We start from the raw sequence: 57,671 nt of genomic DNA, 5'->3' as shown, positions 1-57,671 counted from the left end.
TTGTCTCCCATCCAGGCACGCCGCGAGTCGGCGTCGATGCGCACGCCCTGGACCACGGGGGTCTCGGACGTGCCGCGCCGCAGCAGCGCCCGCACGCGGGCGAGCAGCTCGGCGAGCCGGAAGGGCTTGGTGACATAGTCGTCGGCCCCGGCGTCGAGGCCGACCACTGTGTCGACCTCGTCCACGCGAGCCGTCAGGATGAGCACGGGCGTGCCGTGCCCTTCAGCGCGAATTCGACGGGCGACCTCCAGCCCGTCCATTTCCGGTAGGCCGAGGTCGAGCACTATGAGGTCGACGCCCCCGGACAGAGCCCTCTCCAGGGCCTGCGGGCCGTCAGGGCTCACCTCCACCTGGTAGCCCTCACGGCGCAGCGCGCGCGCCAGGGGCTCGGAGATCGAGGTGTCATCCTCGGCGAGAAGTACGCAGGTCATAAAGCGATCGTAGGACCTTAGGCGATCGTTTCCCGGGTACAGCGCGCGGTTTGACTCGTCGTTGACCCACCAATTGACCTGGGCAAACACGGCGAAACCTGGATGAGCTCACCCGCAGTGCCCTCACACATCCGCTGCACCATGCGTACCCTCCGCAACGGCTTCGACACGCCGGTGGGACGAATCACGAGACGGCTCCCCGGCCGCGGGCGAACCCGCGCGGGTCAGTCGGAGCTCTCGCCTCCGGGGACCCCGAGGAAGCGCTGGAGGTACAGGCCCTCACCGAGCGTGCTCAGCAACTGCAGCTCGGTCTCCAGGTAGTCGATGTGGTGCTCCTCGTCCTGGAGGATGTCCTCGAAGATGCGGGCCGAGGTGATGTCCCCCCGCTCGCGCATCAGGGCGATCCCCGGGCGCAGGCGGGCCACCACACCGAGTTCGAGCTGAAGATCTGACTCCAGCTGCTCCTTGACGGTCTGGCCGATGTGCAGCGTGCCGAGCTTCTGGTAGTTGGGAAGCCCTTCGAGGAAGAGGATGCGGTCGGTGAGCGTCTCGGCGTGCCGCATCTCGTCGATCGACTCGGCGCGCGTGTACGCGGCGAGCTTGGTGTAGCCCCAGTGCTCCTGCATCTTGGCGTGCAGGAAGTACTGGTTTATAGCGGTCAGCTCGGATGTGAGCTGCTCGTTCAGCAGAGCGATGATGTCCTTGTCCCCCTGCATGGGCAGACCCTCATTTCACGCGGTTGCGACAAGCTCCGTAGATCGGTTCAGAATCGCACAGATCTTGCGGACACATGTCGCGCAGTCCTTGCCCGCGCCCGTGATGTCGCGTACTTGGCGTGCCGTCCTCGCACCTGCGGCGATACAGGCGTGAACCTCGTTCTCCGTCACAGCCTCGCAGATGCACACGTACATGCTGAAAACGCCCTTCGGGGAATGGGGGAAAAGGTAAGCCTCACCTTAGCGGACCAAGGTAAGGCTTGCCTATGTGAGTTCCTCCACACTTACCCCCCTATTGGGGGGCGCGGGCGTGCCCGTGAGCCGGGGTCAGTGACCCCGGGCGATCCATTTCTCCAGGTCAGGGGCCTCAGCCCCGATGCTGGTCTCGTCGCCGTGGCCGGTGCGCACCACCGTCTCCGGCGGCAGGACGAGCAACCGATCCCTGATCGAGCCGATGATGGTGTCGAACGAGGAGTACGACCGGCCGGTCGCGCCCGGCCCGCCCGAGAACAGCGTGTCTCCGCTGAAGACGGTGCCGAGGTCCGGCGCGTACAGGCAGACCGCCCCGGGCGCGTGACCCGGCGTGTGCAGCACGCGCAGGCCGGTCCCCGCGACCTCGACGACCTGCCCGTCCCGCAGCGGGTCGAACCCGCGGTCGGCGTACACCATGCGCCACAACACCTCGTCGTCCGGGTGGAGCAGGATCGGCGCGCCCGTGGCGTCGGCCAGCTCCTCGGCCGCGTTGACGTGGTCGTTGTGGGCGTGCGTGCAGACGATCGCCTTCAGCCGCCGGTCGCCCACCGCCGCCGTGATCGCCGCGGCGTCGTGGGCCGCGTCGATCACCACCACCTCGCGCTCGTCGCCGACCAGCCAGACGTTGTTGTCGACGTCCCACGTGCCGCCGTCCAGCGTGAACGTCCCGGACGTGATCAGGCGGCCGATGCCCGCCGTGCCGCTCACAGGACCACCACCGAACGCAGAACCTCACCGCGGTGCATCTTGCCGAACGCCTCCTCGACCTGGCCCAGCTCGATGGTCTCGGAGACGAACCCGTCGAGGTTCAGCCGGCCCTGCAGGTAGAGGTCGATCAGCATGGGGAAGTCGCGGCTCGGCAGGCAGTCGCCGTACCAGGAGGACTTCAGCGAGCCGCCGCGGCCGAAGACGTCCAGCAGCGGCAGCTCCAGCGTCATGTCCGGCGTCGGCACACCGACCAGCACGACCGTGCCGGCCAGGTCGCGGGCGTAGAACGCCTGCCTGTAGGTCTCCGGGCGCCCGACCGCGTCGATCACGACGTCGGCGCCGTGGCCGCCGGTCAGCTCGCGGATCGCCTCGACCGGGTCGGCGGTCCTGGAGTTGATCGTGTGCGTCGCGCCGAACTGTCCAGCCCAGTCCAGCTTGCGGTCGTCGACGTCCACCGCGATGATCTTCGCGGCGCCGGCCAGCGACGCGCCGAGGATCGCGGCATCGCCCACCCCGCCGCAGCCGATGACCGCGACCGAGTCGCCGCGGCCGACGTTGCCGGTGTTCAGCGCCGCGCCGAGCCCGGCCATCACGCCGCAGCCGAGCAGTCCCGCCACCGCCGGCCGCGCGGCCGGGTCGACCTTGGTGCACTGCCCGGCGGCGACCAGCGTCTTCTCGGCGAACGCGCCGATGCCGAGCGCCGGGCTGAGCGGGGTGCCGTCCTCCAGGGTCATCTTCTGGGTGGCATTGTGCGTGTTGAAGCAGTACCACGGACGGCCGCGCAGGCACGCCCGGCAGTCGCCGCACACGGCCCGCCAGTTGAGGATCACATAGTCGCCGGGGGCCACGCCGGTCACGCCCGGCCCGACCGCCTCGACCACGCCCGCGGCCTCGTGCCCGAGCAGGAAGGGAAACTCGTCGTTGATCCCGCCCTCGCGGTAGTGCAGGTCGGTGTGACACACCCCGCACGCCTGGACGTTCACCACGGCCTCGCCCGGCCCCGGGTCCGGGACGACGACCGTCCGCACCGAAACCGGCTCACCCTTACCTGCGGCGATCACGCCCTGCACTTCGTACGGCATGCTGACTCCATTCCATATTCATCGCTGTTCCGCGCGTGTCGACCAATGTGCGCCCTGGTGAAGGCGTCGACGGCGCTCACGACCCTGACGACCGTTGTCGATGACCGGCCCGCCCGTCAAGTCCGGCGCCGCCGGTGATCCCCTACCGGCCGTCGATCTCGCCGTCCGAGGCGTCCTCGACGAGCCGGAACAGCTCCGCCCGCACCATCTGGATCCTCGGGATGTCCCTGAGCGTGATCTCGCCCTTGTCGGACGCCGACTCCACCACCAGGGTGCCGCACCCGAGCATGCGCTCGACGAACGTCTGGTCGGAGCTGACGCTGTTGACCTTCGCCAGCGGGATGTCGTCGTCGGACTTGTTCAGGATGCCCGTGCTGATGTTGAAGCGGTGGGTGGTGAGCGTGTACGACGTGGTCTTCCAGCGCAGATACGGGATGAACGACCAAAGGATCAGCGCGACCACGGAGACCACGGCGACCGCGATCCACGCGTAACGGACGTACTCGTAGTCCGTGGGAATGTAGATGAACGCCACGCTGGAGACGGCGATGACGAAGACCAGCGCGATGAACGGCACGACCAGCCGCTTCCAGTGCGGGTGGAACGAGTGGACGACCCGCTCCCCGGTCGTCAGATGATGTTCAGGGAGACCCATGGGGCAAATCGTGGCACGGCGATCAGCCCTGCGTCTGCCCCATGCGCGGCGCCATGCCGATACCCGGACGGCACGGGCGTTCCCTTGGCCCGATCTTGACCCGCGCGCCCGCGAGGGTCACGTCGCGCGGACGTGGACGACGTCGCCCACGCTGACCGCCCGCTCCACCCCGCCGGACGTGACGAGCAGATGGCCCGACCCGTCCACGCCGGTGGCCCGGCCCTCCAGGATGCGCTCGCCCGGCAGCTCCACCCGGACGTCCCGGCCGATCGTGGCGCTCATCGCGACGTAGGCGGCCCGCAGCCCGCTGGCGTCCGGGTCGCCCCCGGCGGCCACCCACTCGCGGTAGTGCGTCTCGATCTCGCGCAGCACCGCGCGGATCAGCGGGTCACGGTCGGCGCACTCGGCGTCCTCCAGGGCCAGGGAGGTCGCGGTGGACACCGGCAGTTCCTCGGCGCGCACCGACACGTTCAGCCCCATGCCGACGATCACCGCGCTGTCGACCCGCTCGGCGAGCACCCCCGCCAGCTTGCGCTCTCCGGCCAGCAGGTCGTTCGGCCACTTCAGCCGGACGTCCACGCCCGCGACGCGGCGGACCGCCGAGGCGGCGGCCAGCGCCACCAGCAGCGTCACCCAGCCCTGCCGGACCACGGGGACCGGCGGCCGCAGCAGGACGGAGAACGTCAGCCCCGACCGCGCGGGCGCCGTCCACACCCGGCCGAGGCGGCCGCGCCCGGCCAGCTGGAGCTCGGCGATCAGCACGGCACCCTCGCGCGCGCCCTCACGGGCGGCCTGCGCCAGGTCGGCGTTGGTGGAGCCGGTGCGTTCGACGACGCTGAGGCGGGACCACAGGCCGTCCGGCCGGACGAGCGCCCGGGTCAGCGCCTCCTGCGAGAGCGGCGGCCGGTCGAGATCGGTGTACGGCGAGTCAAGCACGCCTCCATCCTCCTCCCTCCGCCGCGGTGATGTGCCACTCCGGGGGTGCGGACCGGCGAAGACTCCCTTATGCCCGCCATGCCCGCGAGATTTTGTCCTCCCCTTACCTGACCTCCGGCCGGGCGCGCGGGGCCGCCGGTGGTCAAACAGGGAGGAGGGGTGATGCTATGGGTACGTCGCCCGCACGACCGCGGCGGGCGCCCGGAACGGCCGGAGACGGCGGCAACGGCTCGGAACGGCCAGGAACCGGCTAGGAACAAGCGAGAAACGGTGGACCCCCGGTGAGCAAGCGTCTTGACCCTCGGAACTGGGCGAGCTGGAAGCCCTTCGGCATCGGCGAGCGCAAACCCAACAACTACCTCGAACTGTGGAAGGCGTTCCGATCGGTCAAGGGCAACCGGCGCTACGCGTGGCGCGTACTGACCCAGGGCACCTGCGACGGCTGCGCGCTCGGCACGCGCGGCATGCGCGACTGGACGATGGACGAGATCCATCTGTGCAACATCCGGCTGCGCCTGCTCAAGCTGAACACCATGCCCGCGCTGGACACCTCGCTGCTGGCGGACGTCGCCCCCCTCGCCGGGATGCGCAGCGCGGCGCTGCGCGACCTCGGCCGCCTGCCGTACCCGATGCTGCGGCGCAGGGGCGAGCCCGGGTTCACCCGCGTGAGCTGGGACGACGCGCTGGAGCTCGCCGCGTCCCAGGTGCGCGGCCACCGGCTCGGCGTGTACCTCACCAGCCGGGGGATGCCGAACGAGAACTACTTCGCCGCGCAGAAGGCCGTGCGGGCGCTCGGCACCAACTCGATCGACAACGCGGCGCGCATCTGCCACTCGCCCTCCACGGTCGCGCTCAAGCAGACCATCGGCGCCGCGGCGACCACCTGCTCCTACACCGACTGGATCGGCTCCGACCTGATCGTCTTCATCGGGTCCAACCCGTCCAACAACCAGCCGGTCGCGATGAAGTACCTGTACCACGCCAAGAAGGCGGGCACCCGCGTCGCGATGGTCAACGCCTACCGCGAGCCGGGCATGGAGCGCTACTGGGTGCCGTCCAACGCCGAGTCCGCGATGTTCGGCACGAAGATCACCGACCACTTCTTCGGGGTGAACGTCGGCGGCGACATCGGCTTCCTCAACGGCGTGCTCAAGCACCTGATCGAGAACGACTGGCTGGACAAGGCGTTCATCGACGACCACACCGCCGGTTTCGAGGAGGCGCGGGCGGCGGTGGCCGCGCAGTCGTGGGAGGAGCTGGAGGCGCTGAGCGGCGCCACCCGCGAGCAGATGCACGAGCTGGCCGCCCTGCTGGGCCGGGCGAAGTCGGCCGTGCTGGTCTGGTCGATGGGCATCACCCAGCACACCTACGGCGAGGACAACGTCCGCTCGATCGTCAACCTCGCGCTGGCCCGCGGCTTCGTCGGGCGCGACAACTGCGGGCTCATGCCGATCCGCGGGCACAGCGGCGTCCAGGGCGGCGCCGAGATGGGCGCGTACGCGACCGGCCTGCCCGGCGGGCTGCCCGTCACCCCGGAGAACGCCGAGATGTTCGGTGAGAAGTGGGGCTTCGAGGTGCCCGTCGCGCCGGGCCTGACCGCCACCGACATGATCGACGCCGCGCACGCGCGGGAGCTGGACGTGCTGATCTCCTCCGGCGGCAACTTCCTGGAGGTGCTGCCCGACCCCGCGTACTGCCGCGAGGCGCTGTCCCGCCTGCCGCTGCGCGTCCACGTCGACATCGTCCTGTCCAGCCAGATGCTGGTCGAGTCCGAGGGCGACGTGCTGCTGCTGCCCGCGCAGACGCGGTACGAGATGGAGGGCGGCGTCACCGAGACCTCGACCGAGCGCCGCGTCATCTTCTCCCCCGAGGTCGCCGGGCCGCGCGTCGGCGAGGCGTGGCCGGAGTGGAAGATCTTCACTGAGCTGGCCGCGCGCGCCCGCCCGGAGCTGGCCGGCCGGGTGCGCTACCCGGGAGGCACCGCGGAGATCCGGCGGGACATCGAGGCGGCCGTGCCGTTCTACACGGGAATCGCCGGGCTCACGAAGTTCGGCGACAACGTGCAGTACGGCGGGCGGCACCTGTGCCCTGGCGGGCGTTTCCCCACCTCGGACGGCCTCGGCCACTTCTCCGCCGTCCCCGTGCCCACGCTCGAACGGCCCGGCGGCGCGTTCATGGTCGCCACCCGGCGCGGCAAGCAGTTCAACAGCATGGTCCACGAGCGGCGGGACGGCTTCAACGGCGCGACCCGCGAGGCCGTTCTGATGAGCCCGTACGACGCCGACCGCCTGGGGCTGGCCGACGGCGCCGAGGTCGAGCTGACCGGGGCCGCCGGGCGATTCACCGGGCGCGTGCTGCGGGCGCCGCTCACCCCGGGGAACCTGCAGATCCACTGGCCCGAGGGCAACGTCCTGCTCGACCCGCACCGCCGCTCCCCCGACGCCCGCATCCCCGACTACAACGCCACCGTCACCCTCCGCGCCCTGTGACCCCCGCCATGACGATCCCCGACACGGGCACGGACGCGGCCGGGCCCCGGCTCACCCACAACGGCCCCCGGCGCGCGTACGGAGTCCGCGGAACCACCGCCGAGCCCCGGCTCACCCATGAGCGGGTACGGACTCTGCGAGACCTTCACGCGACGACCACCGACCTTCGGCTCACCCATGACGGCCGGCGACGCGGGTAAGGAGCATGCCATGACCAGCATCGACGCCGACCTGGCCGCGAGGTCCGCGCGTCCCGGGCCGACGACGCGGGCCCGGGTCCGGGAGGTCTCGCGCACGTCCGTACGCGACCGCCGCGACGACCTGGCCACCGAGGAGCCCCTGGAGATCCGCATCACGGCCGGCGGCGAGACCCGTACCCTCGCCGTCACCATGCGCACCCCCGGCGCCGACTTCGAGCTCGCCGCCGGCTTCCTCTCCGGCGAGGGCATCGCGGGGCCGGGCGACATCGCCTCGATCGCGTACTGCACCGACGAGGATCTGCCGCCCGAGGCCCGCTACAACACGGTGACCGTACGTCTGCACGGCCCGGCCCTGCCCGACCTACCCACCATGCACCGACATTTCATGACATCGAGCGCCTGCGGCGTCTGCGGCACCGCCAGCCTCGAAGCCCTCAACACCCGCCACACCCCTGCAGCCGGCACCGGCCCCTCCAGCGCCACCGGCTCCTCCGCCCCCGACGCCTCCACCGCCCGCACGCCCGGGAGCCCCGCCAACCCCTCCGGAAGTGCCGGATTCGCCCCTGCCGCCCCGCCGTTCGGCCCGGTCCCCGCCGAGACCCTGTACGACCTCCCGCGGCACCTCAGACAGGCCCAGGGCATCTTCGGCAAGACCGGCGGCCTCCACGCGGCGGGTCTCTTCACCGCCGACGGCACCCTGCTCGCCCTGCGCGAGGACGTCGGCCGCCACAACGCCGTCGACAAACTCGTCGGCTGGGCCCTCCTGTCCGGCCGCCTCCCCCTGACGTCCCGCCTCCTCCTGGTGAGCGGCAGAACCAGCTACGAGATCATGCAAAAAGCCCTGGCAGCAGGCCTCCCCATGGTCTGCGGCGTCTCGGCCCCCTCCTCCCTCGCCGTGAACCTGGCCCGAGAGTTCAACATGACCTTGGTCGGCTTCCTCAGAGACGAACGCTTCAACATCTACTCGGGCCCCGACCGCGTCACTCTGCCTGAGGCAAGGGCGTAAGCCGATCAGCGGAGCGGGAAAGGAACAAGATGACGCGATCGGCCACGAAGCATCACAAAAATAATCCCCGCCAGTCCAGGCACAGCCGGGACGGCGGGGAGCAGTACCTTCTTTATAGGGACTACCGAGGCCGAGGTCAACTCGCAGGCGGTTTCCTAACTTAGCGCTGACCGATCGATTACCAAGGGCCACAATCGCCTGCGAGGCGCCGGGCGTCAGCCGGTGTTCTGGAGGCCGGCGGCCACGCCGTTGACGCTGAGGAGCAGGAGGGTTTCGAGGCGTTCGCGTTCGTCTCCGCTGAGGTCGGAGGCGGCACGGAGGGCCGACAGGGCTCGCAGTTGCAGGTGGGAGAGCGCGTCGACGTACGGGTCGCGGAGCTGGACGGCGCGGGACAGGACGCGCCGGCTTTCCAGCAGGCGGGAGTGGCCCGTCACCGCGAGGACCAGCTCGCGGGTCAGGTCGTACTCGGCGAGGACCTGGTCGGCGAAGTCCTGGCGTCCGCCGAGGGCCAGGTAGCGGGCGGCGATCTGGCGGTCGGTCTTGGCCAGGGACATCTCGGCGTTGTCCAGCAGCGAGGCGAACAGCGGCCACTCGCGGTAGGCCCGGCGCAGCTCCTCCAGCCCCGGCCCGATCTCGACCGGCGACCCCGCCCGCCCCGTCTCGGCCGGCGACTCCGCTCGCCCGTTTTCCGGTGAGGCGGCGGCCGTCGTGACGGGAGCGCTCGGCGCGGCGTCCTCGGCGGAGCGGGTGGCGGCGAGGAGGCCGCTGCCGAGGCCGTACCAGCCGGGGAGGTTGACGCGGGTCTGCGCCCACGCGAACACCCACGGGATCGCCCGCAGGTCGTCGAGGGACTTGGGCGCGCCGAGGCCGCGGCGGGCCGGGCGGGAGCCGAGGCGCAGGGAGCCGATCTCCTCCAGCGGACTGACCAGGCCGAACCACTCGGGGAAACCGGGCGCCTCGGTGAGCGAGCGGTAGGCATGCTCGGAGGCGGAGGCGACCCGCTCGGCCAGCAGGCGGTAGCGCGCGGCGGCGTCGGCCGTGCGGGACTCCACCGAGGGGGTGGAGGCGAGCAGCACCGCGTTGGTGACCTGCTCGATGTGGCGCAGGGCGATGGCCGGGTGGCCGTACCGGGCGAAGATGACCTCGCCCTGCTCGGTGACCTTGAACCGGCCGGACACCGACCCGGGGGCCTGGGCGAGCACGGCCCGGTTGGCGGGCCCGCCGCCCCGGCCGAGCGCGCCGCCGCGGCCATGGAAGAGCGTCAGCCGGATGTCGTTGGTGAGCGCCCAGGACGCCAGCTCGGCTTGCGCGTCGTACAGCTTGAGGGTGGCGGCGGCGGGGCCGAGCTCCTTGGCCGAGTCGGAGTACCCGAGCATGACCTCCAGGCGCCGGCCGGCCTGCTCCAGGCGCCGCTGGACGGCGGGGATGCGCAGCATGCCGCTGAGGACGTCCGCCGAGTTGGCGAGGTCCTCCCCGGACTCGAAGAGCGGCACGACGTCCAGGACGGGCGCGCGGGCGCCGAGGGCGTGCTCGGCCAGCTCGTACACGGCGGCGACGTCGTCGGCCGAGCGGGTGAAGGACACGACGTACCGGTGGCAGGCGCGGACGCCGAAGCGCTCCTGGATCCAGGCGATCATGCGGATGGTCGCCAGGACCTCCTCGGTGCGCTCCGAGGTCTTGCCCTCCCGCAGCTCCTCCAGGGCCGTGGCGTGGACCTGGGAGTGCTGGCGGACCTCCAGCTCGGCGAGGTGGAACCCGAAGGTCTCGACCTGCCAGATGAGCTGCTGGATCTCGCCGTACGCCTGCCGGACGGCCCCGCCGGCGACCAGGGACGCCTGGCAGGTGCGCAGGTCGCGCAGCAGCTCGTCCGGCGAGCGGTAGGCGAGGTCGAGGTCGCGGCGGCGGGTGGCGGCGATGCGGGCGGCCACGAACAGCATCCACTGCCGGTGCGACTCGCGGGGCGCGCGGGTGGCCAGCTCGGAGACCAGCTCGGGGTGGTCGTCGACGGCCAGGGCGATCGCGTCGGCGAGGTCCTTGCTCGGGCCGCCGAAGGTGACCGAGACGGTGAGTGCGCGCCCGATGCGGGTGGCGGCGTTCTCCAGGGCCGTCAGGACGTGGTCGGCCTGGATCAGCACGGCCTCGCGGGTGACGCGGGCGGTGACGTTGGGGTTGCCGTCGCGGTCGCCGCCGATCCAGCTTCCGTAGCGGATGTACGCCTTGGCCTTCGGCTCGCGGGTGCCGGTGCCCTCGGCGAGCGCGGCGTCCAGGGACCGGTAGACGCGCGGGACGGTGCGGAAGAGCGTCTCGTCGAAGGCCGCCATCGCGGTGCGGACCTCGTCGAGCGGGTCGAGCTTGGTGTGCCGGAGCTGGGCCGTGCGCCAGAGGAGGTCGATCTCCTCCAGGAGGCGGCGGTGGGCCTCCTGCCGCTCCTGGGCGCCGCGCTCGGGCGCGTTGTACTCGGCGAGTTGGGCGCTGATCCGCTGGATGGCCGTGGCGATCGCGCGGCGGCGGGCCTCGGTCGGGTGGGCGGTCAGCACCGGCCGGAACTCCAGGTCGGCGATGAGCCGCGTCAGCTCGTCCTCGCCGAGGTCGTGCTTGAGCTCGGCGACGGCCTGGGCCAGCGAGTCGGGCAGGGCCGCCTCGCCGGTGTCCCGGGACCTCAGAATGCGGATCCTGTAGTGCTCTTCGGCGAGGTTGACCAGGTGGAAGTAGCAGGTGAAGGCACGGGCGATCTGCACGCTGCGCTCGATCGGCCACTCGGCGACCATGGCGGCCACCTCGTCGACGGAGATCTCGCGCCTGCGGGCGGCGATCACGGCCTTGCGGAGGCGTTCGACGTCGGACAACAGGTCGGGCCCGCCGTCCTCGGCGATCACGCGACCCAACGACTCACCGAGCATGCGCACGTCGGCGCGCAGCTCGTCTGGCATCTCGGAAACGGCGCTGTGCCGTTCGGTGAAGGAACGGTCTGCCTGCTGCGAAGCGATGGCGGCCATAGCAGGAAGGGTATCCAAGCGCCGGCCGGAGCTGGATACCGGTCTCACCTAATGGACTAGACCAATGCGACGGCCTGTCGGGAACCTCGGACAGGGCATCTAACAGGGCCTCTAACAGGGCCTCGGACAAAGTGCCTCAGGCGGGCCGGGAGACGGCGGCGATGATCTCCCATGGCTGAAGCCAGGCGTCCGCGCCCTAGATTTCCGATCGGGTGGGCCGACCGGCGACTCGGTGTGACGGCGTCGTTCGCGGGAGGACTACCCTACGGGCATGAGCGCTGAGCCCGTGTCACACAGCGAGGGCGTCGACCCGCACACCACCGCGGGCAAGATCGCCGACCTTGAGCGGCGCCTCGACGAGGCCGCGCACGCCGGTTCCGCGCGTGCGGTCGAGAAGCAGCACGCCAAGGGGAAGATGACCGCCCGCGAGCGGCTGGTCGACTTCCTGGACGAGGGGTCGTTCGTCGAGTTCGACGAGCTGGCCCGCCACCGGTCGTCCAACTTCGGCCTGGAGCGCGAGCGCCCGTACGGCGACGGCGTGGTAACCGGCTACGGCACGGTGTCCGGCCGCCCGGTGGCGGTGTTCGCGCAGGACTTCACCATCTTCGGCGGCTCGCTCGGCGAGGTCTTCGGCGGGAAGATCGTCAAGGTCATGGACCACGCCCTGAAGACGGGCTGCCCGGTGGTCGGCATCAACGACTCCGGCGGCGCCCGCATCCAGGAGGGGGTCGTCTCACTCGGGCTCTACGCCGAGATCTTCAAGCGCAACGTGCACGCCTCGGGCGTGATCCCGCAGATCTCGCTGATCATGGGGCCTTGCGCGGGAGGCGCGGTGTACTCGCCCGCGCTCACGGACTTCGTGCTGATGGTGCGCGAGAAGTCCCACATGTTCATCACCGGGCCGGACGTGATCAAGACGGTGACCGGCGAGGAGGTCACCTTCGAGGAGCTCGGCGGCGCGCACACCCACAACTCCAAGTCGGGCGTCGCGCACTACGAGGCCGTGGACGAGGCCGACTGCCTGGAGTTCGCCCGGGCGCTGCTGTCGTACCTGCCGTCCAACAACATGGACGAGGCGCCGGCCTTCGACAGCCCGGCCGAGCTCACGGTCACCGACGCCGACCGCGAGCTGGACGTGCTGATCCCCGACTCGGCCAACCAGCCATACGACATGCACCAGGTGATCGAGCACGTCCTGGACGACGGCGAGTTCCTGGAGATCCACGCCGGGTTCGCGCCGAACATCGTGGTCGGGTTCGGGCGGGTCGAGGGGCGGCCGGTCGGGGTCGTCGCCAACCAGCCGATGAGCTTCGCCGGGACGCTCGACATCGCCGCCTCCGAGAAGGCCGCGCGGTTCGTCCGCACCTGCGATGCCTTCAACATCCCCGTCCTGACATTCGTGGACGTGCCCGGCTTCCTCCCGGGCACCGACCAGGAGTGGAACGGAATCATCCGGCGCGGGGCCAAGCTGCTGTACGCCTACGCCGAGGCGACCGTTCCGCTGGTCACCGTCATCACCCGCAAGGCGTACGGCGGGGCGTACGACGTCATGGGGTCCAAGCACCTCGGCGCCGACATCAACCTGGCGTGGCCGACGGCGCAGATCGCCGTGATGGGCGCGCAGGGCGCGGTGAACATCCTGTACCGCCGCGAGCTGGCGACGGCCGAGGAGCCGGAGAAGGAGCGCGCGCGCCTGATCGCCGACTACGAGGACACGCTCGCCAACCCCTACCTGGCGGCCGAGCGGGGGTACGTCGACGCGGTGATCCGCCCGTCGGACACCCGGATCAAGATCGTCCGGGCGCTGCGCGCGCTGCGCAACAAGCGGGCGACCCTGCCGCCGAAGAAGCACGGCAACATCCCGCTGTAGGAGGAAGGGTCCATGGCTCAGCCGTATCTGAGGGTCGTGCACGGGGCGGCCACGCCGGAGGAACTAGCCGCGCTGGTCATCGCGGTGGCGACAAGGGCGGCAACTCCCCCGCAACCCGCCCAAAAGCCAGCTTCGTGGCGTAACCCTGCACACCTGATGAGAACACCACTCTTCGCAGGGGCGGGGGCGTGGCGAGCGAGCTCACGACCTCATTAGATCTTCGGAAGTGGGTGTCAAGCGAGCCAAGAGTTGGGACTATCTAGAAATGGGGGAATATAGTCAGCCGATCATCGCCTGAGTCAGAGGCCCTGGAGGAGAGCATGGCAATCCCGGACCTCACACCGCATCCAGTGGCGGCCAAATACGCCGTACTCGTGGATGTCGGCTACCTCTACGCGGCCGCGGGCGAGGTCCTCTTGGGCGCCAAAGAGCGCAAAGAATACCGCGTCTCCGCCGACGAGCTCATCCAGGCACTCAAGAAGCATGCCATGGAGCGCATCCCCGGTGAGCTCCTCCGCGTCTACTGGTACGACGCCGCCCGCGACCGCGTGCCCACCGTCGACCAGCGGGTCATCGCCCAGCTTCCCTGGGTGAAGGTCCGCCTCGGCAACCTGAACGCCCGGGGGCAGCAGAAGGGCGTCGACGCGCAGATCCGCAGCGACCTCGAGGCGCTGGCCCGCCACCACGCGGTGAGCGACACCGTCCTCATCGCCGGGGACGAGGACATGGTGCCCGCCGTCGAGGCCGCGCAGACCTTCGGCGTGCGCATCCACCTGTGGGGTGTCGAGCCCCCGTATGGAACGAATCAGGCCGAACGGCTCGTATGGGAGTCCGACACCGTCGAGGAACTGGGCGCCGACTTCCTGCGCCCCTACTTCAGCCGCGCCGCCCAGGTCGTCCCCGCCGCGGCGCCCTCCCCGCCCTCGCCCGCCCAGGTCTTCGCCGGACGCACGCCGATCAGCGCCAAGCCCGCCGTCAAGCACCCCGGCCAGGTCACCAAGCTCGGCCCGAGCCGCCCGAGGGTCGAGGAGGTCGGCGAGCACGTCGCGCAGAAGTGGATACTCACCCGCGGCCGCGACAACATCCGCGACCTGCTTCCCGGCCCACTCCTGCCGACCGTCATCGACACCGAACTACTCATCGAGGCCGAAAAGGAACTGGGCCACTCCCTGCGCCCGTACCCCGAGGCCCGCGTCTGGCTCCGCGACGGCTTCTGGGCCCGCGTCTACCGAGAATTCGACCTGGGAGTCGGCATCTCCACCAAGTAACCACCCGCGCCCCAAAACCGCAGCCAGCCCATTTCTCCCCCCATCACCTCCCCCACCCCATGCCTCCCCCACCCCATGCCTCCCCCAGCACCGGCCTCACCACATCCCCAGCAGGGGCTCGCTCATTTCCCCGCCGTGGGGCTCGTTCTCACGGGCGCCGACGCGGTGGGACGTAGGCCGGCGAACACGGCGCCCATAACGGCGGCCCACCGGCAACCACGCCCAACGGATGTGTCCGATTTCCGCTAGATCATCCTGTACGCGTGGTGCATCCCTCGCGGTATCGTCTGGTCACCCCACCGATGGAAGATCGCTTCACGGGCGCACGGCGGGAGATGGTGAGGTCCGAATTCCGCCAGTGGCTCGCCTTCGGCGGGGCATAGCGTGAGGGTGTGACACCCCATCAGACGCTCGACTTCGACTCCTGTTACCGGGCGGTCAGCGCCCGGGACACCAGGTTCGACGGGCGGTTCTATACGGCCGTCACGTCGACGGGCATCTACTGCAGGCCCGTCTGCCCCGCGCGTACACCAGCCCGGCAGAACGTCCGCTTCTACCGGCACGCCGCCTCCGCCGAGGCCGCCGGGTTCCGCCCGTGCCGCCGCTGCCGCCCCGAGCTCAGCCCCGGCGACCCCGGCTGGGACGTCGCCGCCGACCTGGTCGGGCGGGCGCTTCGGCTGATCGACGACGGCGTGGCCGACGAGTACGGCGTCGCCGGGCTCGCGGGCCGGTTGCACGTGACCGAGCGCCACCTTCTGCGCCTGTTCACCGCGCGCCTCGGCGCGGGGCCGCTGGCGGTGGCGAGGACGCGACGGCTCCTGCTGGCCAAGCAGCTTCTGACCGAGACGTCCCTGTCGATCAGCGATGTCGCCTTCGCGGCGGGCTTCGGCAGCGTCCGCCAGTTCAACGCCACGATGAAGGATGCCTACGGCTTCGCCCCCAGCGACCTCCGCAAGTCGTCCGGACCTCGTACCCGGCCGACCGGAAAGCCCGCCGGCCCTCCTCCTCCGAACGGCGACCCCGCCCTGTCACCTCCAGCGGACCCTCGCGGCCGGCCGCTGACCTCCGCCCCCCGTACCCGGGTGGACGGAAGGGCGCTCGCGCAGGGCACCCCGGCAGCGCTGACCCTCAGGCTCAACCACCGCAAGCCGTACGACGCCGGCAACCTGCTCGGGTTCCTCGCGGCGCGGGCGATCCCGGGCGTCGAGCAGGCGACCTCCACGGTCTACCGCCGCGCCGTCCCCGGGGGCGTCATCACGCTGACGCCCGCCGACGGCCACATCGACCTGTCGGTGACGCTGGACGACACCCGTCACCTCGCCAGGATCGTCTCCCGCTGCCGCCGCCTGCTCGACCTGGACGCCGACCCCGACGCCATCGCCGACGCGCTCAGGACCACCATGCTGCGTCCGCTCGTCGAAGCCCGTCCCGGGCTGCGCGTCCCCGGCGCCTTCGACGGTTTCGAACTGGCCGTCCGCGCGGTGGTGGGCCAGCAGGTGTCCGTGGCGGGCGCCAGAACCCTTCTCGGCCGCATCGCATCCCGCGCGGGAGCCCCCGCCGAACCTGCCCCACCGGACGCCCCCGTCCCCGCCGGCCGTGACGGTCGTGGTGCCACGGGTGCGCCCGAGGTGGACGGCGGGCGGCCGTACCTGCTCTTCCCCACCGCCGGGCAGCTCGCCGGGGCGGATCTCACCGGTCTCGGCATGACCGGGCGGCGGGTAGAGACGCTCAAGATCCTCGCCGAGAGGACGGCCAAGGGCGAGATCCACCTGGACGGAGGCGCCGACCCGGCCGAGACGGCGGCGCGGTTGATGGAGATCCCGGGAATCGGCCCGTGGACCACTGGTTACATCGTGATGCGCGCCCTGCGCGACCCGGACGCCTGGCCCTCGGGCGATCTCGCCCTGCGCAAGGCGATGAAGGCGCTCGACATCACCGAACACGACGTCGAACGGTGGCGCCCCTGGCGGGCGTACGCCGCTCTCTACCTCTGGAGCACCCTATGACCGAGACGATCGACGCGCAGGTCCTGCCCACCCCGATCGGCCCATTGTCGCTGCTCACGCACGGCGGCGTGCTGGTCGCGGCCGGCTTCACCGGCGCGCCCCTCGAGATGTTCGCCCGGCTCTCCCCGGCGCTCAGGGCGCTCCCCCTGAACGTCGTGGACGACCTCGGCAAGCCGGCGCAGGCCGTGCGGGACTACCTCGACGGAGACCTGTTCGCACTGGACGGTGTGGAGGTCGAACAGCCGGGCACGCCCCGCCGCCAGCGCCTTCTGGCCGCCCTGCGCGCCGTCCCGCCGGGGACGACCGTGTCCTACGCCGAGCTGGCCGAGCGCGCCGGCATGCCGAAGACGGCGGCCCGCGCGGCGGGAGGCGCCTGCGCGCAGAACCTGATCGCCCCCTTCGTCCCCTGCCACCGCGTGCTGCCGCAGGCGGGCGGCTTCGGCGGCTACTACTACGGCCCGCACGTGAAGGAATGGCTCCTCGGCCACGAGAAGGCCCTGTGACGGCGTGGCCACCGCCCCGGCGAGACCGTCACCGAGCAGGCAGCGGCGCTGATACGCCTCGAGAACGTCGCCGACGTGGATGGACGGCCACCACGACGGAGTGAGCGCTCATTCACTGGTCACGGAGTGACCCGCAACCTTTATGCCTGACCGTCTCGGACGGTCACAGGCCGGATCAGCGGGCGGTGGCTCTCCTGGAGGCCTTCGGGGAGGGTGTCAGGGGTGAACCAGCGGGCTTCCAGGATCTCCAGGGAGTCGACGCGCAGCGTTCCCCCCGTCACGCCGACCACGAACTTGGCGTGGCGCAGCCAGAGCAGTCGCCAGTCAGCTTCTCGGTCGTGAACGACCGAGCTTGCAGCTCCTCGCCGTCGATGGCGTCGACAGTTCGGGCCGCGTACGGCAGCGTGACTCACTGCCCGGCATGGCAAGCCATGCCGCGTGTCGCAGTGCCGATAACGGACCAGAGAGCCGTTCCCCAGCGAACCGGGTGCGTTCAATCCCGTCACTGCATCACCGAGAGTAACAACGAAACCACAAATAGGGAAACCATTCCTCTCGGGTGTGAACACCCGAGGTTCCTGGCTAGGCAGCGCTGAAGCGGGCCCGCGAGGGCTCGCTTCAGCGCTGCGATGAGCTGCTTCACGCGGGTTCCTCCGCAAAGGTCCGGGCGACATGCCGCCGGCGCGGCATGACCCATGATCCTGGCACGGAGGCCCCGGAGCGGACCCGGTTTCCGGACATCGGCCCGCGAGCACCCGGGCCAAGCGCCGGACCCATCCCGGACCCGGGGCCGAACGTGTCGTGACGGGACCATGATCTCCGCGTGAAGGGTCGTCGCCGCTCTTTTCAGCATGGATTTCCCGATTTACGTTCACCGTGACCCGGACCAAACCCCCTAGTCACGGGAGATTCGGCATGCTCCGACGTAAGCTCGCCTCACTCGTCCTCGCGGTATCGGCCATCGCGGTGATCGGCATCACAGGGACGGCGGACGCCGCGGCCGGCGACGCGGACCTCGCGTACCGATGGGCCCCCATCCACTACCAGGACAGCGCCTCGTCCAAGTACACGGCCGACTATCTGGCCCCGGTGGACTACGACGGAGACTGGAACACGCGCAACAACTGGGAGAACCTCGACGCGAACGTCCCCCGGCTCGTCGGCACGGTCTACTACTCGGTGGTAGAAACCGACACCCACTGGTTCATCACGTACGCCTTCTTCCACCCGCGCGACTGGAAGACGCTCGGCCCGCACGAGAACGACATGGAAGGGCTGCTGCTCACGGTCAGGAAGGACGGCAGCCAGTACGGCGTGCTCCAGGCGATGGTCACGCTGTCCCATGACAACTTCTACTCCTACACGCCGCCGGGCAGCCCGTTCACCAACGGGCGCGAGAACATCGACGGCACCCTGATCATGCAGAACTGGGACGGCCAGGCGCACCCGACCGGCTTCCAGGAGGCCAAGGGCCACGGCTACAAGGCGTGGAACGGCGGCGGCTTCCCCGGCGGCGACGGCATCGTCTACTACCCGAGCCGCGGGGACGGCGAGGTGCCGTCCGGCGGCGACGACCGGTCGGTCGCCTACCGCCTGGTCGACATCTTCGGCGCGGGCGGCCTGTGGGACCGCCGCTTCGACGCCCAGCCGTACGCGTCCTGGGGCACGTTCGCGGGCGACAACGGCCGCGCGAACGCCGCCCACGCGCCGTGGGCCTGGGACGACATGGACGACGGCAGCGACCTGCAGCCCGGCGTCATCGCCACCGACCCCGCGTACCTGATCTCCAAGTACTTCGCCAACCTGGGCACCTACAGCCTGAACTACACGCGCAACACCTACCGCCATTAGGGGCGCGGTCCCACCGGGGCGCCGGGCAGAGCCGCCCGCGCGCCTCGGCGGGCCCGGCAAGGAGTCCGATCAGGAGTTGCGGGGAGTGTCGCGGACGATGCTCTGGACCTCGCCGACCGGGACGTCCCTGGCGGCTGCCACTTGGACGGGGGCGTAGGCGAAGCCGGCCACGGCGGCGGTCACCGTCCAGACGGTGGTGACCTGCAGGGTGTACGTCCTGCGGGGCTGGTCGGCGGAGGCGCGGAGGTAGCGGACGCCGCAGGAGAAGGCCCCGCCCTTGACGTACGGGTGGCCGGTGGGGCCGCAGTCCTCCTTGACCTCGGCGCGGTCGGAGGTCGTGCCGGGGTCGATGTTCACCCTGCTCAGGTTCGCGGTGACGGTGGCGGACATGATGCCGGGCAGTTCCGCGGTCACCGAGCGGGTGGGGGCGCCGATGCCGGTCAGCCACACCCAGGTGGGCAGGTTGACGTAGCTCTTGACGTTCGGGTTGAGCTGGATCTTGGGCTCGGGGACGGTCAGCGCGGCGCGCGCGATCTGGTACAGCTCCTCCAGGGTGATCCCGCCCGGCGGCGTGCCGCCCGCGGGCACCCACACGGCGCCCTGCAGCCCGGACCAGCACGCGAGCCCGTCGGGGTCGGCCGCGTTGAAGGCGGGCGTCCACCACCGGCCGTCCTGGCCCACCTTGTCCGCGAACTGCTCCATGTGCTTCTTGTGGTCCTGCTCGCTGGCGTTCGGGTTGACGTGGCGCCAGTAGACGTCGACGTCCTGCTGCTTCTTCAGCATCGCGTCGGCGTCGTCGCCGGGCTCGTACCAGCAGGGACGTTTCACCCGGTAGCCGTCGCCCTTGCCGCCGAGGCCGTCACCGCTCACGACGATCTTGGAGTGCTGGAGGACGACGCCGCTGGTCCGGCCGTCCTGGAATCCCGTGCCCTTCGGCCCTCCGTCGTCCCCGTACGCGGCGGCCTGGATGAAAGGGCTCAGCGCGGCGGCGAGCGCCATGGCGATCAGTGTTCTCATCGGCGGCACTCCTTAGCGCGCTGATGGGGGTAGGCGGCGTGCATGAAGGCCCTGGTGCGCCAGGCTCCGTCGTCGCCCCTGCGCAGGGCGGCGACCTGGAGGTAGATCGCGGCGGGCGGCCGGGTCCAGGACGGCTGGGTGGTGACGGGCCGCCCGTCGGTGCCGGTGACCTGGAGGCCGGACTCGTCGACGCACGCGTCGACCTCCGCGCCCCGGCCGACGACCGAGGCGACCCGCAGGGCGTACAACTTGGCGGTCCCGGTGGCGGACTCGCCGCGGTTCAGGAAGCCGCGCACCCAGGTGTAGGCGTCGCGGGCGGCCTCGTCCTCGACGCCGTCGAGGTAGGACTTGTCCTCGCCGCCGGTGGTGACGGCCCGCCACGCGCCGACGTAGCCGTCGGTGAAGGATCTGACCATGGCCTGCCGCGCGGAGTCCAGTCCGGCGGGCCACTCGATCGACACCGACAGGCCGGGGGCGACGTCGACCGTCTCGGCGCCCGCGGTGGACAGGGCCTTCGGGGCTCCGGGCGTGACGACACCCGCTCCCGATGAGACGTCCGAGGTGGCTCCCGGCGCGGGGGTGGCGCCGGACGAACCGCCGGGAGTGAACGGACGCTCCGCGCCGGCCGCGCAGCCCGTGGCGAGCAGCGCGACGGCGAGGGCGACCCGCATCCGCATACCCGCGACGCTAACCGTGCCCCGCCCGCCCCAACCACCGTTTTGCGGGTATCGGCATGACTCGCCGGAATCATCGCGTCCCACGAGCACCGCCACCTTCACCCTTTCCCGCACCGTTCGCTCCCACATGGCTCACGCGCTCGGCATCGAATGCAGCCGCCAGGACGGCAGGAGCTCGTCGATGAGCGCCTCCGTCTCCGGAGCCATCCCGCCGCCGTAGGGATGCGAGGCGGCCCTGCGGTGCAGCCCGTCCACGACCGCGCGCAGCTTGAGCGGGTCCCCGGTGGCGTGCGCGGACCTCAGCAGGTCGCGCCACAGCCCTTCGTCGTCGGCCGCGAGCAGCAGCCCTGCGCGGACGGCGGCCACGGCGGCGTCGGGGTCGCCGTGCGCCAGCCGCACCTCGCACAGCCGGTGCGCGGCGTCCGCCACGCTCGCGGCCACCTCGTACTCCAGCTCGTCGGCCGCCAGCCACGCGTACCGTCCCCGCGGCCTGCTGTTGAGCAACGGCCCGCGGACCAGGCCCAGCGCCCGTTCCAGCAGCACGGCCCGTGCGCCCGGGTCGTTGTGGGAGCGGCGGACCAGCTCGCGGAAGAGCTGCCAGTCGGACCGCACCTCGGGCCCGAGCCGGAGCCGTCCGGTGTCGTCGGTCCTGAGGTTGGGTCTGCCCTCGCTGTCGGTGCCCAGCCAGTCGGCGACGCGGGCGATCGTGGCGTCGCGGACGACGGACTGCACGCCGCGCGGCCACAGGATTCCGCCGAGGACGACCGGGTGGACGCCGGCCGGGTGCGTGGCCAGGTACACCACCAACTCGGACGCCAGCTCGGCCCTGCCCTCCTCCAGCGGCGGCAGCGGGCCGATCTCGACGGGCCCGAGGATGCGCACGTTGATCGAGGGGGAGGTCGTGAACTCCTGCGGCACCTCCTCCTCGCGCACCGGCTCGCCCTCGCGGCGCTCGGCCGTGCGGAACAGCTCGATCACCGCGTCGTAGTGCCGCCGGGGCAGCAACTGGGCGGCGACCGTGACGCCGAGCGCGTCGACCTTCGCCTTGCCGTCGTCGGTGATCTCCCACGTCCACGTGGGGTGCGGGACGTCGCCCGCGACGACGTACCCGGCGGCCATGCGCGTGCCCACGCGGCCGAGGCGGGCCAGGCGGCCGGCCTCGTCGGGGTCGGGCGCGATCACGGACAGCAGGAAATGGGGCGGCCACGAGGGGTCGGCGGCCCGCGCGTGGACCCGGCCGGTCAGCACGCCGTCGCCCGACGCGGCGACCTCCTCGGCCTGGGCCTCCAACTCGGGCAGCGCCTCGGCGAGGGTGCCCACGACGCGCACCCGCTCCGGGGCGATCATGGACAGGTCGCGGCCGAAGCCGACGAGCGTGACGCGCATCCGGTCCGACCAGCGGTTGGTGACCAGCTCGACGGCCAGCGCGGCCAGCGCGTCGCGGACGCGGTGCCCGGTGACGGCGATGACGCCGTGCGCGGCCTCCAGGTCGACCAGCACGCGGCCCGAGTCGGTCACCCCCAGCGACACCAGGCCCGGGTACGGGGCGGGGGCGTCGGCCAGGGCGTGCTCGTCGATGCCGCGCCCCTCGTGGGCGAGCAGCCGCCAGGTACGGCCGCCGTCGTGCGCCTCCCAGGGCTCGGGCGCGTCCGGCTCCGGCGGGTGGACCCACAGGTCGAGGCCCCGGGCGGACAGGTGGACGGCGTAGACGGTCGGCGGGACGCGGCCTTGCTCGGCCAGCAGCTTGCCGAGCAGGCGCAGGCCGTTGTCCAGCATGCGGCTGCCGGGCGCGTCCGAGCCCAGGCGCAGCGCGACCTCGGCCCCGGCGGCGTCCCCGCGCGGACGGGCGATGCGGCGGCCGAACGCGCGGTTCCAGAGCTGCTCGCGGCGGCGGCGCCCGAGCGCGGCGAGCAGGCCGGCCGCCGCCAGCGACCCCCCGGCCAGGTAGTCGATGAGGTCCAGACCGCCGCCGGTGTCCTGGGTCTCGGGCTTCTGAGGCCGCTCGATCTGCTCGGGCTTGGCGGTGGCGTTCTTGATGGACGGGACCGCCGTCGCGCCCGTCCCCTTCTGCGGGGGCAGGTGGTAGACGTGGCCCGGCAGCGGGGAGGGCGGGGTGGAGATCTTCTTCGTTTCCTGCCCGGCGTCCCGGCCGGCCTCGGCCGTCCCCTCCTCGGCGCCGGACTGCCGGTCCACCGTGCCCAGGCGGTCGCGTGAGACGTCCGTGCCGCCCGCCTGACGGCTCCCGGCGTCCTGGACGACGAACTGCGTGCGGCCGTCGGCCTCGACCGGCTCGCCGGCGTGGCGTTTGAGCGTGGCCTCGCGGGTCTCGTCCACCGGCACGACGTGGACGCCCCGCGCGTCGTCCGGCATGTCGAGCACCCAGCCGGGCCTGATCAGGTCGGCCATCTGCAGGCGGGTGCCGTCCGGCTGGGTCTTGTGCTGGTTGAGCCGGTAGATCTCCGGATAGCGGCGCCCGTCGCCGAGGCATTTGTCGGCGATCTCCCACAGGCTCTCGTGGTGACGCCCGTGCGGCGGCTGGACGACGTACACCTTCTTGACCTGGCGCACCGCTTCCAGGGAGTCGAGGGTGGTGGCCGTCGATGCGTCCGTGCTCGCCGGGCTGTGCAGGGCGGACGCGACCACCGTCGGCCTCGCCGGAGGGGGCGCGGACGAGAAGGCGGTGAGCGGGACGGCGGCGGCGGACACCGTGAAGAGCATGAGCGCGGCCGAGACCAGCCGGTTGGCCAGCGCCTGCGGCCCGCCGGAGAAGGGGACGCGGGCGGGCATGCCGATCCTGCGGATCCCGGCGTACACCTCGACGATCACGCAGATCACGAGCTGGAACCAGGTCAGCCAGACGAGCAGGATCAAGATGGCGATGGCCGTGCCGGTGCCGATCTGGCGGGTGAGCAGGTCGCCGCTCAGCAGCTCGGGGGGCAGCGGTGGGCCGGCGTAGCGCAGGAGGGCGTAGGGGACGCCGCCCATGAGCGCGGCCAGGACGATGAGCGCCCCGATGCCGACGATCACGTCGCCGGGCGTGCGGCGCGGCCGGATGCGCGCGACCGGCGCCGGAGTGATCCCCCTGGACGGCGTACGCGACGGGGGCGTGCGTGACGCGCTCATCCCTCTTCCTCCCTCGTCCCCCGGTCCTTCGAGCCTCTTACGCGGCGTCCGCCCGTGACGGACGGCGCGGTCACGGCGGCTGGTCGCCGGGGTCGGGGCCCGCGATGGCGACGCCGGACATCTCCGACCCGGGGAAGCCGAACGCCGACAGGAAGATCGCGTTCCAGCGGACGCTCACCGCGACGTCGACCTGCGCCTGCCCCGCGCCCGTCTGGCAGCGTGTGAGCCGGACGCCGGAATCGCCGTGGGCGGCCACGATCTGGCGGGCCTTGCCGCACACCGCGCCCTCGTCCCCGAGCAGGCGGACGGTGCCGGTCGCGCGCAGGTTCTCGACGTCGATCTGGTCGGCCGCCGCCCGTGCCGCCTGCTCGGCGATGTCGGACGCGCGCAGCCGCGCGTTGATCGCGGCCCCGCCGTCCACCAGCAGCCCGGCCAGCATGAAGACCACCACCGAGAACAGCACGGTGAACACCGACATCGAGCCGCCGTCGGCGGAGGCCGATATCGAGCGACAGTCGGCGGAGGCCGGCACCGAGCCACAGCCGGCGGACACCGGCACCGAGCCGTGGTCGCCCCGGAGGGGTCTCATCCGACCCTCCGGAACAGCTCCAGCGGCACGACGGACGTGCCCTTCACCTGCTTGATCGCGCCGAACCCGAGGAAGTCCAGGCGCAGCTCGCAGATCACCGTCGCGCGGACGGTGCCGCCCTCGTTCCAGTCGCTGCCCCCCAGGCTCACGTCCGGACGGCACTGGCCGCCGAGCGCCGCCTTCGCCGCCTCGGCCGCCGCCCCCGACGCCGCGCTCATCGTGCGCTGCACCGAGGCGGCGCGCGCGGCGTCCCTGGCGGCGCCGTTGACCTCGCCCTGCGCCTCCACGACGCGGCCCGCGCCGACGAGGAACATCAGGAAGAGCAGGAAGACGGGGGCGAGCATGACGGCCTCGACCGCCATCGAGCCCCGGTCGTCCGGACCCGTCGGGCGATACCGGCGGACCCATGAGACCCGAGCGACGTGTGAGACACAGGCGACCGGTGAGGCGCGATCCCGGCGGACGCGTACGGTCACGGCTTTCCGCCGGTACCGCCGCCCCCGCCGAAGTTGCTCTGGATCTCGTTCTGCTTCTGGGTGACCAGAGTCTTGATCAACGTGGCGAGCCCGAGGGCCACGCCCGCGATGATCGCCGTGATGATCACCCACTCGACGGCGGAGGCTCCGCGCGAGGGGGCGTTCCTGGCCCGGTCGACCCGCACGTGCAGCACGGCGACCAGGTATTCGAGCCACGGTGGAGTGAGCATCTATGCCCCCAACATCTTCATCGCTGCCGGAAAACTGAGAAACACCACGAATCCCGCGCAGAGCAGGAGCTGGGCGACCAGCATGGACTGGGACCGCTCGCCGGCCTGCCCCTCGACCTCGGCGAGTTCGCGCCGCCGCATGGTCGCCGCGCGGGCGGTGAGCGAGGTCCGGACCTTGGCGCCGTCGTCGGCCACCAGCCCGAGCGCAGCCGACAGGTCGCGCAGCTCGTCGACGTTGATCTCGTCGCCGAGCTGGCCGAGCGCCTGCCAGGGGGTGATGCCGACGATCCTGGCGTTGCCGAGCGCCTCGCGGATGCGGGCCATCGCCCAGTTGGACGTGCCGCCGCCGTCGCCGACCGAGACCGCCATCAGCAGCGCCTCGGGTACGCCCCTGCCTCCGGCGAGGTTCATCGACACCAGGTCGAGGAAGGCGCCGACGGCGTGCCGGAAGTCGCGCCTGCGCACGGCGGCGTCCCGGCGTATCTGCAGGTCGGGCAGGAAGAAGAACACCACGGCGACCACCAGGGCGGCCCACAGCGGCACCTGGAGCGAGATCGACCAGCCGATCAGCGCCAGCCAGCCCACCAGGACCGGGAAGGACAGCAGCCCGGCGACCGCGAGCAGCACCTTGGTGGCGAGGTACCCCTCGAAGGAGCGGCCGAGCAGCGTCAGGTCGGCGCGGACGGAGCGGACCTCCCAGCCGCGGGCGGCGTAGAACTGCGCGAGCCGCACGCCGAGGCCGCGCCGGAACGCGCTGACGTTCTCGTCCGGGCTGATGAGCTGGAGCCGGAACGCGTCGTCGCCCTCGCGCACCGAGTCCAGCGCGAGCAGGCGGGCCACCAGGCCGGGGCGGGGCGGGAACAGGGCCCGGAACAGCAGGAACAGGCCGAGGCCCACCGCCGCGCCCGCCAGGATGTTCTCAACCACGGGCACCTCCCGGCACCGGCTCGCGTTCCACGGGGGCGCTCGTGGCCGGGCCGAGCAGCCGGGCCGGCTTGTCGAAGCGGGCGAGCCGCCGCATCCAGGCGAACCCCGCGCCGAACAGCGCGGCCACGACGACCAGCACGGCCTGCCCGAGCAGCGTGTTGTACTCCTCGACGTAGGAGCGGTTGAAGACCACGAGCAGCCCGGCGAAGGCGATCGCCGTGCCGACCACGATCTGGACGCTGCGGCGCGTCGACCTGCGCTCGGCCTCGACGCGGCGGCGCATGTCCAGCTCCTCGCGGGCCGAGACGGCGAGCGCGCCGAGCACCTCACGAAGGCCGGGGCCGCGCAGCTTGGCGTTGAGGATCAGCGCGGCGATCACCAGGTCGGCGGACGGGTCGTCCAGCTCGTCGGCGAACAGGCGCAGCGCGTCGGCCAGGGGCATGCGGGTGTGCAGGCGGTCGACCATCGAGCGCAGGTGGGGACGCAGGGTCGGCGCCGCCGCCCTGATCGAGGACGGGATCGCCTGTTCCAGGCCCGCGGCCCCGGCGATGGTGTCCCTGAGCGATTCGGTCCAGGCCGCGAGCCCTTCGAGGCGGCTCATGGCCGAGCGTTCCTCGGCCGCGCCGCCGGTGAGGCCCCGCCAGGCGAGGACGAGCAGCACCGCGCCCGCCGCCATGACCGGCCACCGGGTGACGACGAGCACCAGGCCGCCGGTGATGGTGGCGACCGCCGAGCGGGTGGAGAGCCTGCGCACGAGCTCGCGGCGGCGCGCGCCGCGGTCGGGGGTGGCGGGCCGGGGACGGACGCCGTACAGGGCGAGGCCGAGCAGGAACAGGCCCCCGCCGACGGCGGCCCCGGCCAGCAGCGCCAGCCAGTCGAACAGCCCTACGGGCAGCGGGATCACGACCAGCCCCCCATGGTCGGGTCGTAGCCGTGGTCGATGAGGTCGTTCAGGCAGGCGATCGGCGCGAGCGGCACGGCGTGGCCGTCCGGGCCTGGGGCGAAGACCTCCGAGGAGAGCACCCGCCCGTCGACGCCCGCGACCTCGCGGACGCTGGCGACGTACCGGCGCAGGCGGCCGCCCTGGTGGTAGTCGTTGCGCTTCTCGATGAACACGACGAAGTCGATGGCGCCCGCGATCAGCATGTGGGTGGCCTCGATGGGCAGCCGCTCCTCGGCCTGCAGGGCGTAGGTCGCGATGCGGTTGAACACCTCCATCGAGGAGTTCGCGTGGATGGTCGACAGCGAGCCGTCGTTGCCCTGGGTCATCGCGTTCAGCATCGTGACGATCTCGTCGCCGAGGACCTCGCCGACGATCACGCGGCTGGGGTTCATGCGCAGCGAGCGGCGGACGAGCTCGGCCATGGTGATCTCGCCCTGGCCCTCGGAGTTGGGCAGGCGGTGCTCGAAGGCGACCACGTTGGGGTGGAGCTCGGGGAACTGGTCCAGGCCCAGTTCCAGGGCGCGCTCGACGGTGATCAGCCGCTCGTGCGGCGGGATCTCGTTGGCGAGGGCCCGCAGCAGCGTGGTCTTCCCGGCGTTGGTGGAGCCGGCGATCATGATGTTCTTCCTGGCGGCCACGGCGGCCGACAGGAAGCGGCCGAGCTCGGGGGTGAGCGTGCCGTTGCCGACCAGGTCGCTGAGGAAGACCTTGCCGAGGCGCGCCCGGCGGATGGACACGGCGGGGCGCACCGTGACGTCCATGACCGCCGAGAGGCGTGAGCCGTCGGGCAGGCGCAGGTCGAGCTGCGGGTTGGCGGTGTCGAAGGCCCGGCTGGACAGGCCGCTGTAGGCGGCGAGGATCTGGATGAGCTCGATCAGCTCCTCGTCGGAGTCGGCCACCGGGTCGTGCATGAGCTCCTGGCCGTCGGCGTACCCGACGAACACGCGGTCACAGCCGTTGACGTCGATGTTCTCGACCTCGGGGTCGTCCAGCAGAGGCTGGAGCCTGCCGACGCCGAACAGCGCGGCGTGGATGCCCGCCGCGAGGGCCTCTTCCTCCTCGGCGGTGGGCGGGGTGCGGCCCGAGCCGATCTCGTTGCGGGCGTGCTCCTCCAGCACCTGGGAGATCAGCGCCCGCGCGAACTGGCGCTCGTCCTCGCCCGACATGGGCGCGAGGCCGCTCGCCTGGTCCACGCGGCGCTGGTGCGCGAGCCGGTCGCCGACCTCCTGCCGGAACCGCTTCACCAGCGTGTGGTCGATGCTCACCCGCTCGCCTCCTCCCCCGTCGATGCGGTCGCGGTCATCTCGACAGCCCTCCCGTCCGCGGGCGCGGCACGTCGCCGGACGGAGGCGGCGTGCGGCCGGGGGCCGGCGTACGGCCGGGGGCGACGCGGGCGGCCAGGCGTCCGGCCAGCTCGCGGGCCGTGCGGATCAGCAGGGAGCGGTCCAGGCGGCCGCCCCACTGGCCGCGCAGCAGCTCGGCGCCCTTGGGGTCGTACGCGAGGCCTCCCACGAACGCGACCTCCTTGCTGGTCGCGGCGACGATGCGCCGCACCTCGTCGATCGACGCGCGGTAGGACCGGGGCTCGGCGATCACGACCACGCCGACCTGCCCGGTGATCAGCATGAGCCGCTCGCGCAGGTGTGCCACGTGGTCGAGGCTCGGCCTGGTGAACAGCAGCGTCAGCTCGGCCTCGGCCATCAGCTCGTTCATCTGCGGGTGGGCGCCGAGCCTGCCGAGGTCGGCGAGGACGTCGGCCTGCGGCAGCGCGGCGAGCGCCCGGCCGAGCGGCCCCCACAGCCAGGTCAGCCCGGCGGCCTGCTCGCCGTTGGTGAGCCCGGTGAGGACGTCGAGGCCGCCGACGAGCTTCTGGGTGTGCTCGTGGATCTGCTCGGGGCGAAGGCCGCGCCGGGCCGTCGCGCCCAGGCTCAGCAGGCCCCGGGACGGGTTGAGGACGGCGCCGTCCATGCCGGGCAGGCGGTAGACGAGGTCACCTCCGGAGGGGTCGCACTCGGCGAGGAGCACCGGCCGGGGCCAGACCGCGCCGAGGGCGGTGGCGGCGGTCGTCACGCCGGGGGCTCCCTTGTCGGCGGCGAGGGCGATGAGCGCCACCTCAGCCCGTGCCCGCGAGCTTGCCCAGGGCGATCTCGCCGCTGGAGGCGTACATGGCGACGGTGGGCGAGACCGAGGAGTCGACGATGATCGACACCAGGCCCGTGCTGCTGGTCTCGCTGGAGCCCACGCTCTCGACGAGCGCGCTCGGGGCGAGCACCTTGCCCTGCGTGGTGCCCCTGCCCGAGCCGGGGACGTACAGCACCTGGACGTGGTCGCCGCGCTGGAGGCCGATCGGCATCTGGCCGGGCTTGAGCGCGAGGCCGAGGGTGACCTTGCCGGGGCCGCTCTGCTCGCTGTCCCTGCTGACCATCGCCTCGGTGAGCAGGGTGCCCGGCAGCAGGGTGACGCGGGCGAAGGTGGCGGCGACCTCGTCGCGGTGGCGGTAGTCGACGTAGGCGATGCCGGTGTCGGCGATCTGGACCTCTTCCATCGCCGCGGGGATGATCGGCTGGCCCGGGCCGATCTGCTGGGTGATGCGGATGGCCGTGACGCGGTCGCCGCTGCGCACGACGAGCAGGGTGGTGGCGAGGGCGCCGCCGAGGACGAGCAGCAGGGCGAGGGCCGCGAGGGCGGGCTTGCGCTCGCGGGGCGGCACGGGGAGCTTGCGGGACGCGGGGCCCGACAGCGCGCCCGGCGACCCCGGGCGCTCCGCGTTGACGTGCGCACGGCTGTCGCGGTCGGGTTTCTCGCTGATCCTCATGGGTGGGGGGCTCCCGAATCAGGGACCGGGCCGACGCCCGCACCATGCGCTGATATCGATCAACTCTGGGCCGATCGAGACGAACCGCATGACCACGGGGCGGAACGGCATGGTCACGGATATGTTATGACGGGGATCTTCGGTTATGGCCCGAAATTCTCGTACCATCGCGTGCAGCTTGCACCAAGCTCAGGGTTAGAAACCGGACCCATGCTCATCCACTATGGATTGGCGTGTCAATGGGAGGGTCAATGGTCTCAGCGCTCCCGTGACACCGATCGCGTCGAAATTTGCGCCTATATTCCCCTTTGTATCGGCCGTAACGCTCGCAGCAGGCGACACTATCGCGCCTGGTGCCTGTTCCCCGCGAACCCGCATCCTAACCGTTCTCGGGACGGGACCTCTTCCTACGGTTCCCGGGGTTCCGCGGGGACGGGCGCCGTTTCCTCGCCGATCCACCGGAGGTACGCGCCGAGCCCGCCCTCGATGGGAAGCGCGATGATCTCCGGGGTCTCGTACGGATGCCCCCGCCGAATGTGCTCAGTGAGTTCGCCGGAGCGCTCGCGCGTCGTCTTGACGAGCAACAGGAACTCCTCAGCCGCCTCGATCTCGCCTTTCCAGCGGTAGACGCTGGTCATCGGGCCGACGATCTGGGCGCAGGCGGCGAGCCTGGCCTCGACCGCCGACCGCGCGAGCGCGGCCGCCGTGGCGCGGTCGTCCACCGCGACCTGGACCTGCACGTATTCCGGCATGAGCGCCCCTTCGCGTTAACCGGCCGGACACTTTGCCGGCCGGATGTGCACAGCGTTGTCCACATCTTCGTCCACAGCCCCGCAGGCTAGTTATGTGACTAGTCCTGCCTGAAATATAGATAGATATCCGGTTTATCCCGCCCAGCTCTCCGCCGCACACAGAGTTATCCACAGGCGAGCGACGATTTCCACATGGCTGTGGACGAGGGGCGGCATCCGACCTCCAGGTGAACGGGACCTGCGTTCCCGGCGCTCTCCACGTTCGCGCCGATGAGGGCGCCCCGGAGCCGGCACGCCCCCACAACGCCGGGTAACCACCCAGGCTAGCGGTCTTTTCGTATCGGTCTTTGAGTACGAGACCAGTCGAAACCAGACGGATGTGCTGAAACCCGTTATGGCGGGAACGATAGCTACGTCCCCCCTCGACAGGTGCATATGTCCGTCTCGGCACGCAGGTGCGGAGCACGTGAGAAGGAGGGGGTCATGAACAGAATCCTGACGTCCGGCGTCGGGCTGGCCACAACCGTCCTGCTGGTGGGCGCATGCGGCAATTCCGCCACGCCCACGACCCATTACAGCAACGCGGCGGCGAACGCCACGGAGTCCCCGTCCCCGACCGGCACGGAGACCGGCTACCCCGGCTACCCGGGAGCCTCTCCCACGGCCTCGCCGACGGGCACCTCCTCGCCCGGGGCGTCGCCCACCGGCACCGAGTCGATGAGCCCCATGCCCACGCCCGAGCACGCCAAGGTCAAGGTCGCCGACTCCAAGTACGGCAAGGTCCTGGTGGGCGAGCACGGCAGGGCGCTCTACGTGTTCGAAAAGGACACCGGCGGCACGCCCAGCTGCACCGGCGCCTGCGCCACCGCCTGGCCGCCGATGGTCACCCGTGAGAAGCCGCGGGCGGGCGACGGGGTCAAGGAGAGCCTGCTCGGCACCACCACGCTCCCGCAGGGCGACAAGCAGGTCACCTACGACAAGCACCCGCTGTACTACTACAGCGGCGACAAGGCGGCCGGAGACTTCAACGGCCAGGGCAAGACCGATTTCGGGGGCAAGTGGTACCTCATCCACCCAGATGGCAAGAAAGTGGAGAAGTAGGAGAACGGGCACCCGCGGGTCTGGTTGGCGTAAACCTCCGGACCGGGCGGACTCCCGTCGCTACGTTGAAGCGCGGGAGCCGGTACCCGGAGGAGACGCCGCATGCGGATCATGCTTACCGTGGTCTCAGATCACGGCCATCGCGACGTGGTGGCCGAGGGCGACGAGGAGACCACGGTCGCGGGGCTCGCCGCCGCGCTGAAGGGCGCGCCGGCCGAGACCCTCGGCAACGTCGTACGCCTGCCGCGCGCACGCGCGCCGTACGGCATGGGAGGGCAGGCGCCGCGCCCGCGCGCCTCCAAGGAGGCGCCGTCGCTGTGGGTGGACGGCAGGCGGCTCGACCCCGACGCGGCGGTGGTCGCCGCGCTGCGCGACGGCGACCTGGTCACGCTCGACCAGCGCGCCGCCGGGTCGACGCTGCTGACCGAGCCGGGCGGCGTGATCGAGATCAGGGTCGCTGGAGGGCCCGCCGCCGGGTCGGTGCACCGACTGGGCCTCGGCGTGCACGTCATCGGCTCCGATCCGGGCTGCGCGGTGCCGGTGGCCGATCCCGACATGCCCGCCGAGGCGGTCGAGGTGCGGGTCACCCCGGACGAGGTGCTGCTGCGCTCCGCCGCGCCCCCGGGCAAGGAGGCGGCCAGGCCCCCGCGGAAGAGACGCGGGCGGGCACGCCGCGACGCCCCCGGCCTGGAGGCGGCCTCCTTCGACGTCATCGGCGGCGACATCATCGGCGCCATGACGCGCGGCGCCACCCACAGCACCGCCCACGTCGGCGGGGAGCCGGTGGGCGTGCCCCGCGCGTGGCCGGACGGCACCCCGCTGACCTGCGGGAACTCCGTGCTCGTGCTGCGGGCCACCGAGCCGCCCGACGCGCACCTGGACGCCCTGCCCGAGGGCGGCCTGGCCTACAACCGCCCGCCGCGCCTGCGCCCGGCCGAGCGGCGCAGGCGGTTCGAGGTGCCCGCGGAGCCCACCCGGGGTGAGGGCGTGCGCCTCCAGCTTCTGGCCGCGTGCCTGCCCGCCGTGCTGGGCTTCGCGCTGGCCGCGGTGTTCCAGATGTGGTTCTACCTGCTGATCGCCCTCATGACCCCGATGATCATGATCGGCCAGTGGATCAGCGACCGGCGGCACGGCCGCAGGAAGTACCGCCAGGAGCTCAAGGCGTACAAGGAACGCCAGGCCGCGTTCGAGGCCGCGGTCGAGAAGGCCAGGGCCGTCAACGAGCTCGAACGCCGCGCAGCCTCCCCCGACCCTGCCGATCTGCTGCTCACCGCCACCGGCCCACGCCGGCGCCTGTGGGAGCGCAGGAGCCACGACCCGGATGCCCTGCGCCTGCGCGTCGGCCTCGCCGACCTGCCCGCCGAGATCGACTTCGTGCCCGAGCGCGGCGCGTCCGCCGACCTGGCGATGCCCGAGCCGCCGACCTCCGGCGCGGTGCCCGTCTCGCTGGCCATGCGGCGGCTCGGCGTCGTGGGCGTGACCGGCCCGCGGGAGGTCGCCCTCGGCGTCGCCCGGTCGCTGGTCGGGGCCGCCGCCACGCTGCACAGCCCCCGCGACCTGTCGGTGGTCGTCCTGTCGGCCAACGCCGACGGCGCGGCGCAGTGGAACTGGGCCCGCTGGCTGCCGCACTGCGCCCCCCGCGAGACCGACGCCCTGGCGCTGGTCGGCGCGGACCCCGAAGCCGCCGCCCAGCGCGTCGCGGAGCTCGCCTCCCTGATCGGCGCGCGCCTCGGCGACGACGACCCGCAGGGCGCCCTCGGCGGCGCGCTCAAGTCCTGGGGACGCTCGTTCCAGGCCGGCGAGGAGCCGCTGTTCGCGTCCTACGACGACCGCCCGTACGACGTGCTGGTGATCCTGGACGGCGCCCAGGTGCTGCGCGGCCTGCCCGGAATGCCGCAGGTGCTCCGGCAGGGCCCGCGCGCGGGCGTCTACACGATCGCCGTGGACGAGGACCAGCGGCTGCTGCCGGAGGAGTGCGCCACCGTCGTCGACTGCGGCGAGAGCGGCTTCGTCCGGCTGCGCGGCGGAGGCCTGGACGCGATCGGGGAGATCCTCGCCGACCAGGTGTCCGCCGCCTGGTGCGACCGCCTCGCGCGCTCCCTGGCCCCGCTGCGGGACGTGAGCAGGGACGACGCGACGGCCGCGCTGCCCGGCTCGGTGCGCCTGCTCGACCTGCTGGCCCTGCCCGCCCCGAGCGGCCGCGCGATCGCGTCCCGCTGGCGCGCGGGCGGTCGTACGACCACGGTGCCGATCGGAGTGGGCGCCGACGGGCCGTTCAGCGTGGACCTGCGGACGGACGGCCCGCACGCGCTGGTCGCGGGCACCACGGGCGCGGGCAAGTCCGAGCTGCTCCAGACGCTCATCTGCTCGCTCGCCGTGGCCAACCGGCCGGACGAGATGACGTTCGTGCTCATCGACTACAAGGGCGGGGCCGCGTTCAAGGAGTGCGTGCGCCTGCCGCACACCGTCGGCATGGTGAGCGACCTGGACGAGCACCTCACCCAGCGCGCGCTGTCCTCCCTGGCCGCCGAGATCCGCCGCAGGGAGCGCCTGCTGCTCGCCCACGGGGCCAAGGACATCGACGACTACCAGGAGCTCACCGGCTCCCGCCCGTCCCTGCCGCGCCTGCTGCTGATCATCGACGAGTTCGCCGCGATGGTGTCCGAACTGCCCGACTTCGTGGACGGGCTCGTCGACATCGCCCGGCGCGGCCGGTCCCTGGGCATCCACCTGGTGCTCGCCACGCAGCGGCCGGCCGGCGTCGTCACCGCCGACATCCAGGCCAACACCTCGCTGCGCATCGCGCTGCGGGTCACCGAGCCCGCCGAGTCGGCCGACGTCATCAGCGGACCCGAGGCCGCGCACATCTCCAAGTCCACGCCCGGCCGCTGTTACGTGCGCTCGGGCGCGGGACCGGCGCAGCCCGTCCAGACGGCCAGGATCGGCGGCCGTACGCCGGAGGCCGCGCGCCGCGCCCAGGGGCCGCGGGTCGTGGAGGTCGGCTGGCGCGACCTCGGGCACCCGCTGCGCGCCGTCCCGGAGTCCACGGGGGGCGTCTCGGTGTCGGGGCCCACGTCCGACCTGGCCGTCCTGGTCGACGCCCTGGTGGACGCGGCAAGGATCGCGGGCGTCCCCGAGCAGCCCAGCCCGTGGCTGCCGCCGCTGCCGGACCTGACGCTGCTGGAGGAGGCGCGGGAGACGCCCACCCGGCCGGCACGGGCCCTGACCAGGGCCGGGGAGGTGCCGCCGCTGCCGTTCGGCGTCACCGACCTGCCGTGGGCGCAGGACCGCCGCCCGCTCGCCCTGGACCTGCCGCGCGACGGCCACCTGCTGATCGCCGGCACCGCGCGCACCGGCAGGTCGACCGCCCTGCGCACGCTGGCGGGCTCGATCGCGCGGCTGGCCTCGCCCGAGGACGTCCACGTGCACGCCATCGACTGCGGCTCCGGCGCGCTGCTGCCGCTCGTGACGCTCCCCCACTGCGGCGCGGTGGTCACCCGCGACCAGCTCGACCGCGTCGAACGGCTGCTCACCCGCCTGCGCGCCGAGATCGGCCGCAGGCAGCAGGTGCTCGCCGAGGCCGGGTTCGCGTCCCTGGCCGAGGCCAGGCAGGCGGCCGGGCCCACCGCCGGGCAGACCGCTGGGCCCACCGCTGGGCCCACCGCTGGGCAGGGCGACGCGCTGCGGATGCCGTGGCTCGTGCTCATGCTGGACCGCTGGGAGGGCTTCGCCGCCGCCTTCGAGGGCTACGACTACGGGCGGCTGCTGGACGCGCTGATGCAACTGCTGCGCGAGGGCCCCGCCGTCGGGCTGCGCGCGGTGGTCACCGCGGACAGGTCCGGGCTGCTCGGCCAGATCTCCACGCTGTTCGACGACCGGCTGATCATGCGGCTGGCCGACCCCGCCGACTACGGGCTGGCGGGCCTGCCGCCGCGCAGCCTGCCGTCCGTCATGCCGCCCGGCCGCGCGCTGTCCATGGGAGACCAAGGGCTCGTGGAGAACCAGATCGCGCTGCTGGACGAAGACCCGGCGGGGCCGGCCCAGGTGGCGGTCCTGCAGGCGCTCGCCCGCGCCTCCGCCGAGCGGCACCCCGCACCGGCGTCCCTGCTGCGCGTGGACGCGCTGCCGATGCGGATCACCGCCGCCCAGGCCCTCGACCTCGCCCCCGGGTTCAAGCCGCCCTCGCCGCTGTGGGCGCTGCTCGGCGCGGGCGGGGACTCGCTGGCCCCGCTCGGCGTCGACCTGAGCGCGCAGGGCCCGGCGGCGGTGGTCGCGGGGCCGTCCAGGTCCGGGCGGTCCTCGGCGCTGCTGACGGCCGCGCGCTGGCTGATCGGCCAGGACACGCCGGTCGCCGTGGTGGCCCCGCGCCGCAGCCCGCTGCGCGAGCTGTCCGGCCAGGACGGCGTGCTCGGCGTCCTGACCGGCGAAGGCGACGACCTGCCCGGCGCGCTGGCCGGGCACGACCGGTACGTCGTACTGGTGGACGACGCCGAGCTCGTCTCCCCCGACTCGCCGCTCGGGATGGCGCTGGAGGCCACGCTGCGCAGCGGGCGCGACGGCGAGCACGGGCTGCTGATCGCGGGCACGACCGGCGACCTGGCGACGGCGTACCGCGGGTTCGTGGCCGAGGCGCGCAAGTCGCGCACCGGGCTGCTGCTGGCCGTGCAGAGCCCGGCGGACGGCGACCTGTTCAACGTGCGGCTGCCGCGCGGCGCGGTCGGCGGCCCTCCGGGGCGCGGCCTGCTGGTCGTCTCGGGCGCCGCCACGCCGATGCAGGGCGCTCTCACGAGCTGAGCCCGGACGGCTACTGGCAGCCGCCGCGGCCGTCGTCGGGGCGGAAGCATTCGACGGGCCCGCCGAACGTCGAGGTGATCGTGAAGGACATGCCCGGGAGCAGGGGGACGGCCGCGACGGCGTTCCCCTCGACCGTCACCCCGCGCTGGTCGCCCTTCTGCCAGGCCTGGACGGTCACCGACTGGAGCATCTTCGGCCCGACGTCGCGCACGATGCCGCGCGCCTTCGCCTCGGCGGCCCCCTGCCAGCCCTCGGACCCGGTCCCGGCGGACCTGGCGATCCGCGCGCCCTCGCGCGCCGCCGCGTCCGCGACCTGCCGGCCGTGGAAGACCAGGGCGAACTGGACGATCAGCAGGATGACCACGAGCACGACCGGCATGATCAGCGCCAGCTCGATCACCGACGCGCCGCGGTCGCGCGCCTGCGCGTCCCGCCCCCGAAATGCGACGGCCCGGCGGGGGAAAGCCACCCGCCGGGCCCGAGCGCGGTCCGTACGGGACGGCCGGTCCGCCGTCCCTGAGCCCCCGCGTCTCACGTGCTGCGCTATCGCGTCGCGGACTCGATGTTGCCGCGGTAGGTGTTGATCAGCCGGGAAGCCTCGGCGAGCTCCTCCGACATCCGCTGGAACGCCTGGCGGTAGTTCTGCCAGGCGCCGCCGAACCGCACCGCTCCCGGGCCCGTCCATGCCGTGCCGACCTTCGCCGCCTCGCGGTCGAGCGTCGCCATCGTCTGACGCACCTGCTCGGCCTGCTGCGTGAACTGAGCGGCCATGTTCTGCATTTCCGCGGGGTCGCCGCCGAGCAAGCTCTGGCTCATGCCGGTCTCCTTGGGGATCGTATGCACACAGGGGGTAGCCAAACGCCCCTACCTTAGACGTCCAGCCCCTAGGATGCACTGCTTATAGCGACTGGATATCGCGTTCAACCCGCTTATGGGCCCCAGTTATAGGCCCCAGGGGCCTCATTTCCCGGGGCGGGGGTAGGGGCTCTCGTGAGATCAGAGGCCGCTTACACTCCGTGGAAGGCGCGCAAGGCCCTTGGGAGGATCAGACCCCTTGGGAGGAAAAGGAAAGGGACGACCTCGGTGGAGAAGGTCCTGATCGCCAATCGTGGCGAGATAGCGGTACGGGTCGCCCGGGCATGCAAGGACGCCGGGCTTCTCAGCGTGGCGGTGTACGCCGAGCAAGACCTCGACGCTCTGCACGTCCGCATGACGGACGAGGCGTACGCCCTCGGAGGGCGGACCCCGGCCGAGACCTATCTCGACATCGGCAAGATCCTGCGGATCGCGGCCGAGTCCGGCGCGGACGCCGTGCACCCGGGGTACGGCTTCCTGGCCGAGAACGCCGAGTTCGCCCAGGCCGTGATCGACGCCGGCCTGACGTGGATCGGCCCGCCGCCCGCGGCGATCACCGCCCTCGGCGACAAGGTGGCCGCGCGCCACATCGCCCAGCGGGTGGGCGCCCCGCTCGTGGCCGGCACCCCCGACCCGGTCTCCGGGGTGGACGAGGTGGTCGAGTTCGCCTCCCAGCACGGCCTGCCCATCGCGATCAAGGCGGCCTTCGGCGGTGGCGGGCGCGGGCTGAAGGTCGCCCGCACCCTGGAGGAGATCCCCGAGCTGTTCGAGTCGGCGGTGCGTGAGGCGGTGACCGCGTTCGGGCGCGGCGAGTGCTTCGTCGAGCGCTACCTCGACCGGCCGCGCCACGTCGAGACGCAGTGCCTGGCGGACCAGCACGGCGGCGTCGTCGTGGTGTCCACGCGCGACTGCTCTCTCCAGCGGCGCCACCAGAAGCTCGTCGAGGAGGCCCCCGCGCCCTACCTCTTCCCCGAGCAGCTGGAGCTGCTGTACTCCTCCTCCAAGGCCATCCTCAGAGAGGCCGGCTACGTCGGCGCGGGCACGTGCGAGTTCCTGGTCGGCCAGGACGGCACGATCTCGTTCCTGGAGGTCAACACCCGCCTCCAGGTCGAGCACCCGGTCAGCGAGGAGGTCACCGGCATCGACCTCGTGCGCGAGATGTTCCGCGTCGCCGACGGCGAGCCGATCGGTTACGACGACCCCGAGGTCCGCGGGCACTCGATCGAGTTCCGCATCAACGCCGAGGACGCCGGCCGCAACTTCCTGCCGAGCCCCGGCACGCTGACCACCATGCACGTGCCCTCGGGCCCCGGCGTGCGCCTGGACGCCGGGTACGAGCCGGGCATGACCGTCCCGCAGTCCTTCGACTCGCTGGTCGCCAAGCTGATCGTCACCGGCCGCACCCGCGCCGAGGCCCTGGCCCGCTCGCGGCGCGCGCTGGCGGAGTTCGTCATCGAGGGCATGCCCACGGTCATCCCGTTCCACCGGGCCGTCGTCGAGGACGCCGCCTTCACCGGCGAGCCGTTCGGCGTGCACACCCGCTGGATCGAGACCGAGTTCACCGGCGCGATCGAGCCCTACGCCGGGGACGTCGCCTCCTCCGAGGAGCCCGAGGAACGCGAGCGCGTGATCGTCGAGGTCGGCGGCAAGCGCCTGGAGGTCGTGCTGCCCGCCGCCTCCAGCACGACGCGCCAGGCCACCAAGAAGCCCGCCCGCCGCGCGGCCGGCAGGGGCGGCGCGGCGGCCTGGGGCGGGGACGCGCTGGTCAGCCCGATGCAGGGGACCATCGTCAAGGTGGCGGCCTCCGACGGCGACGCCGTCCAGGCCGGCGACGTCATCGTGGTGCTGGAGGCCATGAAGATGGAGCAGCCGCTCACCGCCCACAAGTCCGGAACAGTCACCGGGCTGGTGTCCACGGTCGGCCAGACAGTCACGGCCGGCGCCGCGATCTGCGAAATCAAAGACGCCTGATCCCGTTCGGGCCTAAAAAGGGCGCTCCGATCGCCGTGCCGGGGGCGCGGCGATAGGCACAGTTCGGGGCGCGGCGGTGTTCTGGAGTCCTCACGCGCGAGGGATCGTCCCTCACCCTCGCGTGTGAGGGCGGACGAACGCCGCCAAAAGGGGCGTCCCGAACCGCCGTGCCGGAGGCGCGGCAATCGGCACAGGATACGGTGGCCAATCGAGGAACCTTGTCGACCCGCCGTTCGTCCTGTAGGGCGAAGGAGGCATATAGCCGTGACCACTCATTCGGTGCGCCGCGCGGCGGCCACAGTCGTGGCCGCCCTGGTCGGCCTTTTCACGCTGCTCGCGCTGGCGCCCTCGGCGCAGGCCGCGGCCCCACCGCCCGATCCGAGCACGATCGTGGCCGCATGGAAGACCGGCGACCCTGTGTTCGCCGGCCCGGGCGTCACACTGAGCAAGGACCAGCTGTCCGAGATCCGTGACGCGGTCAAGGGCGCCGATAGCAAGATCTACGTGGCCGCCCTCGCGGACGGCACGGTGACCAGCGGATCCGCCGCCGGGCAATTGATCACCGCCCTGGGCCAGTCGCTCGCCCAGGAAGGCCGCAACCGCGCCACGGTGGCGATCCTGGACGGCAACTCGCTGTTCGCCGGCTCCAGCGCGATCCGCAGGACCGGCCTGGCCGGCGACCTCGCCGAGGCCGCCGTCGCCAACAACAAGGACGTCGTGTCGGGCATGAAGGACTTCGTGGCCCGCGTCGACAAGGCCGTCAGCGGCGACACCCGCGGGGCCCTGAAGACGGGCAGTTCCGCGGGGGGCGGCGGTGGCGCGGGGGTGCTGATCGGCATCCTGGTGATCGCCGCGGTCGGCGGCCTGGGCATCTTCCTGATCTCCCGCAAGAGGCGGCGCGACCGCGAGGCGCGTGAGGCCCGCGAGCTGGCCGCCGTCAAGCAGACCGTCGAGGAGGACGTCACCAAGTTCGGCGAAGAGATCACCGCGCTGGACCTGGACGTCAAGGTGGCGGGCGCCGGCGCGTCCGACCAGGACGACTGGCGCCAGGCCCTCGACTCCTACGAGCGGGCCAAGACCGAGCTCGCCGCCGTCAAGCGCGCGGACGACCTGCGCGGCGTGACCGGCATTCTCGAGGAGGGGCGTTACGCCCTGGCCTGCGTCAAGGCGCGGGTGAACGGCCAGCCGATCCCCGAGCGGCGCGCGCCGTGCTTCTTCAACCCGCAGCACGGCCCGTCCGCCCGCGACGTCCGCTGGGCTCCGCCCGGTGGCGCGCCCCGTGACGTCCCGGCCTGCGCCGACGACGCGCGGCGCGTCGAGCAGGGCTTCGACCCGATGACCCGCGAGGTCATGATCGACGGCGAGCGCCGCCCGTACTACGACGCGGGCCCGGCCTATGCGCCCTACGCCTCCGGCTACTACGGCGGCTTCGGCGGCGACCTGATGACCGGCATGCTCATCGGCACCGTCCTCGGCAGCTCGCTCGGCGGCTTCGGCTGGGGCGGCGGCGGGTACCACGCCGGGTACGAGGCGGGCTACGCCCAGGGCGCCGACTCCGGAGTCGGTGACTTCGGCGGTGGCGGCGACTGGGGCGGAGGCGACGGAGGCGGAGGCGACTGGGGCGGCGGCGACTTCGGTGGCGGCGACTTCGGCGGTGGTGGCGGCGACTGGTGACGGTCCCCGGGGCACCGCCCCGGCCCGCACCGGCCGGCGCATGACCTCACGACGCTGAGCGGTCTCAGCACGCACGTTCACGGAGCCCCGGCGGCCATCGCCCGCCGGGGCTCTTCCGTGTCCGCAGGCGCCCACAGGGGCCCGTCAGGGTCCATACGGCGCGGTGAGGCGGGGAGCACGAAAGCGATCTGCAAGGGACGTGCAACCCCGCGTATATGATCATCTGCGAGACTCGGCGCAGTTGTCGAGGAGGCCTGTGTTGCGTCGTTCAATCCCCCTGGCCCTGGTATGCGCGATTACCGGGTTGTCCGTGCTCACCGTGCTCACCGTGCCCGCCGGGCCCGCGTCGGCGGCGGCGCCGTCGTCCGCTTCGGCGGCCCACACGGCCCACACGGCCCACACGGCCTCCGCGCCCTGCAAGCCCGGCTCCGGCCTGAAGCTGCGCGGCAAGGACTTCACCGGCGGCGCCACTCTCCCGGACAACCTGCGCTGTGCCGACCTCACCAATGCCAAGCTGGACGAGGCCGACTTCACCCAGAAGGATCTCAGCGGCGCGCTGCTGCACAACGCGTCGATGAAGGAGGCGGACTTCACGCAGGCGAAGCTGGAGTACGCCGACCTGACCGGCGCGGATCTGTCCAAGGCCGATCTCGGGCAGATGCACGCCAAGCACGCCGTCCTGCGCAATGCCGTCCTCACGGACGCCAAGGCGGGCCAGGCCGAGTTCCCGCACGCGGACCTCACCGGCGCGATCATGGCGCGGGCCGATCTCACCCAGGCGGACCTGACGGACGCCACGCTGGTCGACGCCGACCTCAACGAGGCGACGCTCGGCCAGGTCGAGGGCAGGAACGCGGACTTCACCCGCGCCAAGATGCGCGAGGTGAAGCTGGGGCAGGCCAAGCTGCAGTTCGCGGTGTTCAAGGGCGCGAACCTCACCGAGGCGGAGTTCACCCAGGCCGAGCTGCGCGGCGCCGACCTACACGGCGCGACGGTGCAGGACGCGTCCTTCATCCAGGCCGACGACGTCAACCTCACCGGCGCGCTCGGCGAGCCGAAGAACGTCCCGGACGACGCGGTCGGCAGCACCTCGGACATGCCCGACTTCGGCTCGGGCACCGACACCGGCACCGACACCGGCGGCGGGGTGCTCCCGGCCACGACGACGGGCGGGCGCGGCGGGCTCGGGCTCGTCCTGGTGATCCTCAGCGGGCTGGGGCTGAGCCTCACGCTGATCCTCTGGGGGCTGTCCTACCGCCGCCGGGTGGAGCGGACCGCCCGGTTCACCGCCGCGCGCCGTACGGCCGAGGAGGACGTGATCCGGCTCGGCGAGGAGATCGACGCGCTGGACTTCGACTACAAGGTCAACCACATGACCGCGGGCAGCGTCGACCAGGACTGGCGCCGCGCCCTGGACGCCTACGAGGCGGCCAAGCAGGCGCTCAACACGGCGCAGGACATCCCGCAGCTCGGCGGGGTGGCGTCCGCGGTCTACCAGGGACGCGACGCCCTCGGCCGCGTCCGCTCCCGGATGAGGTGACCCGCCGTCCGGGGCGTCAGAGGACGGCCGAGGTGACCGGCATCATCAGCCGCCGCGCCGCCTCGGTGATGGACCCCGCCAGCGACGGGTAGACGGCGAACGAGTGCGCGAGCTGGTCGACGGTGAGCCGGTGCTGGACGGCGATCGACAGCGCCAGGATCAGCTCGGACGCGCGCGGGGCGACCACGACGCCGCCCAGGATGATGCCGGTGTGCGGGCGGCAGAACAGCTTCACGAAGCCGTCGTTGAAGCCCTGCATCTTGGCCCGCGGGTTGGTGGCGAGGGGAAGCTTGATGACGTTGGCCTCGACCTCGCCCTGCTCGATCTGCCGCTGGGACACGCCCACCGCGGCGATCTCGGGGTCGGTGAAGATCGTGGAGGCGACGGTCGCGAGCCGCAGCGGCTGGACAGCCTCGCCGAGCGCGTGCCAGACGGCGATGCGGCCCTGCATGGCGGCCACGGAGGCGAGCATCAGCACGCCGGTGCAGTCGCCCGCCGCGTACACCCCGGGGGCCGAGGTGCGCGAGACCTTGTCGACCTGGATGAAGCCGTAGCGGTCCAGGGTGACGCCACACTCCTCCAGGCCGATGCCGGAGGTGTTGGGGACCATGCCGACGGTCATGAGGCAGTGGGTGCCCTCGGCGGTGCGCCCGTCCTCCAGGGTGACGACAACACCGTCCTCGGTGCGCTTGACCGAGGACGCGCGGGACCTGCCCATGACGTTCATGCCGCGGCGCCGGTAGACCTCTTCGAGGACCTCGGCGGCGTCGGCGTCCTCGTTGGGCATCATGCGGTCGCGGGAGGAGACGAGCGTGACCTCCGAGCCCAGCGAGCGGTACGCGCCGGCGAATTCGGCGCCGGTGACACCCGACCCGACGACGATCAGGTGCTCGGGCAGTTCGTCCAGGTCGTAGAGCTGCCGCCAGGTGAGAACGCGTTCCCCGTCGGGCTCGGCGCCGGGCAGCACGCGCGGCGTGGCGCCGGTGGCCACGATGACGACGTCGGCGTGGACCGTCGCGTCGCCCACGCGCACGACCTGCGGGTCGACGAGGCGGCCCCTCCCCTTGATGATCTTGACGCCCTCGGCGACCAGGCGCGCGCCGATGTCGTTGGACTGGGCCTGTGCCAGCTCCTTGACGCGGGTGTTTACCAGCGGGAGATCGACGTAGATGCCACCGACGTCGCCGTCGAGCCCGCCGGTGAAGTTGACCCCGAGGGACGATCCATCCAGGAGGGCCTGTTTACGGACAGATGTGGCGATCATGGTCTTGGACGGCACGCAGTCGGTGAGCACGCAGGCTCCGCCGGGACCGTCCTGCTCGACCACGGTGACCTCGGCGCCGAGCTGCGCGGCGACCAACGCCGCCTCGTAACCGCCAGGCCCACCACCAATGATCACAATCGTCGTCACATACCCCATTGTCCCGCATGCGATGGGGTGCCCGTGGTGCAATACCCATACAGAAGGCGCGTAGGCCGGTAAAAACGGTGATTTATCCACGAAAACCCCTATGAATCCACGGGTCCTGGACGCGATCACCGGAAGAACGCGACGCGCCGCCCACACCGGGTCGCGTGTTGCGAGCGCCGGGCCGGATCAGCGGGCGGATCTTGGATTACCCTTAGATACCGTGCCTGTTTACGCCGCCTATGGCAGCAACATGGATCCCAAGCAGATGGCTCAGAGGGCTCCGCACTCGCCCATGCGCGGGACCGGCTGGCTGCAAGGCTGGCGCCTGACCTTCGGCGGTGAGGACGTCGGCTGGGAGGGCGCGCTCGCCACCCTCGTCGAAGACCCCGACGAGCACGTCTTCGTCGTTCTCTACGACGTCCCCGAGTGGGACGAGCAGTCCCTCGACCAGTGGGAGGGCGCCGCGCTCGGGCTCTACCACAAGGTCAGGCTGCGCGTGGCCACCCTCGACGGCGAGATCGTCGCCTGGTTCTACGTGCTCGACGGTTACGAGGGCGGCCTGCCCTCGGCCCGCTACCTCGGCATCCTCTCCGACGCCGCCGAAAAGGCCGGCGCCCCCGACGACTACGTCACCGACCTGCGCACCCGTCCCTGCACCTCGATCGGCGGCTGACCGGGGCCGTCGACACGCGGGCCCGCGACCGTCGTCCCGGATCACCCGGGTCACCCCACGGACAGGATCTCCGCGAGCGTCCGCGCGGCACGCAGCGCGTCCCCGTAGGTGTTGTAGAGCGCTGCGAAGCCGAAACGCAGCACGTCCGGCGGACGGAAGTCGCCGATCACCTCCCGGGCGGTCAGCTCGCCGATCAGCTCCCGCGCGGCGTGGTGGCGCAGCGAGACCTGGTGCCCCCGCCACTCGTCCCGCGGCGTCACGACCTCGATCGCGTTGCCCAGCAGCTCGTCCACGCATTCCATGAAGAACCCCGTCACCGCAAGCCCCTTGGCCCGCACGGCGGCGAGGTCGACGCCGTCCCACACCTCCAGCGCCGCCTCCAGGGCGGCCAGCGAGAGGATGTCGGGCGTGCCGGCGCGGGCGCGGGCGACGCCCGGCGCGGGCTCGTACGACGGCGCCATCGCGAACGGGTCCCGGTGCCCGCCCCAGCCCGGCAGCGGGGTGCGGAACGACGCCTGCAGGCGATGCGGCACGTAGACGAACGCGGGCGAGCCGGGGCCGCCGTTGAGGAACTTGTACGTGCAGCCCACCGCGAGGTCGACGTCCAGGGCGTCCAGCTCGATCGGCAGCACGCCCGCGCTGTGGCACAGGTCCCAGACCACGCGCGCGCCCGCCGCGTGCACCTTCGCGGTCGCGGCGGCCATGTCGTACAGCCGGCCGGTCCGGTAGTCGACCTGGTTGAGCAGCGCCACGGCCGTCCGCTCGCCCAGCACCTCGTCCAGGTCGTCCACGGCCGCGGGGACCACCTGCGTGCCGGTCAGCTCGGCCACCGACTCCGCGATGTAGCCGTCGGTGGGGAACGTGGCCGCGTCCACGACGATCTCGCGGCGGCCGGGCGCCAGCCGCACCGCGGCCACGAGGACCTTGAAGATGTCGACGCTGGTCGAGTCGGCGACGACGACCTGCCCAGGGGCGGCGCCGACCAGCGGCGCGATCCTCTCGCCGACCCGCTCGGGCGCCTCCCACCAGCGCTCCGGCCACGACCTGATCAGCCGCCGCCCCCACTGCTCGCGCACGACCTCCTCGACCCGCCCGGCGACCCGCCTCGGCGGCGCTCCGAGAGAGTTGCCGTCCAGGTAGACGACGCGGGGGTCGAGGTCGAACTCGGCGCGCAGGTAGGCCAGGGGGTCGCCGGCGTCCGCCTTCGCCGCCCGCTCGTTCAGATCCGCCATGTGCTCGTGTCCTTCCCCCGCGCGTGCCGTCGTCTGGGACCACCTTCCCCGGCATCCGCCCGATCATCCCACCAGGTGATAGGTCGCCTGACGGACCGGTGGCTCAGCACTGACCGTCGGCGATCACCCAGTAGTTCGTCCCGGTCTGGCGGAGTGTGTGGGTGACCATGACGTTCCACAGGCCCATCGCCTGGTTGGACCCGAGCGCGTAGGTGTACCCCAACGACGCGTACGCCCGGCCTGCCACGGTGTGCGCGTAATTGCTCGCGGTGACGCACGGGCCGCCCCCGCCGCCGGTGGTGGTGGCCGTGACCGTGGCCGACCGCGCACCCTCGGCGCCCGATGAGGTCACGGCGCTCACCGCGTAGGTGTAGCTCGTGCCGGACGCCAGGCCGGAGTCGGTGTACGTCGTCCCGCCCACCGGGGAGGCGGTCACCTTCGCACCGTTGCGGTACACGTTGTACCCGCTCGCCCCGGAGACCGCGTCCCACGACAGCGACGCGGAGGACGCCGTCGTGCCGGTCACGGTGAGGCCGGCGGGCGCTGGCAGCGCGGGCGGGGGCTGCGTGCCGCCGCCGTTCAGGCCCCAGGTCGTGGCGACGTAGTACGACGAGCAGATCGTGCTGATGTAGTACTGGCCGGTGCTGCCGCACTGGTCGGTCGCCGGCCCCGGGCTCACCGGCAGGCCGTGCGCCATGCCGCTGATGGTGTACACCTTGACGGCCGCCGTGCCGGTCCCGTCGGCGTACTCCTTGAGCGTGGTCCCGCCGGGGAGGCTGGACGTGCTGGTGGGTGTCTGCGGCACGCCGAAGACATTGGTCCACTGGTCGCGCAGCTGGTCGGCGTTGAAGGGATAGACCGTGGTGTCGCTCGTCCCCTGCCAGACGGCCACGCGTGGACGGAGGCCGGAGTAGCCGGGGTAGGCCGCGCGGACCAGATCGCCCCACCTCTGGGGGGTGTACCCCTTGTTCTGCGACAGGCACAGCACGCCGCTGACGGTGTCGGTGCCGCAGCCGTAGGCGATGCCGCTCATCACCGCGCCGCCGGCGAACACGTCAGGGTAGGTTGCCAGCATGACACTGGTCATCGCGCCGCCCGCCGACAGGCCGGTCACGTAGACGCGGGAGCGGTCGACACCGTAGTTCGCGACGGCGTAGTCGACCATCTGCTTCACCGACAGCGCCTCGCCCTGGCCCCGGCTCGTGTCGCCGGGCAGGAACCAGTTGAAGCAAGATTGGGCGTTGTTGCCCGACTTCTGCTCGGGCAGCACCAGCGCGAACCTCCACAGGTCCGCGTACTTCTGCCAGCCGGAGTGGCCGAAGTAGTCGGTGGCGTTCTGCGTGCAGCCGTGCATGGCGACGACCAGGGGCGCGTTCGACGGCAGCCCGTCCGGGCGGTAGCCGTACATCGACAGGTTGCCGGGGTTGGACCCGAACCCGCTCACCGCGGTGAGCGAGGCGGCACGGGCGGGGCCGGGGACCTGTGCGACGCCGAGGACGGCGACCACGGCGGCCAGGAGGGCGAGCAGGAGGAGCCGGGAGCGAGGGGCGGCCAGAGATCGCGGACGGATCATGGGGGGTTACCTCCGCAGGTGAGGCCTTTGCGGCACGAACGGCCACAGAGTTCCCGCCAGCGTAGGTCGCGCTTCCGCGCCGAATAATGGGCCGAGGTCACACAGTGTCACGGCGTGGTGTGTGACGACGCCATGTCGGCGAGGTGTCGGGCGCTTTACGAAATACCCTCAAATATCACCTCCCCCAAACGTCATCGGAGTCGTCCCCCGGACTGAGGGCGGCCGGGCGCCGTTCGACTCACGGGCCGGAACGTCCCAGTACATTTGCTCATCTCACACGCGGGAACGTCCCAAGAGATTTGCTGACTCCGGCGGCTTTTCCCGCTTCTGGCATGGACCAGCGCAAACATCACGTGATGCTCCCGCGCGGGCGGTTGATGAGACCGTCCAAGATCCGCATGCTCGGCATCGAACCTGCGGACGGTCGCCGCACGGTGGTCTGGCCCGGGGACGTAAGGAGTGCCCATGCGTGAACAAGGACGCGTGCGGTGGAGGCGCTTTGCCGCGATCTTCATTCCCGCCACCCTGGCGGCGTCCCTGCTGGTCTTCGCCGCCGCCCAGGGCGCCATCGGCGTCTCCTTCGTCGTCTCGGGGAGGAAGATCAAGACCTCCGTCGAGAAGCTCCGCGCGTTCGACGTCACACAGTTCGACACCACGGTGGAGACCAAGGACGGCAGGAAGATCCCCGTGCACGTCGCCTCCAACAAACGGACAGAGTCGTTCGGCTTCTGCCAGAGCTACCTCTTCGACACCCCGCTCGGCCCCGCGACCCTCAAACTCACGGGCGGCACCAACGGCGAGCCGGTGATCAGCCGCGACGCCGTCCTCTACGCGCTCCGCTTCACCAACGACAAGATCACCGCCACGAACGACAAGCTGGGCCTGGACGCCAGCACCGTGGAAAGCGTCCCCGGCGTCAGCGGCCCTCCGGGTTTCGTCGGCGAGCACGCCGACACGATCACAGTATTCAACTCCCGCCAAACCCTGGTAGCCAGCACCGCAGGCTCAGTCACCACCCCCGACAGCGTCGTCCGCGTCATCCCAGGCGTGCACGAATGCTTCTGACGCGAACCTGGATGCGCTCGCGGCCGTTCTGGGGCGGGCTGTTCACGTTGCTCGCGGGCGTGGAACAACTCGCCGCCCCGTTCACACTGGAGGCGCTCCCCCTGGTCATCCAGTCACCCCAGGCCGGACTGACCTCCGTGATAGCGGCCACGATGATCATCCTGGGCGTGCTGCTCTGGCTCCAGCCCGCACAGCGCGTCTTCCTCGGCGCCGTGGCGATCCTGCTGTCGATCGCGTCGATCGTCTACTCCAACATGGGCGGCTTCCTGCTCGGCACGCTCCTCGGCCTCCTAGGCGGCGCCCTCTCCGCCGCCTGGACCCCGAACCCTCCCCCCGGCCGGCCCCACGAGTCCTCCGAAGAGCCATCCCCGGAACCGTCCATGGCAGCGGCCGACGTGCCACACTCGGCACCGCTACGGGTCCAGGGGCACACGGGAGGTCTCGATGAGCAGTGACGAACGACTCGAAAACGCCAGGCTGCTCTACGAGCGGGCCCTCTTCGGCGGCGACGCAAGCGCCCTGGACACCGCCGACCGCGAGTTGAACGCCGTCGAAGCCGACCTGTCCCTGGCCCGAGGCCGCATCCTCCACGCCCGCTTCTTCGAAACCCAGAAAGATGACCCAGACGAATTACGCCTCTTCCACCACGCCGCCGACCTGTACCAATCCCTCGGCGACGTGCGCGGCGAAGCCGAAGCCCTCTTCTGGATAGGCATCTACCACCAGGCCGTCCGAAACGACGACACCACCGCCGTCCCCGCCCTAGAACGCTCCCTGACCCTCGCGAAGGCCGCCAACGCCGACCTGACGACGTCCTACGCCCTCCGCCACTTGGGCATAGCCGCCCACAAGACAGGCGATCTCAAAACCGCCCGCACCCACCTGGAAGAATCCACCCGACTCCGCCGAAGGTTGAACTTCCTCCCCGGAACAGCCGCCAACCTGGTAGGCCTCGCCTACATACTAAAGGGAAATTAGATTACTGGACTGGGTTCGGTCAATTGCCGGACGATTCGAAAAGCTATTGAAACAGTACTCGGCGTGACGAGAGAACCGGGGAAGCGAATCCCGCGCCGCGTACTTGAGGAAACCAGGCTGCTCGTGCTCAGCGCTATCGACAAAGGCATGACCGTCGAGGAGGCGGTGGCCATCTTCGGTGTCGGACGCTCGACGGTATTCGGTTGGCTCAGGTTGCGCAGCGAATCCGGGCCGGCCGCGCTGGCGGTGAAGATGCCACCGGGGCGCGAACCGGCATTGACCGACAACCAGATGGCGCAACTGCGCGCCTGGATCATCGGCCAGGACCCGCGTCAACTGCAGTGCGACTTCGGCCTGTGGACACGCGAGATGGTCGGCGAGCTGATCAAGCGAAGGTTCGGCGTCGAGTTCACCCCGCAGTGGGTCGGCAAACTGCTGGCCCGGCTTGGTCTTTCTCCGCAGCGGCCCCTGGTCCGCGCCTATGAGCAAGACCCTGAGCGCGTACGCCAGTGGAAGCAGGTCGAGTATCCCAAGATCCGGGCCCAGGCGATCAGCCAGGGCGCGAGCATCTACTTCGCCGATGAGGCGGGGGTGCGGACCGACCACCATTCGGGCACCACCTGGGCTCCGATCGGGCAGACTCCGATCGTTTCGGGAACGGGTAACCGGCGGTCGATCAACATGATCTCCACGGTGAACACCAGGGGGAAACTCCACTTCTCGTTCGTGGAGGGCAAGCTCGACTCGGCGGCGTTCATCGACTATCTCAAAAAGCTCCTGCATGACGTGCTCGGGAAGATTTTCCTGATCGTGGACGGGCACCCCGCGCACCGGTCCGCTCAGACCAAGGCGTTCGTCAAGTCAACGAAGGGGCGCTTGAGGTTGTTCTTTCTTCCGCCGTACTCACCCCAGCTCAATCCCGATGAGTGGGTGTGGAAGAACATCAAGCATGACCACATCGGCCGGATGATCGTCCGATCCGTTGAGGAGTTGCGAGACGGGATTGAGAAGGCGGTCACTCGCCTGCAAAAGACCCCGGAGCTGGTCCAGGCGTTCTTCCGCGACCGGGACCTCCTCTACATCACGACCTGAGAAACAGCATCTACAGTCCAGTAACTTACTTTCTGCTTAGTAACCGCCGCCGAAGGCGACCCCGACAAGGCCCTGACCCTGCTGAACGAATCCGCCGCCATCGCCGAGCTACTCGGCGCACACGGCGTCACACGGTCGATCGAACAGGCACACTCGCAGCTATAGACCCGCCCGATCTTTGGAGTCACGACCCGATCTGGAGCACAGCTCGAACGTCACGATGCAGAAATATATTGTCGGTTACAGACTCTTTCAGAAAAACCTTAAGGCCAGCGTGATCCTTTATCGCGACCAGTGCCACGACCAGCGGTTGCACCAGCTCATTCACCACACCGCTCAGCCAGGCCTCGGCCCCCAGACTCCGACCAGCGTCGGCGTCAAGCAATCTGGCCTTGGCACGCAGTCCGTCAAATTCCTCGACGCGGAACCTGATCGGCGATCTCACTTCAGAGAGCCAGATGTCCTCAAACATGGAAAGCAGCGAGATTCCCACGTTGATATACCACCCGTCCACGAGCTGAGACTTTTCCAGATTGACGACAACGTGCACGTCACCCTGGCACCGATGCCAACCGTTCCCTCTTTTCTTGAATCCATATTCCGAGAACTTCGCCTTGAGGGCCTTACGTAGTGCATCTTGCATTTCAGCACCTCTTGTACCGATCAAGATAGCCCGTCCAAGAGTCACCTGTCATCTTTTCGAGCTCATCGATATAGCGATTCAACTGCCTCTTACCCTTCGCCCCGTTGCCGGCCGCGTCGGACTTCAACTCTCGCACCACACGATTCTTCCAGTCTACGGCATCCGGACGCTGCCCGCTGGGCAGGCGCTTATCATAATCATACCCATCACCCAGGGCATTTCGATAATTCTCATGCACACGCCGCCCATTCGCAGTATCGGCGCTTTCACCCCCCGCACCTGAAGTGAACCGCCCCGAAGCATCCCGCGGCTTAGGTGCATTATGAACCAGAACAGCACGACCGCCCTGCATCACGTAATACGTGTGAAGGCCGGCGATCGTCAGGTTGTGGACATGCTCAGCGGCGGTCCACTTTTTGATGGCGGTGATCTGGACGCGGGTGCCAGCGCTGGTTTGAAGAAGTGTGCCGACACGGAGTTCGGCTGCAGTCAGCCAGGTATGCAGTTTCGGGACCCAGAACGGGTGTCCTTCTGTGGCGATCACTACGCCCGTCGCGTCACCCTTTGGGCCGTCTGCGTCGGCGGTGATCTCGACCAGGCTCTTGTCGCCGTCGCCGGTGATGAGGTCCAGGACGAGGCGGGGGCCGGTCTGGCCGGTTTCCGGGTCGGTCGCCAGGACCCAGTCGCCTACCTGGACTTCCTCGATGCGCTTTCGGGTTCCGTCTGCCATGAGGACGAGCGTGCCGACGACGAAGCTGTTGCGGCCGAGGCAGCGTTCAGCAGGCTTGAGGATTTTGGGGAGTTTGCGGCCGAGTTTGATGGCGCCGCCGGCGAGTTTGCCGACGGGGATCACCCCGGCCGCCGCTACGGCGCAGTCGATCAGATTCGGATTGGCGATGCAGTTGACCGCGTCACCGATCGTGAAGTCGCAGATGATGTTGTTGCTGCAGTCCTGCGCGAACTGCTCGATGGGGGAAGGAGCGCCGCCGCCGGGTGGAGGACATCCGCCGGAGGGGCCCCAGAGCTGCATGCCCCCCGTGTTCCCGCAGTCGCCGGAAGGAGCACACCTTCCCATGCAGGAGATCAGGTCCGGGTTCGGAGGAGGGCACTCGGCGTCGGGAGAAGCGAAGTTACAGTCAAGGACATCCAGGTCCGGGTTGTACCCGTAGATGTAGCACGTCTTGCATCCGGTCTTGGCTTCGGGCGGGAGTTTGTCGCAGTACCCCATGTTCGGGCCGTGACTGCAGTCGATCTCCGGCTTTGGCGTCGGTCGATTCGGCTGGTTCGTAGGCCCTCCGCAGGAATATCGGCATGGTGTCGGCGTTGTAACCGTGGTTTGCTCAAGCCGATCATTAGATGGGGACTTGTCCCGAGGAGGTTGCGGCGCATCGCAGTCTTTATTTCCTAGATTACAGTAATCCTTGGACTTGGGCTGCGCATTGCAGTTCTTGTTACCTCCATTGCAATAATCTTGCGGGGGAGGCGCGGTCTTGCGTCGCGGTTCTCTCCACACGAGCCCTGGAAAGCAGATAAGTCGGCCTGCCCAGAAACAAGTCTGAGTTTTTATCCATTCATGTCCACTGGGATCGACATGTATCAATGGGTTCGCGTTCCCATACGCGTACCTATTGTGCCGGGCGGAAGGAACAGAGCCCAGAGTCCAGGTGTCGCGGCTAGTGAAGGTGCCGGTGCCGGGCTGGTACCAGCGGGCGTGCATGTTCACCTTGCCGGTGGCGGGGTCGGTGAGTTCGCCCTGGTAGCCGAGGTCGTGGCGAGCGCCGTTGCGTGCGGTTTCCTCGCCGAAGGGGTTGTAGGCGACCGAGTCGGCCAGTGATGTGGCTGTGCTGGTGAAGGTGCCGATGACGTCGCCGTGCTGGTCGGTGAAGGCGAAGCGGGGGCCGGTGCCGTCGGAGATGCCGATGGGCTCGCCGCCGACGCCTCGGCTGTAGCTCGCCTGCTTGACGCCGGCCGCGTCGGTCATGGCGACGATGTCGTTGGCCAGGTCGCCGTACACGTACCGGCTGACCGCCGCGCCCTGGGTTCGGCTGGTGACGCGGTCCAGGGCGTCGTAGGTATAGACGGCCTCGCCGTCGCTGGTCATGCGGTCTAGGGCGTCGAACTGGAGGATCTTGGTGACGTTGCCCTTGGTCTCGCTGGCGGTGGTGCCGCGTGCGGTGTAGGTGTAGGTGGTTCCGTCGCCGGACAGCAGGCGGTTGCGCTCGTCGTAGGTGAAGGTCTTGGCGCCGGCCTTGGTGCGGTTGCCGCTGTCGTCCCAGGTGTAGTCGGTGACGGCGCCGCCGGGGGCGGTCCAGGAGGTGAGCCGGTTGCTCCAGTCGTAGGTGTAGGTGTTGGTGCCCGCGCCGGCGGTCCCGGCGGTGGTCTTGGTGGTGAGGTTGTCGTCGCGGTCGTAGCCGTAGGTGATGGAGGCGATGGCCGCGCCCGCGGAGGTCTTCAGCGTGTCGCCGGTCAGGCGGTCCATCGGGTCGTAGGCGTAGGTCCGCTTGGGGCCGCTGGTGCCGTAGTCGATGCCGGTGAGCCGGTCGGCGTCGTCGTACCCGTAGGTGAGGGTGGTGGAGGTGACCGGGTCGGTGTACGTCTTGAGCCGGTCGGCGGCGTCCCAGGTGAACGTGGCGCTGCCGGCGGCGTCGGTGCGCTGGGTGAGCCGGTCGTTGGCGTCGTAGCCGAAGCTCGACAGGGCTGCGGGGGTGCCGGCCTTGACGGTGGTCAGCAGCAGGCCGCGATCGTTGAAGTCGAAGGTCAGATCACCCGCGCTGGTGCGCCTGCCGGCCAGGTCGTACCCGAAGGTGTTGGCCTGGGTGGCCGCTTCGGCGCCGGTTCCGGCCTCGTTGGTCAGGCGGTCGAGGTTGTCATAGGTGTTGGTGACGCGGACGTTGCCCGGCTGCAGCACGCTGACCTGGTTGCCGGAGGCGTCATAGACGAAGGTCCAGGTCCGGTCGGACAGGTTGGGGTGGGCCTGGGTCGCGGGTTCGACTCGTGTCTCCACCCGCCCGAGGGTGTTGTAGGTGGCGAGGGTCGCGTTGCCGCGGCCGTCGGTGGTCCGGGTGCGCTCGCCAGCGGCGTTGTAGCCGAAGGACGTGGTGATGGACTTGGTGGCCGAGACGGGTTCGACCAGTTGGGTGAGCCGGTCGGCGGCGTCGTAGGTCCGGCGGGTGAGATGCCCCTCAGGGCTGGTCTGCCCGACGAGGTTGCCTGCGGCGTCGCTTTCGAACCCGTAGGTCCGCAGCACGGTGCCGGAGGCGTTCAGGTCCTTGGCCGCGGTCTTGCGCCCGGCCAGGTCGTACTCGGCGACGGTGGCGTTGCCAAGCGCGTCGGTGACCTTGGTGGTCCGTCCCGCCAGGTCGTACTCGAAGGTGGAGGAGTGGTTCAGGCCGTCGGCCTGCGTGATGATCTCGCCGGCGGCGTTGACCGTGGCCTGGGTACGGTTCCCGGCGGGCTGGACGACGGCGACGGGGTTGCCCGCCGTGTCGTACTCGGCCATGGTCGTCAAAGCGACCGCGGTGGGCTTGCGCTCGAGCTGCGTCGTGGTGACCTGACGGGCGAGCCCGTCGTAGGTGCCCTCGATACGAGCCCCGGTCGGGTCTGTGGAGGAGAGCCGCTCGCCGGTGAGGGTGTAGGTGTAGTCCCAATTACCGCGCGGCGCGCCCGTGGTCGCGGGCGGGTCGGTGATGCGCACCGTGCGGCCGAGGACGTCGTAGGTGATGTTGGCGACGTTGCCGCGTGGGTCGGTGATCGCGGTCATCCGGCCAGCCGCGTCGTACTCATACAACGTGCGCGGGGTGACGGCCGTCCCCCCGGGCGGCGTGTACGGGGTGCCGGTGATCGAGGTGATCCGGCCGGCCTTGTCGTGGACCATCACACCGGCCCGGCCCTCAGGCCCGGTCTCGTGGGTCTGCTCACCCGCGGTGTTGTAACCCACCTTGGACGTGGGACGCTCGGTGACCGGGGCCGAGCCGCCGCGTTCCACAGCGACCGGCGGCTCCTGCACCTTGACGACCCTGCCGAAGGCGTCGTAGTCGATCAACGAGGTGTAGTCCATCCGGTTCGCACCGGCGGCGTTGCCGCGCGGGTCGGTGACCTCGGTGACCAGGCCGCGATCGTCCAGCTTCCAGGTGGTCATCAGATCGGCGGAGCCGTTTTTCACGGTCTGCTCGATCATCCGGTCGCCCGCGTCGTAACGGTAAGACTCGGTCTCCGTGCGCGGGGTGCCGGTGGCCGTCAGGGTCTTCTGGGTGACGTTGGTGTTGGCGTCGTAGGCGTAGGCGGTCTTCCTGCCCAGCCCGGCAGGGTCCAGGGTGGAGGAGGTCATCCGCCCGGAGGCGTCCCAGACGTAGTCAACGCGCGTCTTCCCACCACCGGCGACCTCGCGGGTCAGGTTCCCCGCGGCGTCGTAGGTCGCCGAGGACAGCACCACGTCGACCGGCGTGGTGGAGGCGTTCAGCCTGGCCTGGGAGGCGATCTTCTCTGCCAGGGTGTCGTCGCCGAAGTAGGTGTAGCGGGTGGTCCGGCCAAGCGCGTCGGTCTCCGAGGCCAGCCGCCCGCCCGGGTCATAGGCGTAGGAATGCACGACCACGTCCTGCGCGGGCTGGGGGCCGATCGGGCTGCCCGTCCAGCCCTTCAAGGTGACGGTGGCCGACTCACCACGGGCGGTGTACCCATAGTCATAGGTCGCACCCGCCGCGTCGACCGTGTTGACGACCCTGCCGCGGTGGTCGTAGCTCGTCCGCTGGACGCCCCCCTCAGGCCCTGTCACCTTCTGCACACGCCCGTAGGTGTCGTATTCGTAGGTGGTCGTACGGGACGGATCGCCACCGGTCAGGTCGGCCAGCGTCTCGGCCAGCTTGTTGCCGTCGGCGTCGTAGGTGTAGCCGGTCTCGGCCGTGTGGGTGACGCCGCTGATCTGGTTCTTGACCCCGGACGCGGTCTGCTTGGCCAGGCGTCCATAGGCGTCGTAGGTGAAGGTGCTGGTGCTCGTCGCGCCACCGGGTGTCTCCGGGTCCGACGGGGTGACGGGGGTATCCTTGTCGGACTGGATCTCCGCCTCCGACAGAGCCCTGTCATAGACGCGGACCTCGTCGATCAGGCCTGCGAAGTGTTCCCCCCAGATGCCGTTCCCGCCGATGCGCAACGGCCCGTCGTCGCCACGAAGCGTCCCCTGGAAATCGGTCTCGGCGGTTTTGGCGCCGTTGAGGTAGAAGGCCAGCTTCGATCCGTCGTAGGTGAGCGCCAGATGCGACCAGGTATTGAGCGGAATGTCCTCTGTGGAGTCGACACTGCCCTCGGTGCCGTCGGTGTTGACCGCCCACCCGTTGGGCTGCGTTCCATTGGACGCGTAGAGGGCGTAGGACAGACCTCCGCTGAACTCCTTGAGGATGGCCTGACGCCAGTTGTCGAGGACCGTGGGATTGACCCAAGCCATCAGCGTCATCCCGTCGGACAACCTCAGGGAGGGCGAGTCGGGGATGGTCACCAACGAGGAGGTCCCGTTGAACGACAGCGCCTTCCCGAACTTCCCGGACGTCGCCCAAGTGGTGTCCGTGGCGGTGCCCGCCTGAGAGTGTCCCGAGTCGTCGGCGACAGCGGTCCCGGACCCGACGTTGAATCCGTAGGCGGCGACGGGACCATCCTGAGTCGCGAGCGGAGCCGGGGCCTGCCCACCACCGGAGATCCGACTGGTGGAGGTCTTGCGTCCGATCGCGTCGTAGGTGTATGCGGTGACGAGGCCGGTGGGCTCGGTCACCTGGGCCACGTCGCCCGCAGCGGTGTAGGCGTATGTGCGCTGGTTCCCCTTGGGGTCGGCCTCGGCCTTCAGCAGGCCGGCCGGGGTCGTCCCGCCGCCGACGGCCGCCTCGCTGCCGTCGGTGTAGGTGTAGGTGGTCGACCGGCCGTTGGGGAAGTCGAGGGTGGCAGGTGTCGTCTCCTTGGCCTTGTCGCCGAAGGTCGTGTACTCCCACTTCGTGGCATAGGTATTGCTGCCGCTGCCTGGCGACCGCGCGTCCCGGTATGCCGTCACCTGGTCGTTGCGGGGGTCGAACAGGTCGGCGGTGTTGAGGTAGTACGACGCGTAGGTGGTCTGGCAGTCCCCTGGCGCGCGGCACTTGGTCATGCTCAGTTCGTTGCCGCGCTCGTCGTGCGTCAGCTGGGTGGTGTTGCCGTTCCGGTCGGTGATCTTGCCGACGTAGCCGCCTGTGTCGTACTCGTAGGTGGTCTTCTTGCCGAGTTGGTCGGTCTTGCTGGTCGTGCGCAGGACGCGGAGCGCGTCGTGTACGGAGGTCAGCGTGCCGTTGTGGGGATCGGTGACGACCACGGTGGCCTGCGGACCCGCGCTGTACTGCAGGGCGCTCAGCTTCCACAGGCCACCGTTGAGGTCGGTGTGGGTCTGCAACCGGCCACCGTCGGCGACATAGGAGTTCTGCGCCCACACCCGCCCGGAGGGCATCGTCGCCTTGGTCATCTGGGCGGCTGCCGTGCCGGCCTGGTAGTGGGCGCGGATCTCGGTGGCGGGCAGTGTCCGGTTGTAGGTGGCGATCTCG

The 57,671-nt window shown here is 70.8% G+C and carries 46 protein-coding genes (1 of these 46 running past the window's edge); 18 read left to right on the top strand and 28 right to left on the bottom strand.

The annotated features are described in order from the left end of the window. From AB0M95_RS15375 to AB0M95_RS15345, 7 genes are all read right to left on the bottom strand, one after another. Nucleotides 1–431, bottom strand: the 5' portion of a protein-coding gene (locus tag AB0M95_RS15375; protein WP_030451323.1) for a response regulator transcription factor. The gene continues 238 nt to the left of window position 1, outside the view; only the first 431 of its 669 coding nucleotides appear in the window; its start codon is at nt 429–431; its stop codon lies beyond the left edge, outside the window. A 224-nt stretch (nt 432–655) separates the two neighbouring features. Next, nucleotides 656–1,147, bottom strand: coding sequence for a bacterioferritin (gene bfr, locus AB0M95_RS15370; RefSeq protein WP_358524752.1), 492 nt, complete (start codon nt 1,145–1,147; stop codon nt 656–658). A 15-nt stretch (nt 1,148–1,162) separates the two neighbouring features. Beyond that, nucleotides 1,163–1,342 carry a (2Fe-2S)-binding protein gene (locus AB0M95_RS15365; RefSeq protein ID WP_114031390.1) on the bottom strand — a complete coding sequence of 60 codons (180 nt, stop codon included), beginning with the start codon at nt 1,340–1,342 and terminating at the stop codon, nt 1,163–1,165. Nucleotides 1,343–1,474: 132 nt separating this feature from the next. After that, nucleotides 1,475–2,107 (bottom strand): MBL fold metallo-hydrolase, encoded by a 633-nt coding sequence (locus AB0M95_RS15360; protein ID WP_363764127.1) that lies wholly within the window; start codon nt 2,105–2,107, stop codon nt 1,475–1,477. Next, nucleotides 2,104–3,189: an S-(hydroxymethyl)mycothiol dehydrogenase gene (locus AB0M95_RS15355; protein ID WP_358524757.1), complete on the bottom strand. Its 1,086-nt coding sequence runs from the start codon at nt 3,187–3,189 to the stop codon at nt 2,104–2,106. Before AB0M95_RS15355 ends, AB0M95_RS15360 begins: the two co-directional genes overlap by 4 nt. A gap of 142 nt (nt 3,190–3,331) precedes the next feature. Then, on the bottom strand, nt 3,332–3,844 hold the full coding sequence (locus tag AB0M95_RS15350; RefSeq protein WP_363764124.1) for a PH domain-containing protein: 513 nt from the start codon (nt 3,842–3,844) through the stop codon (nt 3,332–3,334). 117 nt (nt 3,845–3,961) lie between these two features. Then, nucleotides 3,962–4,780 carry a biotin--[acetyl-CoA-carboxylase] ligase gene (locus AB0M95_RS15345; RefSeq protein WP_363764121.1) on the bottom strand — a complete coding sequence of 273 codons (819 nt, stop codon included), beginning with the start codon at nt 4,778–4,780 and terminating at the stop codon, nt 3,962–3,964. Between the two features lie 281 nt (nt 4,781–5,061). On the opposite strand from AB0M95_RS15345, the gene AB0M95_RS15340 reads away from it, so the two are divergent. Both AB0M95_RS15340 and AB0M95_RS15335 read left to right on the top strand, forming a co-directional pair. Continuing rightward, complete coding sequence (locus tag AB0M95_RS15340; RefSeq protein ID WP_358524766.1) at nt 5,062–7,269, top strand: FdhF/YdeP family oxidoreductase; 2,208 nt, start codon at nt 5,062–5,064, stop codon at nt 7,267–7,269. A 210-nt stretch (nt 7,270–7,479) separates the two neighbouring features. Next, nucleotides 7,480–8,475 carry a formate dehydrogenase accessory sulfurtransferase FdhD gene (locus AB0M95_RS15335; protein ID WP_363764118.1) on the top strand — a complete coding sequence of 332 codons (996 nt, stop codon included), beginning with the start codon at nt 7,480–7,482 and terminating at the stop codon, nt 8,473–8,475. Nucleotides 8,476–8,690: 215 nt separating this feature from the next. Here the strand turns inward: AB0M95_RS15335 and AB0M95_RS15330 are convergent, their stop codons facing one another. Then, nucleotides 8,691–11,471, bottom strand: a complete 2,781-nt coding sequence (locus AB0M95_RS15330; protein ID WP_363764115.1) for a phosphoenolpyruvate carboxylase — start codon at nt 11,469–11,471, stop codon at nt 8,691–8,693. 271 nt (nt 11,472–11,742) lie between these two features. Here AB0M95_RS15330 and AB0M95_RS15325 point away from each other — a divergent pair, with 271 nt between their 5' ends. The 5 genes from AB0M95_RS15325 (at nt 11,743) to AB0M95_RS15305 (ending at nt 17,118) form a co-directional block, all read left to right on the top strand. Then, nucleotides 11,743–13,341, top strand: coding sequence for an acyl-CoA carboxylase subunit beta (locus AB0M95_RS15325; RefSeq protein WP_363764112.1), 1,599 nt, complete (start codon nt 11,743–11,745; stop codon nt 13,339–13,341). Between the two features lie 12 nt (nt 13,342–13,353). Beyond that, nucleotides 13,354–13,557 carry an acyl-CoA carboxylase subunit epsilon gene (locus tag AB0M95_RS15320; RefSeq protein WP_358524776.1) on the top strand — a complete coding sequence of 68 codons (204 nt, stop codon included), beginning with the start codon at nt 13,354–13,356 and terminating at the stop codon, nt 13,555–13,557. 104 nt (nt 13,558–13,661) lie between these two features. Further along, nucleotides 13,662–14,609: an NYN domain-containing protein gene (locus AB0M95_RS15315; RefSeq protein WP_358524778.1), complete on the top strand. Its 948-nt coding sequence runs from the start codon at nt 13,662–13,664 to the stop codon at nt 14,607–14,609. A gap of 392 nt (nt 14,610–15,001) precedes the next feature. Beyond that, complete coding sequence (locus tag AB0M95_RS15310) at nt 15,002–16,615, top strand: AlkA N-terminal domain-containing protein (RefSeq protein ID WP_363764108.1); 1,614 nt, start codon at nt 15,002–15,004, stop codon at nt 16,613–16,615. Then, complete coding sequence (locus AB0M95_RS15305; protein ID WP_363764105.1) at nt 16,612–17,118, top strand: methylated-DNA--[protein]-cysteine S-methyltransferase; 507 nt, start codon at nt 16,612–16,614, stop codon at nt 17,116–17,118. Before AB0M95_RS15310 ends, AB0M95_RS15305 begins: the two co-directional genes overlap by 4 nt. A 140-nt stretch (nt 17,119–17,258) precedes the next feature. On the opposite strand, the gene AB0M95_RS15300 is transcribed toward AB0M95_RS15305, so the two are convergent. Continuing rightward, nucleotides 17,259–17,408 carry a hypothetical protein gene (locus AB0M95_RS15300; protein WP_363764102.1) on the bottom strand — a complete coding sequence of 50 codons (150 nt, stop codon included), beginning with the start codon at nt 17,406–17,408 and terminating at the stop codon, nt 17,259–17,261. A 625-nt stretch (nt 17,409–18,033) separates the two neighbouring features. Between AB0M95_RS15300 and AB0M95_RS15295 the strand changes: the two genes are divergently transcribed. Further along, on the top strand, nt 18,034–18,969 hold the full coding sequence (locus AB0M95_RS15295; protein WP_363764099.1) for a hypothetical protein: 936 nt from the start codon (nt 18,034–18,036) through the stop codon (nt 18,967–18,969). Between the two features lie 69 nt (nt 18,970–19,038). Here AB0M95_RS15295 and AB0M95_RS15290 read toward each other — a convergent pair whose 3' ends face one another. The 12 genes from AB0M95_RS15290 to cutA form a co-directional block, all read right to left on the bottom strand. After that, complete coding sequence (locus AB0M95_RS15290) at nt 19,039–19,986, bottom strand: hypothetical protein (RefSeq protein ID WP_363764096.1); 948 nt, start codon at nt 19,984–19,986, stop codon at nt 19,039–19,041. Continuing rightward, the gene (locus AB0M95_RS15285) at nt 19,983–20,663 is read right to left on the bottom strand and encodes a hypothetical protein (RefSeq protein WP_363764093.1); all 681 of its coding nucleotides are present in this window, start codon (nt 20,661–20,663) and stop codon (nt 19,983–19,985) included. The genes AB0M95_RS15290 and AB0M95_RS15285 overlap by 4 nt, the downstream gene beginning before the upstream one ends. Before the next feature lie 132 nt (nt 20,664–20,795). After that, the gene (locus AB0M95_RS15280) at nt 20,796–23,786 is read right to left on the bottom strand and encodes a bacterial transcriptional activator domain-containing protein (protein ID WP_363764090.1); all 2,991 of its coding nucleotides are present in this window, start codon (nt 23,784–23,786) and stop codon (nt 20,796–20,798) included. A 70-nt stretch (nt 23,787–23,856) separates the two neighbouring features. Then, nucleotides 23,857–24,375: a pilus assembly protein TadG-related protein gene (locus tag AB0M95_RS15275; RefSeq protein ID WP_363764087.1), complete on the bottom strand. Its 519-nt coding sequence runs from the start codon at nt 24,373–24,375 to the stop codon at nt 23,857–23,859. Beyond that, the gene (locus tag AB0M95_RS15270) at nt 24,372–24,737 is read right to left on the bottom strand and encodes a TadE family protein (RefSeq protein WP_363764084.1); all 366 of its coding nucleotides are present in this window, start codon (nt 24,735–24,737) and stop codon (nt 24,372–24,374) included. The genes AB0M95_RS15275 and AB0M95_RS15270 overlap by 4 nt, the downstream gene beginning before the upstream one ends. 110 nt (nt 24,738–24,847) lie before the next feature. Further along, nucleotides 24,848–25,081: a hypothetical protein gene (locus AB0M95_RS15265; protein ID WP_358524805.1), complete on the bottom strand. Its 234-nt coding sequence runs from the start codon at nt 25,079–25,081 to the stop codon at nt 24,848–24,850. Further along, nucleotides 25,082–26,008, bottom strand: a complete 927-nt coding sequence (locus tag AB0M95_RS15260) for a type II secretion system protein (RefSeq protein WP_363764081.1) — start codon at nt 26,006–26,008, stop codon at nt 25,082–25,084. Next, nucleotides 26,001–26,912 carry a type II secretion system F family protein gene (locus AB0M95_RS15255; protein ID WP_363764078.1) on the bottom strand — a complete coding sequence of 304 codons (912 nt, stop codon included), beginning with the start codon at nt 26,910–26,912 and terminating at the stop codon, nt 26,001–26,003. Before AB0M95_RS15255 ends, AB0M95_RS15260 begins: the two co-directional genes overlap by 8 nt. Beyond that, on the bottom strand, nt 26,909–28,216 hold the full coding sequence (locus AB0M95_RS15250) for an ATPase, T2SS/T4P/T4SS family (protein WP_363764075.1): 1,308 nt from the start codon (nt 28,214–28,216) through the stop codon (nt 26,909–26,911). The genes AB0M95_RS15255 and AB0M95_RS15250 overlap by 4 nt, the downstream gene beginning before the upstream one ends. A gap of 34 nt (nt 28,217–28,250) precedes the next feature. Next, on the bottom strand, nt 28,251–29,063 hold the full coding sequence (locus AB0M95_RS15245; protein WP_363764073.1) for a hypothetical protein: 813 nt from the start codon (nt 29,061–29,063) through the stop codon (nt 28,251–28,253). Nucleotide 29,064: 1 nt separating this feature from the next. Then, entirely contained in the window at nt 29,065–29,766 is a 702-nt protein-coding gene (locus AB0M95_RS15240; RefSeq protein WP_363764070.1) for a hypothetical protein, read from the bottom strand. A 407-nt stretch (nt 29,767–30,173) separates the two neighbouring features. Continuing rightward, the gene (gene cutA / locus AB0M95_RS15235; RefSeq protein ID WP_363764067.1) at nt 30,174–30,518 is read right to left on the bottom strand and encodes a divalent-cation tolerance protein CutA; all 345 of its coding nucleotides are present in this window, start codon (nt 30,516–30,518) and stop codon (nt 30,174–30,176) included. 483 nt (nt 30,519–31,001) lie between these two features. Between cutA and AB0M95_RS15230 the strand changes: the two genes are divergently transcribed. Both AB0M95_RS15230 and AB0M95_RS15225 read left to right on the top strand, forming a co-directional pair. After that, a complete protein-coding gene (locus AB0M95_RS15230; RefSeq protein WP_363764064.1) occupies nt 31,002–31,619 on the top strand; it encodes a hypothetical protein in 618 nt (205 codons plus the stop codon). 102 nt (nt 31,620–31,721) lie between these two features. Further along, nucleotides 31,722–36,413 carry an FtsK/SpoIIIE domain-containing protein gene (locus tag AB0M95_RS15225; RefSeq protein WP_363764061.1) on the top strand — a complete coding sequence of 1,564 codons (4,692 nt, stop codon included), beginning with the start codon at nt 31,722–31,724 and terminating at the stop codon, nt 36,411–36,413. A gap of 10 nt (nt 36,414–36,423) precedes the next feature. On the opposite strand, the gene AB0M95_RS15220 is transcribed toward AB0M95_RS15225, so the two are convergent. Together AB0M95_RS15220 and AB0M95_RS15215 are read right to left on the bottom strand one after the other, a co-directional pair. Further along, complete coding sequence (locus AB0M95_RS15220; protein ID WP_363764059.1) at nt 36,424–36,882, bottom strand: TadE family protein; 459 nt, start codon at nt 36,880–36,882, stop codon at nt 36,424–36,426. Between the two features lie 74 nt (nt 36,883–36,956). After that, the gene (locus AB0M95_RS15215; RefSeq protein WP_358524830.1) at nt 36,957–37,229 is read right to left on the bottom strand and encodes a WXG100 family type VII secretion target; all 273 of its coding nucleotides are present in this window, start codon (nt 37,227–37,229) and stop codon (nt 36,957–36,959) included. A gap of 267 nt (nt 37,230–37,496) precedes the next feature. Here AB0M95_RS15215 and AB0M95_RS15210 point away from each other — a divergent pair, with 267 nt between their 5' ends. From AB0M95_RS15210 to AB0M95_RS15200, 3 genes are all read left to right on the top strand, one after another. Then, entirely contained in the window at nt 37,497–39,239 is a 1,743-nt protein-coding gene (locus AB0M95_RS15210; protein WP_363764056.1) for a biotin carboxylase N-terminal domain-containing protein, read from the top strand. Between the two features lie 264 nt (nt 39,240–39,503). Continuing rightward, on the top strand, nt 39,504–40,913 hold the full coding sequence (locus AB0M95_RS15205) for a hypothetical protein (protein WP_363764053.1): 1,410 nt from the start codon (nt 39,504–39,506) through the stop codon (nt 40,911–40,913). A 256-nt stretch (nt 40,914–41,169) separates the two neighbouring features. Beyond that, the gene (locus tag AB0M95_RS15200; RefSeq protein ID WP_363764050.1) at nt 41,170–42,453 is read left to right on the top strand and encodes a pentapeptide repeat-containing protein; all 1,284 of its coding nucleotides are present in this window, start codon (nt 41,170–41,172) and stop codon (nt 42,451–42,453) included. 16 nt (nt 42,454–42,469) lie between these two features. Here AB0M95_RS15200 and AB0M95_RS15195 read toward each other — a convergent pair whose 3' ends face one another. After that, the gene (locus AB0M95_RS15195; RefSeq protein ID WP_363764047.1) at nt 42,470–43,864 is read right to left on the bottom strand and encodes an NAD(P)H-quinone dehydrogenase; all 1,395 of its coding nucleotides are present in this window, start codon (nt 43,862–43,864) and stop codon (nt 42,470–42,472) included. Nucleotides 43,865–44,084: 220 nt separating this feature from the next. Between AB0M95_RS15195 and AB0M95_RS15190 the strand changes: the two genes are divergently transcribed. Further along, the gene (locus AB0M95_RS15190; protein ID WP_363764045.1) at nt 44,085–44,537 is read left to right on the top strand and encodes a gamma-glutamylcyclotransferase; all 453 of its coding nucleotides are present in this window, start codon (nt 44,085–44,087) and stop codon (nt 44,535–44,537) included. A 50-nt stretch (nt 44,538–44,587) separates the two neighbouring features. Here AB0M95_RS15190 and kynU read toward each other — a convergent pair whose 3' ends face one another. Both kynU and AB0M95_RS15180 read right to left on the bottom strand, forming a co-directional pair. Continuing rightward, nucleotides 44,588–45,769, bottom strand: a complete 1,182-nt coding sequence (gene kynU, locus AB0M95_RS15185; RefSeq protein ID WP_363764042.1) for a kynureninase — start codon at nt 45,767–45,769, stop codon at nt 44,588–44,590. A gap of 103 nt (nt 45,770–45,872) precedes the next feature. Further along, a complete protein-coding gene (locus AB0M95_RS15180; RefSeq protein ID WP_363764039.1) occupies nt 45,873–47,342 on the bottom strand; it encodes a PHB depolymerase family esterase in 1,470 nt (489 codons plus the stop codon). Between the two features lie 465 nt (nt 47,343–47,807). On the opposite strand from AB0M95_RS15180, the gene AB0M95_RS15175 reads away from it, so the two are divergent. The 4 genes from AB0M95_RS15175 (at nt 47,808) to AB0M95_RS15160 (ending at nt 50,477) form a co-directional block, all read left to right on the top strand. Beyond that, nucleotides 47,808–48,407, top strand: coding sequence for a DUF6230 family protein (locus tag AB0M95_RS15175; protein WP_363764036.1), 600 nt, complete (start codon nt 47,808–47,810; stop codon nt 48,405–48,407). Continuing rightward, nucleotides 48,398–48,862: a DUF6114 domain-containing protein gene (locus AB0M95_RS15170; RefSeq protein WP_363764033.1), complete on the top strand. Its 465-nt coding sequence runs from the start codon at nt 48,398–48,400 to the stop codon at nt 48,860–48,862. Before AB0M95_RS15175 ends, AB0M95_RS15170 begins: the two co-directional genes overlap by 10 nt. Continuing rightward, nucleotides 48,852–49,385: a hypothetical protein gene (locus tag AB0M95_RS15165; protein ID WP_363764030.1), complete on the top strand. Its 534-nt coding sequence runs from the start codon at nt 48,852–48,854 to the stop codon at nt 49,383–49,385. The genes AB0M95_RS15170 and AB0M95_RS15165 overlap by 11 nt, the downstream gene beginning before the upstream one ends. A gap of 63 nt (nt 49,386–49,448) precedes the next feature. Beyond that, nucleotides 49,449–50,477: an IS630 family transposase gene (locus tag AB0M95_RS15160; protein ID WP_363764027.1), complete on the top strand. Its 1,029-nt coding sequence runs from the start codon at nt 49,449–49,451 to the stop codon at nt 50,475–50,477. Nucleotides 50,478–50,661: 184 nt separating this feature from the next. Here the strand turns inward: AB0M95_RS15160 and AB0M95_RS15155 are convergent, their stop codons facing one another. Beyond that, complete coding sequence (locus AB0M95_RS15155) at nt 50,662–51,120, bottom strand: DUF4304 domain-containing protein (protein ID WP_363764024.1); 459 nt, start codon at nt 51,118–51,120, stop codon at nt 50,662–50,664. 1 nt (nt 51,121) lies between these two features. Then, nucleotides 51,122–57,671: LamG-like jellyroll fold domain-containing protein (locus tag AB0M95_RS15150; protein WP_363764021.1), on the bottom strand; the 6,550-nt coding region annotated here is incomplete at its 5' end.

It is taken from the genome of Sphaerisporangium sp. NPDC051017 (genome assembly GCF_040683095.1).
Taxonomy (GTDB): Bacteria; Actinomycetota; Actinomycetes; order Streptosporangiales; family Streptosporangiaceae; genus Sphaerisporangium.
This window is presented reverse-complemented; position numbering and strand designations above follow the sequence as displayed.

Bases quoted from the DNA above. Each gene is read 5' to 3' on its own strand.
- bfr (WP_358524752.1), bottom strand. From the start codon at position 1,147: ATGCAGGGGGACAAGGACATCATCGCTCTGCTGAACGAGCAGCTCACA.
- AB0M95_RS15365 (WP_114031390.1), bottom strand. From the start codon at position 1,342: ATGTACGTGTGCATCTGCGAGGCTGTGACGGAGAACGAGGTTCACGCC.
- AB0M95_RS15355 (WP_358524757.1), bottom strand. From the start codon at position 3,189: ATGCCGTACGAAGTGCAGGGCGTGATCGCCGCAGGTAAGGGTGAGCCG.
- AB0M95_RS15350 (WP_363764124.1), bottom strand. From the start codon at position 3,844: ATGGGTCTCCCTGAACATCATCTGACGACCGGGGAGCGGGTCGTCCAC.
- AB0M95_RS15335 (WP_363764118.1), top strand. From the start codon at position 7,480: ATGACCAGCATCGACGCCGACCTGGCCGCGAGGTCCGCGCGTCCCGGG.
- AB0M95_RS15330 (WP_363764115.1), bottom strand. From the start codon at position 11,471: ATGGCCGCCATCGCTTCGCAGCAGGCAGACCGTTCCTTCACCGAACGG.
- AB0M95_RS15325 (WP_363764112.1), top strand. From the start codon at position 11,743: ATGAGCGCTGAGCCCGTGTCACACAGCGAGGGCGTCGACCCGCACACC.
- AB0M95_RS15320 (WP_358524776.1), top strand. From the start codon at position 13,354: ATGGCTCAGCCGTATCTGAGGGTCGTGCACGGGGCGGCCACGCCGGAG.
- AB0M95_RS15315 (WP_358524778.1), top strand. From the start codon at position 13,662: ATGGCAATCCCGGACCTCACACCGCATCCAGTGGCGGCCAAATACGCC.
- AB0M95_RS15305 (WP_363764105.1), top strand. From the start codon at position 16,612: ATGACCGAGACGATCGACGCGCAGGTCCTGCCCACCCCGATCGGCCCA.
- AB0M95_RS15295 (WP_363764099.1), top strand. From the start codon at position 18,034: ATGCTCCGACGTAAGCTCGCCTCACTCGTCCTCGCGGTATCGGCCATC.
- AB0M95_RS15290 (WP_363764096.1), bottom strand. From the start codon at position 19,986: ATGAGAACACTGATCGCCATGGCGCTCGCCGCCGCGCTGAGCCCTTTC.
- AB0M95_RS15285 (WP_363764093.1), bottom strand. From the start codon at position 20,663: ATGCGGATGCGGGTCGCCCTCGCCGTCGCGCTGCTCGCCACGGGCTGC.
- AB0M95_RS15280 (WP_363764090.1), bottom strand. From the start codon at position 23,786: ATGAGCGCGTCACGCACGCCCCCGTCGCGTACGCCGTCCAGGGGGATC.
- AB0M95_RS15275 (WP_363764087.1), bottom strand. From the start codon at position 24,375: ATGAGACCCCTCCGGGGCGACCACGGCTCGGTGCCGGTGTCCGCCGGC.
- AB0M95_RS15270 (WP_363764084.1), bottom strand. From the start codon at position 24,737: ATGGCGGTCGAGGCCGTCATGCTCGCCCCCGTCTTCCTGCTCTTCCTG.
- AB0M95_RS15265 (WP_358524805.1), bottom strand. From the start codon at position 25,081: ATGCTCACTCCACCGTGGCTCGAATACCTGGTCGCCGTGCTGCACGTG.
- AB0M95_RS15240 (WP_363764070.1), bottom strand. From the start codon at position 29,766: ATGAGGATCAGCGAGAAACCCGACCGCGACAGCCGTGCGCACGTCAAC.
- cutA (WP_363764067.1), bottom strand. From the start codon at position 30,518: ATGCCGGAATACGTGCAGGTCCAGGTCGCGGTGGACGACCGCGCCACG.
- AB0M95_RS15230 (WP_363764064.1), top strand. From the start codon at position 31,002: ATGAACAGAATCCTGACGTCCGGCGTCGGGCTGGCCACAACCGTCCTG.
- AB0M95_RS15225 (WP_363764061.1), top strand. From the start codon at position 31,722: ATGCGGATCATGCTTACCGTGGTCTCAGATCACGGCCATCGCGACGTG.
- AB0M95_RS15215 (WP_358524830.1), bottom strand. From the start codon at position 37,229: ATGAGCCAGAGCTTGCTCGGCGGCGACCCCGCGGAAATGCAGAACATG.
- kynU (WP_363764042.1), bottom strand. From the start codon at position 45,769: ATGGCGGATCTGAACGAGCGGGCGGCGAAGGCGGACGCCGGCGACCCC.
- AB0M95_RS15180 (WP_363764039.1), bottom strand. From the start codon at position 47,342: ATGATCCGTCCGCGATCTCTGGCCGCCCCTCGCTCCCGGCTCCTCCTG.
- AB0M95_RS15175 (WP_363764036.1), top strand. From the start codon at position 47,808: ATGCGTGAACAAGGACGCGTGCGGTGGAGGCGCTTTGCCGCGATCTTC.
- AB0M95_RS15170 (WP_363764033.1), top strand. From the start codon at position 48,398: ATGCTTCTGACGCGAACCTGGATGCGCTCGCGGCCGTTCTGGGGCGGG.
- AB0M95_RS15165 (WP_363764030.1), top strand. From the start codon at position 48,852: ATGAGCAGTGACGAACGACTCGAAAACGCCAGGCTGCTCTACGAGCGG.
- AB0M95_RS15155 (WP_363764024.1), bottom strand. From the start codon at position 51,120: ATGCAAGATGCACTACGTAAGGCCCTCAAGGCGAAGTTCTCGGAATAT.